Origin of the sequence: Streptomyces kaniharaensis (assembly GCF_009569385.1) — a bacterium.
Classification (GTDB): Bacteria; Actinomycetota; Actinomycetes; order Streptomycetales; family Streptomycetaceae; genus Kitasatospora; species Kitasatospora kaniharaensis.
Genome location: NZ_WBOF01000001.1, coordinates 5258332 through 5316002, shown reverse-complemented (window position 1 = coordinate 5316002; position 57671 = coordinate 5258332). Strand labels below are relative to the sequence as shown.

General features: G+C 74.5%; 48 protein-coding genes (2 of these 48 only partly in view). 20 read left to right on the top strand and 28 right to left on the bottom strand.

Annotated elements, in window-relative coordinates; translation table 11 throughout:
- The 3 genes from F7Q99_RS23810 to F7Q99_RS23800 all read right to left on the bottom strand — a co-directional run.
- Positions 1–722, bottom strand: partial view of a glycosyltransferase family 2 protein gene (locus F7Q99_RS23810; RefSeq protein ID WP_153464604.1) — the 5' portion only. 127 nt of this gene lie to the left of the window's left edge; the window shows 722 of its 849 coding nt (coding positions 1–722); the start codon lies at positions 720–722; its stop codon lies beyond the left edge, outside the window.
- 463 nt (positions 723–1185) lie between these two features.
- Positions 1186–3300: a putative bifunctional diguanylate cyclase/phosphodiesterase gene (locus F7Q99_RS23805; protein ID WP_153464603.1), complete on the bottom strand. Its 2115-nt coding sequence runs from the start codon at positions 3298–3300 to the stop codon at positions 1186–1188.
- 73 nt (positions 3301–3373) lie between these two features.
- Positions 3374–4180, bottom strand: a complete 807-nt coding sequence (locus F7Q99_RS23800; RefSeq protein WP_153464601.1) for an SAM-dependent methyltransferase — start codon at positions 4178–4180, stop codon at positions 3374–3376.
- Between the two features lie 233 nt (positions 4181–4413).
- Between F7Q99_RS23800 and F7Q99_RS23795 the strand changes: the two genes are divergently transcribed.
- The 9 genes from F7Q99_RS23795 (at position 4414) to F7Q99_RS23755 (ending at position 15838) form a co-directional block, all read left to right on the top strand.
- Positions 4414–6219, top strand: coding sequence for a glycoside hydrolase family 15 protein (locus F7Q99_RS23795; RefSeq protein ID WP_326847036.1), 1806 nt, complete (start codon positions 4414–4416; stop codon positions 6217–6219).
- 9 nt (positions 6220–6228) lie between these two features.
- A complete protein-coding gene (locus tag F7Q99_RS23790; protein WP_326847035.1) occupies positions 6229–6675 on the top strand; it encodes an SRPBCC family protein in 447 nt (148 codons plus the stop codon).
- Positions 6676–6804: 129 nt separating this feature from the next.
- Positions 6805–8004, top strand: a complete 1200-nt coding sequence (locus F7Q99_RS23785; protein ID WP_153464597.1) for an aminotransferase class I/II-fold pyridoxal phosphate-dependent enzyme — start codon at positions 6805–6807, stop codon at positions 8002–8004.
- Positions 8005–8291: 287 nt separating this feature from the next.
- Complete coding sequence (gene egtA, locus F7Q99_RS23780) at positions 8292–9644, top strand: ergothioneine biosynthesis glutamate--cysteine ligase EgtA (protein ID WP_326847034.1); 1353 nt, start codon at positions 8292–8294, stop codon at positions 9642–9644.
- Entirely contained in the window at positions 9641–10987 is a 1347-nt protein-coding gene (gene egtB, locus F7Q99_RS23775) for an ergothioneine biosynthesis protein EgtB (RefSeq protein WP_153464595.1), read from the top strand. Before egtA ends, egtB begins: the two co-directional genes overlap by 4 nt.
- Positions 10987–11790, top strand: a complete 804-nt coding sequence (gene egtC, locus F7Q99_RS23770; RefSeq protein WP_153464593.1) for an ergothioneine biosynthesis protein EgtC — start codon at positions 10987–10989, stop codon at positions 11788–11790. The genes egtB and egtC overlap by 1 nt, the downstream gene beginning before the upstream one ends.
- A gap of 45 nt (positions 11791–11835) precedes the next feature.
- On the top strand, positions 11836–12807 hold the full coding sequence (gene egtD, locus F7Q99_RS23765; protein WP_153464591.1) for an L-histidine N(alpha)-methyltransferase: 972 nt from the start codon (positions 11836–11838) through the stop codon (positions 12805–12807).
- A gap of 178 nt (positions 12808–12985) precedes the next feature.
- On the top strand, positions 12986–14413 hold the full coding sequence (locus F7Q99_RS23760; RefSeq protein WP_407697874.1) for a sugar porter family MFS transporter: 1428 nt from the start codon (positions 12986–12988) through the stop codon (positions 14411–14413).
- A gap of 126 nt (positions 14414–14539) precedes the next feature.
- Positions 14540–15838: a nitric oxide synthase oxygenase gene (locus F7Q99_RS23755; protein WP_153464589.1), complete on the top strand. Its 1299-nt coding sequence runs from the start codon at positions 14540–14542 to the stop codon at positions 15836–15838.
- A gap of 5 nt (positions 15839–15843) precedes the next feature.
- On the opposite strand, the gene F7Q99_RS23750 is transcribed toward F7Q99_RS23755, so the two are convergent.
- The gene (locus tag F7Q99_RS23750; RefSeq protein ID WP_153464587.1) at positions 15844–16560 is read right to left on the bottom strand and encodes a TetR/AcrR family transcriptional regulator; all 717 of its coding nucleotides are present in this window, start codon (positions 16558–16560) and stop codon (positions 15844–15846) included.
- Between the two features lie 158 nt (positions 16561–16718).
- On the opposite strand from F7Q99_RS23750, the gene F7Q99_RS23745 reads away from it, so the two are divergent.
- From F7Q99_RS23745 to F7Q99_RS23730, 4 genes are all read left to right on the top strand, one after another.
- Positions 16719–17882, top strand: coding sequence for an acyl-CoA dehydrogenase family protein (locus F7Q99_RS23745; protein ID WP_326847032.1), 1164 nt, complete (start codon positions 16719–16721; stop codon positions 17880–17882).
- 78 nt (positions 17883–17960) lie between these two features.
- Entirely contained in the window at positions 17961–19160 is a 1200-nt protein-coding gene (locus tag F7Q99_RS23740; protein ID WP_326847031.1) for a thiolase family protein, read from the top strand.
- A 117-nt stretch (positions 19161–19277) separates the two neighbouring features.
- Positions 19278–20036, top strand: a complete 759-nt coding sequence (fabG, locus tag F7Q99_RS23735) for a 3-oxoacyl-ACP reductase FabG (protein ID WP_326847030.1) — start codon at positions 19278–19280, stop codon at positions 20034–20036.
- A gap of 232 nt (positions 20037–20268) precedes the next feature.
- Positions 20269–21639, top strand: a complete 1371-nt coding sequence (locus F7Q99_RS23730) for a S53 family peptidase (RefSeq protein WP_153464583.1) — start codon at positions 20269–20271, stop codon at positions 21637–21639.
- A gap of 133 nt (positions 21640–21772) precedes the next feature.
- On the opposite strand, the gene F7Q99_RS23725 is transcribed toward F7Q99_RS23730, so the two are convergent.
- The 14 genes from F7Q99_RS23725 to F7Q99_RS23660 all read right to left on the bottom strand — a co-directional run bounded on the left by F7Q99_RS23725 (position 21773) and on the right by F7Q99_RS23660 (position 38173).
- Positions 21773–23923 (bottom strand): hypothetical protein, encoded by a 2151-nt coding sequence (locus F7Q99_RS23725; RefSeq protein WP_153464581.1) that lies wholly within the window; start codon positions 23921–23923, stop codon positions 21773–21775.
- Positions 23924–24284: 361 nt separating this feature from the next.
- On the bottom strand, positions 24285–28094 hold the full coding sequence (locus F7Q99_RS23720; protein WP_153464579.1) for a LysM peptidoglycan-binding domain-containing protein: 3810 nt from the start codon (positions 28092–28094) through the stop codon (positions 24285–24287).
- Positions 28094–28579 (bottom strand): hypothetical protein, encoded by a 486-nt coding sequence (locus F7Q99_RS23715; protein WP_153464577.1) that lies wholly within the window; start codon positions 28577–28579, stop codon positions 28094–28096. Before F7Q99_RS23715 ends, F7Q99_RS23720 begins: the two co-directional genes overlap by 1 nt.
- A 176-nt stretch (positions 28580–28755) precedes the next feature.
- On the bottom strand, positions 28756–29229 hold the full coding sequence (locus tag F7Q99_RS23710) for a TadE/TadG family type IV pilus assembly protein (protein ID WP_153464575.1): 474 nt from the start codon (positions 29227–29229) through the stop codon (positions 28756–28758).
- Entirely contained in the window at positions 29226–29600 is a 375-nt protein-coding gene (locus tag F7Q99_RS23705) for a TadE/TadG family type IV pilus assembly protein (RefSeq protein ID WP_230210303.1), read from the bottom strand. Before F7Q99_RS23705 ends, F7Q99_RS23710 begins: the two co-directional genes overlap by 4 nt.
- Before the next feature lie 38 nt (positions 29601–29638).
- A complete protein-coding gene (locus tag F7Q99_RS23700) occupies positions 29639–29914 on the bottom strand; it encodes a hypothetical protein (protein ID WP_326847029.1) in 276 nt (91 codons plus the stop codon).
- A gap of 112 nt (positions 29915–30026) precedes the next feature.
- The gene (locus tag F7Q99_RS23695; RefSeq protein ID WP_153464571.1) at positions 30027–30905 is read right to left on the bottom strand and encodes a serine/threonine-protein kinase; all 879 of its coding nucleotides are present in this window, start codon (positions 30903–30905) and stop codon (positions 30027–30029) included.
- Positions 30902–31882, bottom strand: a complete 981-nt coding sequence (locus tag F7Q99_RS23690; protein ID WP_230210302.1) for a type II secretion system F family protein — start codon at positions 31880–31882, stop codon at positions 30902–30904. The genes F7Q99_RS23695 and F7Q99_RS23690 overlap by 4 nt, the downstream gene beginning before the upstream one ends.
- Positions 31879–33489: a CpaF family protein gene (locus F7Q99_RS23685; RefSeq protein ID WP_326847028.1), complete on the bottom strand. Its 1611-nt coding sequence runs from the start codon at positions 33487–33489 to the stop codon at positions 31879–31881. The genes F7Q99_RS23690 and F7Q99_RS23685 overlap by 4 nt, the downstream gene beginning before the upstream one ends.
- Positions 33479–34705, bottom strand: a complete 1227-nt coding sequence (locus tag F7Q99_RS40470; RefSeq protein WP_195911153.1) for a hypothetical protein — start codon at positions 34703–34705, stop codon at positions 33479–33481. The genes F7Q99_RS23685 and F7Q99_RS40470 overlap by 11 nt, the downstream gene beginning before the upstream one ends.
- Positions 34705–35529 carry an SAF domain-containing protein gene (locus F7Q99_RS23675; protein ID WP_153464569.1) on the bottom strand — a complete coding sequence of 275 codons (825 nt, stop codon included), beginning with the start codon at positions 35527–35529 and terminating at the stop codon, positions 34705–34707. Before F7Q99_RS23675 ends, F7Q99_RS40470 begins: the two co-directional genes overlap by 1 nt.
- Before the next feature lie 96 nt (positions 35530–35625).
- Positions 35626–36558, bottom strand: a complete 933-nt coding sequence (locus tag F7Q99_RS23670; protein WP_153464567.1) for a hypothetical protein — start codon at positions 36556–36558, stop codon at positions 35626–35628.
- Positions 36552–37118, bottom strand: a complete 567-nt coding sequence (locus F7Q99_RS23665; protein WP_153464565.1) for a hypothetical protein — start codon at positions 37116–37118, stop codon at positions 36552–36554. The genes F7Q99_RS23670 and F7Q99_RS23665 overlap by 7 nt, the downstream gene beginning before the upstream one ends.
- Positions 37119–37312: 194 nt before the next feature.
- Positions 37313–38173 (bottom strand): hypothetical protein, encoded by an 861-nt coding sequence (locus F7Q99_RS23660; RefSeq protein ID WP_153464564.1) that lies wholly within the window; start codon positions 38171–38173, stop codon positions 37313–37315.
- A 148-nt stretch (positions 38174–38321) separates the two neighbouring features.
- On the opposite strand from F7Q99_RS23660, the gene F7Q99_RS23655 reads away from it, so the two are divergent.
- From F7Q99_RS23655 to F7Q99_RS23645, 3 genes are all read left to right on the top strand, one after another.
- Positions 38322–38750: a pyridoxamine 5'-phosphate oxidase family protein gene (locus F7Q99_RS23655; RefSeq protein WP_153464562.1), complete on the top strand. Its 429-nt coding sequence runs from the start codon at positions 38322–38324 to the stop codon at positions 38748–38750.
- A gap of 163 nt (positions 38751–38913) precedes the next feature.
- A complete protein-coding gene (locus F7Q99_RS23650; protein WP_326847027.1) occupies positions 38914–39366 on the top strand; it encodes a MaoC family dehydratase in 453 nt (150 codons plus the stop codon).
- Between the two features lie 291 nt (positions 39367–39657).
- Positions 39658–40875 carry an MBL fold metallo-hydrolase gene (locus F7Q99_RS23645; protein ID WP_153466550.1) on the top strand — a complete coding sequence of 406 codons (1218 nt, stop codon included), beginning with the start codon at positions 39658–39660 and terminating at the stop codon, positions 40873–40875.
- Between the two features lie 56 nt (positions 40876–40931).
- Here the strand turns inward: F7Q99_RS23645 and F7Q99_RS23640 are convergent, their stop codons facing one another.
- Positions 40932–43670, bottom strand: a complete 2739-nt coding sequence (locus tag F7Q99_RS23640; protein ID WP_153464558.1) for a DUF7824 domain-containing protein — start codon at positions 43668–43670, stop codon at positions 40932–40934.
- Positions 43667–45031, bottom strand: a complete 1365-nt coding sequence (locus F7Q99_RS23635; RefSeq protein WP_153464556.1) for an SWIM zinc finger family protein — start codon at positions 45029–45031, stop codon at positions 43667–43669. Before F7Q99_RS23635 ends, F7Q99_RS23640 begins: the two co-directional genes overlap by 4 nt.
- A gap of 138 nt (positions 45032–45169) precedes the next feature.
- Between F7Q99_RS23635 and F7Q99_RS23630 the strand changes: the two genes are divergently transcribed.
- Complete coding sequence (locus F7Q99_RS23630) at positions 45170–46078, top strand: acyl-CoA thioesterase (protein ID WP_407697821.1); 909 nt, start codon at positions 45170–45172, stop codon at positions 46076–46078.
- A 98-nt stretch (positions 46079–46176) separates the two neighbouring features.
- Positions 46177–46827, top strand: a complete 651-nt coding sequence (locus F7Q99_RS23625) for a TetR/AcrR family transcriptional regulator (protein ID WP_326847026.1) — start codon at positions 46177–46179, stop codon at positions 46825–46827.
- 24 nt (positions 46828–46851) lie between these two features.
- Here F7Q99_RS23625 and F7Q99_RS23620 read toward each other — a convergent pair whose 3' ends face one another.
- Positions 46852–48222 carry a sulfite oxidase gene (locus tag F7Q99_RS23620; protein WP_230210301.1) on the bottom strand — a complete coding sequence of 457 codons (1371 nt, stop codon included), beginning with the start codon at positions 48220–48222 and terminating at the stop codon, positions 46852–46854.
- A 515-nt stretch (positions 48223–48737) separates the two neighbouring features.
- Between F7Q99_RS23620 and F7Q99_RS23615 the strand changes: the two genes are divergently transcribed.
- A complete protein-coding gene (locus F7Q99_RS23615) occupies positions 48738–48917 on the top strand; it encodes a hypothetical protein (protein ID WP_153464550.1) in 180 nt (59 codons plus the stop codon).
- A 133-nt stretch (positions 48918–49050) separates the two neighbouring features.
- Here F7Q99_RS23615 and F7Q99_RS23610 read toward each other — a convergent pair whose 3' ends face one another.
- On the bottom strand, positions 49051–50790 hold the full coding sequence (locus tag F7Q99_RS23610; RefSeq protein WP_195911152.1) for a DUF2398 family protein: 1740 nt from the start codon (positions 50788–50790) through the stop codon (positions 49051–49053).
- A gap of 264 nt (positions 50791–51054) precedes the next feature.
- On the opposite strand from F7Q99_RS23610, the gene F7Q99_RS23605 reads away from it, so the two are divergent.
- Positions 51055–51747, top strand: a complete 693-nt coding sequence (locus F7Q99_RS23605; RefSeq protein ID WP_230210300.1) for a lysoplasmalogenase — start codon at positions 51055–51057, stop codon at positions 51745–51747.
- Positions 51748–51822: 75 nt separating this feature from the next.
- Here F7Q99_RS23605 and F7Q99_RS23600 read toward each other — a convergent pair whose 3' ends face one another.
- The 6 genes from F7Q99_RS23600 to F7Q99_RS23575 form a co-directional block, all read right to left on the bottom strand.
- Positions 51823–52407: a hypothetical protein gene (locus F7Q99_RS23600; RefSeq protein WP_153464546.1), complete on the bottom strand. Its 585-nt coding sequence runs from the start codon at positions 52405–52407 to the stop codon at positions 51823–51825.
- 164 nt (positions 52408–52571) lie between these two features.
- Positions 52572–53375 carry an exodeoxyribonuclease III gene (locus F7Q99_RS23595; RefSeq protein ID WP_326847025.1) on the bottom strand — a complete coding sequence of 268 codons (804 nt, stop codon included), beginning with the start codon at positions 53373–53375 and terminating at the stop codon, positions 52572–52574.
- Positions 53376–53520: 145 nt separating this feature from the next.
- Positions 53521–55308 carry a gamma-glutamyltransferase gene (gene ggt / locus F7Q99_RS23590; RefSeq protein ID WP_153464544.1) on the bottom strand — a complete coding sequence of 596 codons (1788 nt, stop codon included), beginning with the start codon at positions 55306–55308 and terminating at the stop codon, positions 53521–53523.
- A 180-nt stretch (positions 55309–55488) separates the two neighbouring features.
- Positions 55489–56595, bottom strand: a complete 1107-nt coding sequence (locus F7Q99_RS23585) for an ROK family glucokinase (protein WP_407697820.1) — start codon at positions 56593–56595, stop codon at positions 55489–55491.
- Complete coding sequence (locus tag F7Q99_RS23580) at positions 56592–57398, bottom strand: ATP-binding cassette domain-containing protein (RefSeq protein ID WP_153464542.1); 807 nt, start codon at positions 57396–57398, stop codon at positions 56592–56594. The genes F7Q99_RS23585 and F7Q99_RS23580 overlap by 4 nt, the downstream gene beginning before the upstream one ends.
- On the bottom strand, positions 57395–57671 hold the 3' portion of the coding sequence (locus F7Q99_RS23575; RefSeq protein WP_326847024.1) for an ABC transporter permease. 752 nt of this gene lie beyond the right edge of the window; 277 of the gene's 1029 nt are visible here — the last part of the coding sequence; the start codon falls outside the window, past its right edge — the gene reads right to left on this strand; it ends in the stop codon at positions 57395–57397. Before F7Q99_RS23575 ends, F7Q99_RS23580 begins: the two co-directional genes overlap by 4 nt.

The following is a 57671-nucleotide window of genomic DNA, read 5'->3' as shown; positions in this document are numbered from 1 at the left end:
TCCAGGCTCGGCACCTCGGCGATCCGCAGGCCCGATCGGAGCGCGTGCGCGATCATCTCGGCCTCGATCTCGAAGCCCGAGGAGCGCAGATCGAGCGCTTCCAGGAAGGAGCGGCGGAAGGCGCAGAAGCCGTAGCACAGGTCGGTCAGGCTCGCCTTGTACAGGCGGTTCACGAGGGTGAGCAGGACGCGGTTGCCGAGCGAGCGGACCCTGGTGAAGTCCAGCGAGCCGCCACCGGCGATGCAACGGGAGCCCTTGACGAAGTCGAAGCCGTTGTCGAGGAAGTGCAGGTAGTGCGGGATCTCGCCGGGCCACATGGAGCCGTCGGCGTCCATCATCACGATGTACTCGCCGGTGGCGGCGGCGAATCCGGTGCGCAGCGCGTTGCCCTTGCCGGGCCCGCTCTGCTGGACGCTGCGGACGGTCGGCAGGCAGTGCCGGGCCATCGGAACGGTGGCGTCGCTGGACGCCCCGTCGACCAGGATGACCTCGTCGACGCACCGGGGGATCTGCTCGAACACCCAGGGGATGTTGCGGGCCTCGTTGTGGGCCGGGATGACCAGGCTGACGGTGTGCCGGGTGGTGACGCGGTCCTCGGCCCGGCGCATCGGTCGTCGGTCGGTGACCCGGTCACTGGCCCGGCGGTGCGGGTGGGTGTCCTGCGGGGCCTGCGGGAGCTGGTGAGGGTGCGAAACGGCGGTGGGAGGCAGGGTGGTGCTCATGGAGGGCCTCTCGGAGGGGGGAGGCGGCGGGCGGCGCCGGAGCAGGCGCGGCCCCTGCTGTGACGGGCTGGGTGGCGGGCGCGGAAGATGCGCGTGGCCGAGGCCCGGAGGAAAGTCCCCATGGGGACTGCTGGAAGTGTGGAGAGCGTCTGTGGCGGCCGGAGGGGGTGCGCACCGCCGGGCTCTCGCGGCGCCGAAGCGCCGATGTGTCGACTGTCGCGGCGCGGAGGCGCCGGCCTGTCGAACTGGCTGAGTGCCACGTACCGGGAGATACGGGCTGTGCCAGGGCTTCATCGTGCACAGAAGCGAAAAGTCACGTCAAGGGGGTTTGTCCGATTTTTTCCCTTTTTGGGCGCTTGAGCGCCGCGAGTCCCTTGAGCGCCCCGAGTGCCCTGAGTGCCCGCATGGAGGCCGCCTCACACCCGTGCGCCGCCACGGCCCGCCTCGGCGTTCGCGCGGCGGCTCAGCTCTCGACCGGCCGCCCGCCCGGCTCCTCGGCGATCCGACGGGCGATCTCACCCGGCCGCACCGGGCGGCCGAAGTGCCAACCCTGCGCCCAGTCGCAGCCGATGGTGCGCAACCGCTCGGCGTCCTTCCGGGTCTCCACGCCTTCGGCGGTGACGGTCAGCCCGAGCGCGTGCGCCATCGACACCAGGCCGCTGACGATCCGCCAGCCGGTGGACTCGTCCTTGGCCGGATCGTGCAGATCGCCCACGAAGGACCCGGCGATCTTCAGGCCGGAGACCGGCAGGTCGCGCAGGTAGGCGAGGTTGGACCAGCCGGTGCCGAAGTCGTCCACGGCGAGCGAGACGCCGAGGTCGACCAGCCCGTGCAGGGTGCGCAGCGCCTCGTCCTCGGGCCCGACGACGGTGGACTCGGTGATCTCCAGCTGGAGCCGGGCCGGGTCGAGGCCGGTCGCGTCGAGGATCCGGCCGAGGTCGGCGACCAGTGCCGCGCTGCGGGCCTGACGGACCGCCAGGTTGACGTTCAGTTGGGGCGCGTTGTCGCCGAACCGCTTGATCCAGTCGGCGGCCTGGCCGCAGGCCTGCTCCAGCACCCAGCGGCCGAGCGGCATGATCAGCCCGGTCTCCTCGGCGGTGGCCACGAACTCGTCCGGGCCGAGCACGCCGAGCTGCGGGTGGCGCCAGCGCACCAGCGCCTCCACGGCGGCGAGCCGGCCGTCGGCGAGCGCGTAAAGCGGCTGGTAGTCGATGAAGAACTCGCCGCGGTCGAGGGCGGCGGGCATCCGCACCGACACCGCGTAGCGGCTGACCGCGCGGGCGTTCTCCTTGGGGTCGAACAGCGTCCAGCGGCCCCGGCCCGCCTCCTTGGCCCGGTACAGCGTCAGGTCAGCGGCCCGGACGGCGGCGCCCGGGGTGGTGGTCGACACGCGCCGCTCCAGCACGCCGACGCTGGCGCCCACGGCGAGCTTGTGATCGCCGATCAGCACCGGGCCGGCCAGCGCCTTGAGCACGGTCTTCGCGGCGGCCACCGCCTCCTGCTCGCCCCGGCAGTTCTCCAGCAGCACGACGAACTCGTCGCCGCCGAGCCGGGCGACCAGGTGGCCGAGCGGGGTGAGCGCGGCCTTCAGCCGGGCGGCGACGGCGGACAGCAGCTGGTCGCCGGTCTCGTGGCCGAGGCTGTCGTTGACCACCTTGAAGCCGTCGAGGTCGACGTAGCACAGGCCGAACCGGGCGCCCGGCTCCGGCTCCTCGAACAGCTTCTCCAGCCGCTCGAAGAAGGCCGCCCGGTTCGGCAGGCCGGTCAGCGGGTCGTGGTTGGCCTGGTGGCGCAGCCGCTCCTGGAGCCGGTAACGGTCGGTGATGTCCTCCAGCATCGCAACCTGGTACTGCGGCCTGCCGTAGTCATCGCGGATCAGCGAGACCGTCAGGTGGGTCCAGACCACCTCGCCGTCATGCCGGTAGTACGGCTTGTCGAACTGGAAGTAGTCCCGCCGGCCGCTGATCAGGTCCTCGTACGCCTCCCACACGCCCGGGGTGTCCTCCGGGTGGACGAGGTCGCCGACCCGGCGGCCCACCATGTCCTCCGGGCGGGCGCCGAACAGCTCCTGGAGCGCCTTGTTGACGGCCAGGATGTTGCCGTCGGTGTCACCGATGCCGATGCCGATCGCCGCGCTCTCGAACAGCGCGCGGAACCGGGCCTCGGAGGCGCGCAGCGCCCGCTCGGCCTCCTTGCGGGCGACGTCCGCGGCGGCCCGGATCGCCTCCTGCTCACGCAGGGTGCGCTCGCGCAGGGCCGCCGCCCAGCCGGCCGCGAAGGCGCCGGTCAGGACGGGGCCGCGGTCGTCGCCGACCGGCTGGGCGTGGAGCAGCTCGACCGCCCGGGCCAGCACGACCGGGTCGGTGAAGTGCGCGTCCACCAGCTCGGCGCCGGCCTGGGCGGCCAGATGCGGCTCGAACGGCTCCTCCTGCTGGGCGCGGTGGAGCAGCGCGGCGGTGCTGGCCACCAGCCGGCCGAGCAGGCCGGGGTGGACCGCGACGCCGTGGTCGCCGGAGAGCAGCCGCGCCCAGTCCTCGTGGAACCCTTCGGCGCTGCCGGACACGGGGGTGTCGTTCATGCGTCCGCTCCGATGCCGCCGGCGGTCGCTTCGCAGAACCCGCAGCCGTCGGTCGCTCGCCCGCTCCGTCCGCTCAAGAGCGGAACCCCACGCCCGCCACCCCGGTCATCCGCTCGGGGTGCGTGCCGACCGTCTCCGGCAGGTCCGGCCGCCACTGCGGCAGGTAGACCACGCCCGGTTCGACCAGCTCGAAGCCGTCGAACATGGCGGTGATCTGCTCGTGGGTCCGCATGGTCAGCGGGGTCGGCGTCATCCGGTACAGCTTCTGGTGGTCCTCCGCCTGGTCGGGGCGGCCTTCCAGGGAGGCGTGCGAGAGGACCAGGGCGCTGCCGCTCGGGAGCGCGTCGCGGATCGTCGCGATCAGCTTCCACGGGTCCTCGTCGTCGCTGACGAAGTGGGCGACGGCCACCAGCAGGACGCCCACCGGCTCGCCCGCCGCCAGCAGCTCGGTCACCTCGGGCCGGCCCATCAGGTCCTCGACGTCGCGCAGGTCGGCCTGGACGACGGCGCTGCCCGGGTCGCCCTCCAGCATCAGGCGGCTGTGCGCGACGGCCACCGGGTCGCGGTCGACGTACACGACCTGCGACTCGGGGTGGATCGCCCGGGCGATCTCGTGCACGGCCCCGAAGGTCGGGATGCCGGAGCCGATGTCCAGGAAGCGGGTGACGCCGCGCTCGGCGAGGAAGGTCACCGCACGGCGCAGGAAGGCCCGGTTGGAGCGCATGATCTGGGGCAGCTCCGGCCACAGGGCGATCGCCTTGCGGGCCATCTGCCGGTCCACCTCGAAGTTGTGCGAGCCTCCGAGGTAGTAGTCGTAGACCCGCGCGGCGTTCGGTTTGTCCAGGTCCGTGCCCTCCGGTACCCAGCTCGGTCGCCGCATGCCTGTGACTCCTTCACTCCGGTCAGGGGGGCAGTGCCCCGAGGCCACTGCTGTGACAGATGAGACTACAAGCACAGAAGATCCTCCTCCGCACCCCGAACGGGTGCAAGCGGAGTGCGCGCTTCCCGGGCGGGTCGGCCCGTGCTGCAGGGTCGGCGATGCGGGCGGGTCAGTCCGTGCCGCGCGTCGCTCCGTGCTGCGGGCCGGCGGTGCGGCGGCCGACAATGGACCTCGTGGCCGGACGCATCGAGGACTACGCCCTCATCGGCGACCTGCAGACCGCCGCCCTGGTCGGCCGGGACGGTTCGGTCGACTGGCTCTGCCTGCCCCGGTTCGACTCCCCCAGCTGCTTCGCCGGGCTGCTCGGCGACCACCGCCACGGCGCCTGGCGGCTCGCCCCCGCCGGCGTGCCGCCGGGGGCCGAATGCCGGACCCGTGGCTACCGGGGCGACAGCCTGGTGCTGGAGAGCGAGTGGCACACGGCGGGCGGGAGCGTCCGGGTCACCGACTTCATGCCGCAGCGCGGCCCGGACGGGCGGCGCTCCCCGCAGCTGATCCGCATCGTCGAGGGCCTGGACGGCAGCGTCCCCATGCGCGGCGAACTGCGACTGCGCTTCAACTACGGGCGGATCGACCCCTGGGTGCGGCGCACCGGCCATCACCGGGTCGCCGTCGCCGGGCCCGACTCCGCCTGGCTACGGGTACCCGACGGCGTTCACACGTACGGCCTCGACGGCGTCACCACCTCCGACTTCACCGTCACCGCCGGGCACCGCGTCCCGTTCATCCTCACCTGGCAGCCCTCCCACCTGCCCACCACCCCGCGCACCGACCCCGACCGGGCGCTGCTCGCCACCGTCTCGCAGTGGCAGCACTGGGCGGCCGGCTGCCGGTACCGGGGCGAGTGGCGGGAGGCCGTGCTGCGCTCGCTGATCACGCTCAAGGCCCTCGCGTACGCGCCCACCGGCGGGATCGTCGCCGCGCCCACCGCCTCGCTGCCCGAATGGATCGGCGGGGAGCGCAACTGGGACTACCGGTTCTGCTGGCTGCGCGACTCCTCCATGACGCTCTCCGCCCTCCTGCGCGGCGGATTCCGCGAGGAGGCCGCCGCCTGGCGCCGCTGGCTGCTGCGCGCCATCGCCGGGGGCCCGGGCGACGTCCAGGCCGTGTACGGGGTGGCCGGGGAACGGGTGCTCGGCGAGACCACCGCCACCTGGCTGCCCGGCTACGAGGGCTCGCAGCCGGTCCGGTTCGGCAACGCCGCCATCGACCAGCTCCAACTCGACGTCTACGGCGAGGTCGTGGACACCCTGCACCTCGCGCTGCTGGCCGGGCTGCCGATGGAGCGACACGTGTGGACCCTGCTGCGGGCACTGATGGGGTACCTCGAACGGCACTGGCGCGAGCCCGACGAGGGGCTGTGGGAGGTCCGCGGCGGGCGGCGGCACTTCGTGCACTCCAAGGTGATGTGCTGGGTCGCCGCCGACCGGGCCGTCCGGCTCGCCGAGGCCACCGGACTGCCCGCACCGGTCGCGCGTTGGCGGGAGATGCGCGACGCCGTCCACGCGGACGTCTGCGCCAACGGCTACGACCGGCGGCGAGGCGTCTTCGTCCAGCACTACGGCGGGCAGGGGCTCGACGCAGCCACCCTCTTCGTCGTCAAGAGCGGGTTCCTGCCGCCGGACGACCCCCGGGTGGTGCGCACCGTCGACGCCGTCCGCGACGGGCTCGACCACGGCGGGCTGGTCCGCCGCTACCGGGCCGACGGGCGGGGCGGCGGCCCGACGATCGACGGCCTCGCGGGAGGCGAAGGCGCCTTCCTGGCCTGCTCGTTCTGGCTCGCCGACGCGCTCGCCGCCACCGGGCGGGCGGACGAGGCGCGCGAACTCTTCGCCCACGTGGTCGGGCTCGCCAACGACCTCGGCCTGCTCTCGGAGCAGTGGGACCCGCGCGCCGGACGCCAACTCGGCAACACACCACAGGCGTTCAGCCACGTGGCCCTGGTCAACACCGCCTTCGACCTGGCCGAGCCCGGCTAGGGTGGGGGCGTGGACCCCAACCACTACCGCTTCCGGGGCGTGTGGCGCCTCGCCGCGCCCGCACCGGAGGTGTTCGCGGCGCTGGAGGACGTGCAGAGCTACCCGCTGTGGTGGCCGGAGATCCGGGAAGTGCGGCAGACCGGTGAGGAGTCGGGCGAGGTCGTGGTGCGCGCGCTGCTGCCGTACCGCCTGGTGATCGGGCTGGAGTCGCGCCGGCGCGACCCGGCCGCCGGGGTTCTGGAGGCGGCCATGTGGGGCGACCTCGACGGGTGGTCCCGGTTCACCGTCACCCCGGACGGCAGGGGCAGCCGCGTGCTGTTCGAGGAGGACACGCGCCCGGGCAAGGCTCTGCTGCGACGGCTCGCCCTGCCGCTGCATCCAGTGTTCCGCGCGAACCACGCGGTGATGATGCGGCGGGGGCGGCGCGGGCTGGCGGGGTACCTGGGGATCAGCTGACAGATTTCAGCTAACAGATTTCAAAATCTGTCAGCTGAAATCTGTCAGCTGTTTTCTGTTCTCCGTCGGACGCGGCAGGCCCGGCGGCGCTAGCGTGACGACGCACGCCCGACTCTCCGGAGGCCCGCCGTGAGCCGCACCCCGAGCAGCCCGCACGACCCGCCCCAAGACCTCGACCCCGGCGCCGAATCCGACCCCGGCCCCGACTTCGGCTTCGGGCGGCCCTTCGACCGGGCCGGGACCGGGAGCAGCAAGTGGGCCCGGGCGGTAGGGCCCGGCGTGATCGCGATGGGGCTGGCGGACATGGACCTGCCCGGGCCACCGGCCGTCGCCGAGGCACTGGAGCGGCGTGCACGGCACCGGGCGTACGGGTACACGGCGTGCGACCCCGCCGGGCGGGAACTGGTGGCCCGGTGGTACCGGTCGCGGCACGGCGTCGAGATCGACCCGGACTGGGTGCTGCTGCTTCCGTTCGGCCCGCGCACCGCCGTCCGGCTGCTGCTGGAGGCGGTGCGCCCGACCGCGCCCATCGTCTTCCCGACGCCGGAGTGGGGCGGCTTCGCGCAGATCTGCCGGGCGGCCGGCCTGCCGTACAGGGAGCTGCCGCTGGCCGTGGCTGCCGAGGACGGCTACCACCTCCCGCCCGGCCCGCTCCCCCGCCCCGTCGGCGCCGTGCTGCTGAGCAATCCGCACAACCCGTCCGGCCGCGTGTGGCCGGCCGCGGAGATCAGCGAACTCGCCGAGAAGGCAGGCGAGGCAGGAGCCCTGCTGGTCTCCGACGAGGTGCACGGCGATCTCACCCACCCCGGCCACGCCCACCCCGTCGCGGTGGTCGCCGCCGGTCCGTCGAACCGGCACGTCGTCACGCTCAACTCCGTCGGCAAGACCTTCAACGCCTCCGGCCTCCCGAGCGGCTTCGCGCTCGTCCCCGACCCCGCACTTCGCGCCCGACTCACCGGCATCATGGCCGGTTTCGGCTTCTGGGAGGGCGGCCTCGTCGAGCAGACCGTCCAGCAGGCCGCGCTGCGCGAGGGCGGCCCGTGGCTGGACGCCCTGCTCGCCCACCTGGCCGCCGCCCGGACCCTGCTGACCGACCGCCTCGGCTCCGCCGTCCGCTCCGTACCGCAGGCCTCCTACCTGCTCTGGCTCGACGCCGCCGCCCTCGGCTTGCCACCCGCCACCGCCCGCCGGGCACTCCTGGACCGCTGCGGTCTGGAGGCCTCGGACGGCACCGAGTTCGGCCCCGGCGGCCACGGTGCGCTGCGCCTGAACTACGCCCTGCCACAGCCCGTGCTGGAGACGGTCCTGGAGCGTCTCCCACGCCTGTGAGAACCTCCGAAATGCCTCTGCGAACCTCCGAATCCCGCGAGAGACCGCCGGCTCCTGTGAGAACCTCCAGCCGCCGAGGAGCGACGCGGGCGTCGTACGCCTTCCGGGCGAACCGTGCCCGACTCGCCCGCGATTCCGGCCATTTCCACAGCTCAGAGCCACATGTGTGGGCAGCACGGCACTCCACCGGCGAACGTTCACACGATTTTTGCGGAGCGCCGCCGCATGCTCCGTAGCAGACTGGGCAAGGTAGACCGGGCCACAATCGTGATCCCGAGGAGAGTCCGGTGATACCCGTATCCCCCGCCACTCCGCCCGACCGGCAGAAGGCGCCACCGCCCCCGACGGGGGTGACCCCGCTGACCGAGTCGGGGGCGCGCAGCCACGTGTCGGGCGTCTGTTTCAAGATCGGACCGCCCCGGCTGGTGGGTGTCGAGGTGGAGTGGTTCGTCCATGACGACCGATGTCCCACCCGCATCGTCCCGCCCGATCGGATCCACGCCGCCCTGGAGTCGCTGCCGCTCGGCGGCGCGGACGGCACCTCGCTCCCTTCCGGTTCGCGTCTCACGCTCGAACCCGGCGGACAGGTCGAGCTCAGCTCCCCGCCCGCCACCGGCCTCCTGGCCTGCGTCGACGACACCCGGCGCGATCTCACCGCCCTGCGGGCCGCCTTCGCGGCGCAGGGCCTGCGCCTCACCGGTACCGGCACCGACCCGCTCGCCCGCCCCCGCCGGATGGTGCTGGACGACCCCCGCTACCTCGCGATGGAGCGGTTCTTCGACTCCGCCGGGCCGTGGGGCCGGATCATGATGACGGGCACCGCGTCCGTCCAGGTGTGCCTGGACGCCGGGGACGCGGACGGCCCGCACGCGGTGGACCGGCGCTGGCGGTTGGCCCACCGGCTCGGTCCGGTGCTGGTCGCGGCGTTCGCCAACTCGCCGCTGCTGGACGGGAAGCCGACCGGCCACCGGTCGACCCGGCAGACCGTGTGGTCCCGGATGGACCCGACCCGCACGCTCGCCCCCGGCCTCGACCACGGCGACCCTCGCGAGGCGTGGGCGCAGTACGTACTGGACGCCGAGGTGCTGTGCGTGCGCCGGCCGGAAGGACTGCCGTGGACGGCCCCGTCCGGCCTCACCTTCCGCGATTGGCTGCGCGGCGCCGGTGAACGCCCGCCCACGCTGGCCGACCTGGACTACCACCGCACCACGCTGTTCCCGCCGGTGCGCCCGCGCGGCCACCTGGAGCTGCGGATGATCGACGCCCAGCCCGGGGACGGCTGGGTGGTGCCCGCCGCCCTGGTCACCGCGCTGCTGGACGACCCGCTGGCCGCCGACACCGCGCTCGCCGCGCTGGAGCCGCTGGAGCGCGCGGACGGCCCGCGCCCGCCGCGCAGCGACGTCTGGCGCCGGGCCGCCACCCTGGCCGTGGCCGACCCGGAGCTGCGCCGAGCCACCCTCACCTGCTTCGCCGCCGCCGACGCCGCGCTGGGCCGGCTGCCCGGCGCCGGACGACTGCGCGCCGCCGTCGCCGAGTTCGCCGAGCGCTACCCCGCGCGCGGCCGCTGCCCGGCCGACGACCAGCTGGACGCCCTGCGCTCCGGCGCCCGACGCACTCCTCCGGAGGAGGCCGCACCATGACCGACGTCCGACCCACCGCCGCCGAGGCGGCGGACACCGAGGCGCTGCGCGAGACCATCGCCGCCGAGCTGCTGGCCGCCCGGGCCCGGACCGCGGCGCTGACCGACTGCGTCGAGGACCACGACCTCACCGCCCAGCACTCGCCACTGATGTCACCGCTGGTCTGGGACCTCGCGCACGTCGGCAACCAGGAGGAGCTCTGGCTGCTGCGCAACGTCGGCGGGCGCGACCCGATGCACCCGGAGATCGACCCGCTGTACGACGCGTTCCAGCACTCGCGCGCCGAGCGCCCCGGCCTTCCGCTGCTGCCGCCCTCCGAGGCCCGCGTGTACGCGGGCGACGTACGCGGCCGGGTGCTCGACCTGCTCTCCGCCAGCCCGCTGGAGGGGGCGCCGCTACTGGACGCCGGGTTCGCCTTCGGCATGATCGCCCAGCACGAACAGCAGCACGACGAAACGATGCTGATCACCCATCAGCTACGGAAGGGCGAACCGGTGCTGGCCGCTCCCCCGCCGCCGCCCGCACCCACCGACGCGGTCGGCCTGCCCGCCGAAGTCCTCGTCCCCGCCGGGCCGTTCACGATGGGTACGGACATCGAGCCGTGGGCGCTGGACAACGAGCGACCGGCGCACGTGGTCGACCTCCCGGCGTTCCGACTGGACACCACGCCCGTCACCAACGGCGCGTATCTGCGGTTCATCGCCGACGGCGGCTACGACGAGCCACGCTGGTGGACCCAGGAAGGCTGGGCGCACCGCCAACACGCCGGCCTGACCGCCCCGCTGTTCTGGCGGCACGAGGACGGTCAGTGGCTGCGCCGCCGCTTCGGCGTGCTGGAGCCCGTCCCGCTGGACGAGCCGGTGCTGCACGTCAGCTGGTACGAGGCGGACGCCTACGCCCGGTGGGCCGGGCGGCGGCTGCCGACCGAGGCGGAGTGGGAGAAGGCCGCCCGGCACGACCCGGCCACCGACCGCTCCCGCCGCTACCCGTGGGGCGACGAGTCCCCGGGCCAGGAGCACGCCAACCTCGGCCAGCGGCATCTGCGCCCGGCCCCGGCGGGCAGCTACCCGGCGGGCCGGTCCCCGCACGGCGCCCGGCAGTTGATGGGCGACGTGTGGGAGTGGACGGCCAGCGACTTCCTCCCCTATCCCGGGTTCCGGGCATGGCCGTACAAGGAGTACTCGGAGGTCTTCTTCGGACCGGAGTACAAGGTGCTGCGCGGCGGCTCGTTCGCGGTCGCGCCGGTGGCCTGCCGGGGCACCTTCCGCAACTGGGACTACCCGATCCGCCGGCAGATCTTCTCCGGGTTCCGCACCGCCGCCGACGACCCGGAGACAGACTGATGTGCCGTCATATCGCCTACCTGGGCGAGCCGGTGGCGCCCCGGGAGCTGTTGGTGACGCCGTCGTACGCGTTGTACCGGCAGTCCTGGGCGCCCCGGACGCAGCAGTACGGCACGGTGAACGCGGACGGCTTCGGCCTCGGCTGGTACGCGGAGGACGACGAGATCCCCGCCCGCTACCGCCGGGCCGGTCCGGTCTGGGCGGACGCCGCCTTCGCCGACCTCGCCCGGGTGATCCGCACCCGGGCACTGCTGGCGGCCGTCCGCTCCGCGACCGACGGCTGCGCGGCGGGCGAGCAGGCCGCCGCGCCGTTCTCCTCGGGGCGGTGGCTGTTCAGCCACAACGGCGCGGTGGCCGGCTGGCCGGGCAAGCTGGACGCACTCGCCGGGCTGCTGCCCCCGGCCGAGCTCCTGGACCTGGAAGCGCGAACCGACTCGGCGCTGCTGTGGGCGCTCACCCTGCACCGGCTGCGCGCCGGGGCGGGGCTCGGCGAGGCGCTGTCCGGCACCGTCGCCGACGTCACCGCCCACACCACCGGGCGGCTCAACCTGCTGCTCACCGACGGCCGCACGATCGCCGCGACCACCTGGGGCGACACCCTGCACCACCGGACCCTGCCGGGGCTCGGCGTGGTGGTGGCGTCCGAGCCGTACGACGACGATCCGAACTGGACGGCCGTCCCCGACGGCTCCCTCCTGCTGGCCGGGCCGAGCGACGCTGCTGGACCGAGCCACGCCGCTGGACCGAGCCGCGGCTTCGAGCCGATGAGGGTCACCGTCCGCCCGATCCCGAGCTGTGCCTGAGCCCGTTCCCTTCCTTCACCTTCTGAACAGAGGACCAGCCCTGTCATGAACGCCTTCGATCTCACCCGGCTGCTTCCCGCCGACCACTTCAGCACGGCGTTGCGCCACGACGTGCAGCACGGTCTGACCTCCGAACCCAAGTGGCTGCCGCCGAAGTGGTTCTACGACGCGCGCGGCAGCGAGCTGTTCGAGGAGATCACCCGGCTGCCGGAGTACTACCCGACCCGCGCCGAGCGGGCCATCCTCACCGCCCGGGCCGGCGAGATCGCCGCCGCCACGAAGGCCCGCACCCTGGTCGAGCTCGGCTCGGGCTCCTCCGAGAAGACCAGACTGCTGCTGGACGCGCTCAGCGCGCTCGGCACGCTGAGCACCTATGTGCCGGTGGACGTCAGCGAGAGCGCGCTCACCGCGGCCGGCTCCGCGCTCGCCGCCGAGTACCCCGGGCTCGCCGTCCACGGCGTGCTGGCCGACTTCACCGCCCGGCTCGGTCTGCCGCCGGACGGCGGCCCGCGCCTGGTCGCCTTCCTCGGCGGCACCCTCGGCAACCTGCTGCCCGACGAGCGGGCCGCCTTCCTGAGCGGCCTGCGCTCGGCGCTCGACCCGGGCGACTTCCTGCTGCTCGGCACCGACCTGGTCAAGGACCCGGCGGTGCTGGTCGCGGCCTACGACGACGCGGCCGGGGTGACCGCCGAGTTCAACCTGAACGTGCTCAACGTGCTCAACCGCGAACTGGCCGCCGACTTCGACCCGGCCGCGTTCGAGCACGTCGCGCTCTGGGACCCGGAGCGCGAGTGGATCGAGATGCGGCTGCGGTCCCTGCGCTCGCAGACCGTGAAGATCCCCGCCCTGGACCTGCCGGTGCACTTCGACCGGGGCGAGGAGATGCGCACCGAGGTGTCGGCCAAGTTCCGCCGCGAGCGGGTGGCCGAGGAGCTGGCGGCGGCCGGGCTGCGGCTGAGCCACTGGTGGACGGACGAGGACGGCCGGTTCGGGCTGTCGCTCGCCGCCCCAGTGTGATCGGCCCACGACGAGGCCCGCATCCGACCCGCCCGCCCCGCAACCAACCGCGACTCAATTTGGTTGTTCATCTTACGAATTCCAAGTGTGGGACATCCGGCTCCAGATGTACAAGGCTTGAACAGATACGGGTTACGATCACGGCTACCGAGCTCAGTGTTGAGTACCAGGAGTCAAGATCGTGAGCGTCACCCAGAAGCCCTCCGGGGCGGTCGAGGCCTCCGCGCCCGGCCGCCTCGGCTTCGTCGTCTTCATCACCGCCGCCGCAGCCCTCGGCGGGTTCCTGTTCGGCTACGACAGCTCCGTGATCAACGGCGCCGTCTCCGGCATCCAGGAGAAGTTCGGCGTCGGTGACGGCGTGACCGGCCTGATCGTCTCCTCGGCCCTGCTCGGGTCGGCGGTGGGCGCCGCGGTGGCCGGCCGGTTCGCCGACCGGTACGGCCGGATCAAGGTCATGAAGGCGGGCGCGCTGCTGTTCGCGGTCAGCGCGATCGGTTCGATGCTCCCGTTCTCGGCGTGGGACCTCGCCTTCTGGCGGGTCCTCGGCGGGGCCGCCATCGGCATCGCCTCGGTGATCGCGCCGACCTACATCGCCGAGGTCGCACCGACCAAGTACCGGGGCCGGCTGGCCTCCTTCCAGCAGGCCGCCATCGTCCTCGGCATCGCGATATCCCAGCTGATCAACTGGGTGCTGGCGGACGCCGCCGGCGGCGACACCCGCGGCCGGCTGCTCGGCCTGGAGGCGTGGCAGTGGATGCTCGGCATCTGCGTCGTCCCGGCCGCGCTGTACTTCGTGCTCTCCTCGGCCATCCCCGAGTCCCCACGCTTCCTGATCCAGGCTGACCGCCTCGACGACGCCCGCACGGTGCTCGCCCAGGTCGAGGGCGAGGGTGTCGACACCGACGCCCGGATCGCCGAGATCCAGGGCCTGATCGCCTCCGACCACCGCCCGCGCTTCCGCGACCTGCTCGGCGGGCGGTTCGGCCTGCTGCCGATCGTCTGGGTCGGCATCGGCCTGTCGGTCTTCCAGCAGCTGGTCGGTATCAACGTGATCTTCTACTACTCGTCGATCCTGTGGCAGTCCGTCGGCATCGACCAGAGCAACTCGTTGCTGATCAGCTTCATCGGCTCGGTCATCAACATCCTCGGCACCGTGGTCGCGATCCTGCTGGTGGACCGGATCGGCCGCAAGCCGCTCGCCCTGATCGGCTCGGCCGGCATGGCGATCGCCCTCGGCACCGCCGGCTGGGCGTTCTCCTCGGCCACCGGCAGCGGCAGCAACGTCTCGCTGCCCGACCTCCAGGGCACCGTCGCACTGGTCGCCGCCAACGCCTTCGTGCTGTTCTTCGCGATGTCCTGGGGGGTGGTCGTCTGGGTGATGCTCGGCGAGATGTTCCCGAACCGCATCCGGGCCGCCGCGCTGTCCGTCGCCGCCTCGGCGCAGTGGATCGCCAACTGGGCGATCACCGTCTCGTTCCCGTCCATGTCGCGGTGGAACCTCTCGGCGACGTACCTGGTGTACGCGGCCTGCGCGGCACTGTCGATCTTCTTCGTGGCCAAGTTCATGAAGGAGACCAAGGGCATCCGGCTGGAGGACATGGGCTGATCCGACGGTCGGACTTTTCGGCCCCCGCACCCTAGCGCGATCAGCGCGGGTGGGGGGCCGAATCGTTCACTCCCTGCGGCGGGCCGGCCACCTCCGGTACTCCTGGTCGCCAGGAGGGATGAGTCCTTGATCTTCAACCGGCTTCGCACCCACAGACCCGCCGCCGCTCCCGCCGCCGGCTGCCCGTACGCCCACGTCCCGGCGCCCGTAGCCGGGCCCGATCCCCTCGCAGCCCGGCCCGTCGTACCCCGGCCCGCGGATCCGCGGCCCGTCGCAAGGTCTTCGCCCGCGGGCCCGACCGACCCGCCGCTCCCGACGGTCCCGACGGTCCCGCCGTTCACCGACCCCGGCCAAGCCGCCGAGTTCGTCCGGCGGTTCCACCGCGAGCAGCCCGACACCGGTGCCCCGGACGCCCGGGTGCGCGCCGTCCTCGACGAGATCGACCGCACCGGCACCTACGAGCACACCCCCGCCGAACTCGCCTACGGCGCCAAGCTCGCCTGGCGCAACGCGGCCCGCTGCATCGGCCGGCTGTACTGGCGCAGCCTGGTGGTGCGCGACCTGCGGCAGCTGAGCGCGGCCGACGACATCGCCCGCGAGTGCTTCGAGCACCTGCGGCTGGCCGGCAACGGCGGACGGATCCGCCCGGTGATCTCGGTGTTCGCCCCCGACCGGCCCGGCCGCCCCGCGCCCCGCATCCTGAACCAGCAACTCGTCCGCTACGCCGGCCATCCGGCCGTGGACGGCTCCGACGGCATCACCGGCGACCCGGCTGGTGCCCAACTCGCCGCCCGCGCCCGGGAACTGGGCTGGAAGTGCGCCGAGGAGCGGTTCGAGGTGCTGCCGCTGCTGATCCAGGAGCGGGCCGGCGAGCGGCCCGAGTGGTACGACGTGCCGGACGACGCCACGCTCGAAGTCCCGCTCCGCCACCCGGAGTTCGACTGGTTCGCCGAACTCGGCCTGCGCTGGTACGCGGTGCCGGCGATCAGCGACATGACCCTGGAGATCGGCGGCGTGCGCTACCCCGCGGCACCGTTCAACGGCTGGTACATGGGCACCGAGATCGGCGCCCGCAACCTCGCCGACGCCGACCGCTACGACATGCTCGGCACCGTCGCCGAGCGGCTCGGTCTGGACACCTCCAGCCAACGCACGCTCTGGCGGGACCGCGCGCTGATCGAGCTCAACGTCGCCGTCCTGCACTCCTTCCAGGAAGCCGGGGTGACGATGACCGACCACCACACCGAGTCGGAGCGCTTCCTCGCGCACGTCGCGCAGGAGAAGCGGCTCGGCCGGCCCACCCCGGCGGACTGGAGCTGGATCGTGCCACCGGTCTCGGGCGGTCTCACCCCGGTCTACCACCGGTACTACGACCCGGTGGACCCGTCGCTGCGACCGGCCTTCGTGTCGCGCGAGCCCTGGTAGCCCCGCTACGAGCGCTCGGCAAGGCGCTCGTAGCGCAGCACGAGCCCGTCCAGCAGGGCCTCCAGGCCGGTCTCGAAGGCGCCCTCGTCGATGGTGCCGCGGTGGCCGGCCAGCCGGTGCGCCTCGCCGAGGTGGGGGTAGTCGGCGGCGTCGTACACCTCGGCGTCCGCCGGGAAGCCCGCCGCGAAGGAGGCCAGCGCCGAGCCGGTGACGAAGTAGCGCATCAGCGCGCCGATCCGGGTGGCCTGGCCGCGCGGCCACCCGGCGTCGACCAGGTGGCCGAAGACGGCGTCGGCCAGGCGCAGCGCGTTCGGCCGGCGGCGGGGGCCCTGGGCGAGGACGGGGACGATGTTGGGGTGGGCGGCGAGCGCGGCGCGGTAGGAGCGGGCCCAGTCGCGCAGCGCGTCCGGCCAGGGGGTCGCCCTCCGCTCGCCGTTCCCGTCGGACGTCGAGCCGGACATCGGGGCGGGCAGAGAGCCGGGTACCGGGCGGGATGCCGCGCCGAACATCGACAAGTCGACTTCGCCGATAACGCTGTCCACCACCGCGTCCAGCAGCTCGTCCTTGGTGGCGAAGTGGTTGTAGAGCGACGGACCGCTGACCGACAGCTCGGTGGCGAGGCGGCGGGTGGAGAGGGCGTCCAGGCCCTCGGCGTCGATCAGCTGCAGAGCGGCGGCGACGATGCGCTCGCGGCTGAGCAGCGGGGTGCGCGGGCGGGCCATCGGGTCGCGTTCCTCCGGTTCCTCCGGCCGGTTCCTCCGGCCGGGTGGGTGTGGACCGATTCTGGCAGGCGCCTCTTCCCAGTGCGGGCCGGTCGGGGTTACAGTCCCCTCCATAAAACTTGCAGCGCTAGTTTAATGGTCGGAGTCAGGGAGTCGCCGTGGATCTGGAGCTGTCCGAGGAACAGGCCGCCGTCCGGGACCTCGCCGCCACCTTCGCCGACCGCGAGATCGCGCCCCACGCCGCCGAGTGGGACCGCGCCGAGTCCGTCGACCGCGCCATCGTCGGCAAACTGGGCCGACTCGGCTTCCTCGGCCTCACCATCCCCGAGGAGTACGGCGGCAGCGGCGGTGACCACCTTGCCTACTGCCTCGTCCTGGAGGAGCTCGGCCGCGGCGACTCGGCCGTGCGCGGCATCGTGTCGGTCTCGCTCGGCCTGGTCGGCAAGTCGATCAACGGCTACGGCACCGAGGAGCAGAAGCGGCACTGGCTCCCCCGCCTCACCTCCGGCGAGGCGCTCGGCTGCTTCGCGCTCACCGAACCCGGCACCGGCTCCGACGCGGCCAACCTCACCACGCGGGCCGTCCGCGACGGCGACGACTGGCTGATCAGCGGCGCCAAGACGTTCATCACCAACGGCACCTGGGCCGACGTCGCCCTGGTCTTCGCCCGCACCGGCGGCACCGACCCGGACCAGCAGGGCCACAGGGGCATCACCGCCTTCCTCGTCCCCACCGACCTGCCCGGCTTCACCCGCACCGAGATCCACGGCAAGCTCGGCCTGCGCGGCCAGGCCACCGCCCAACTCGCCCTCGACCGGGTCCGCGTGCCCGACAGCGCCCGGCTCGGCGAGGTCGGCAAGGGCTTCCGCGTGGCGATGGGCGCGCTCGCCAAGGGCCGGATGTCGGTCGCCGCCGGCTGCGTCGGCATCGCCCGCGCCTGCCTGGACGCCGCGGTCCGCTACGCCGGGGAGCGCGAGCAGTTCGGCAAGCCGATCGCCTCGCACCAGCTCGTCCAGGAACTGCTCGCCGGCATCGCCGTCGACGTCGAGGCCGCCCGGCTGCTCACCTGGAAGGTCGCCGACCACATCGAGCGCGGCCTGCCGTTCGCCACCGAGTCCTCCGTCGCCAAGCTCTACGCGAGCGAGGCCGCCGTCCGGGCCGCCAACAACGCGCTCCAGGTGTTCGGCGGCTACGGCTTCATCGACGAGTACCCCGTCGGCAAGTACTTGCGCGACGCGCGGGTCATGACCCTCTACGAGGGCACCAGCCAGATCCACCAGCTGCTCATCGGGCGCGCGCTCACCGGCGTCAACGCCTTCTGATCTCCCGTTCTCCCACGCGGACACTCCCCCCTCGGACACTCTCCCTCCCTCGGAACCTCGGATAAGGAGCCCGACGACGTGCGTCCTGTCTACTTCGCCGCCGCCCGCCGTACACCCATCGGCCGGCTGCGCGGAGCGCTCGCCACGATCCGCCCGGACGACCTCTCGGCCACCGTGCTGCGCGCCCTGCTCGCCGACCTGCCCGCCCTCGACCCGGCCCGGATCGACGACGTCTACTGGGGCGCCGCCAACCAGGCCGGCGAGGACAACCGCAACGCCGCCCGGATGGCCGTCCTCCTGGCCGGTCTGCCGGAGACCGTCCCCGGAGCCACCGTCAACCGGCTCTGCGCCTCGGGCCTGGAGGCCGTCACGCTCGCCGCGCGGGCGATCGGCTCCGGCGAGGCCGACGTGGTCCTGGCCGGCGGCTGCGAGTCGATGACCCGCGCGCCCTTCGTCCTCCCGCGTCCCGACGAGGCGCTGCCGCACCGGATCGAGACCTACGACACCCGGCTCGGCTGGCGGCTCACCAACCCGCGCATGCCCGAACTGCACGGCGTGCTCAGCATGGGCGAGACCGCCGAGGAGGTGGCGAGCCGATACGGCATCGGCCGCGAGCGCCAGGACGCCTTCGCGCTGCGCAGCCACCAGCGGGCCGCCGCCGCGCGCAAGGACGGCCACTTCGACGCCGAGCTGATCCCGGTCGAGCGGCCCGACGGGGTGACGGTCGGTCAGGACGAAGGCATCCGCGAGGACACCAGTCTGGAGAAGCTCGCCCGTCTCAAGCCCGCGTTCCGCCCCGACGGCACCGTCACCGCCGGGAACGCCTCGCCGATGAACGACGGCGCGGCCGGGCTGGTCCTGGTCAGCGAGGAGGCGCTGCGCGACCTCGGGCTGGAGCCGCTCGGCCGGTACGTCGCCGGCGCCTCGGCCGGGGTGCATCCGGACGTCATGGGCATCGGCCCGGTGCCGGCTACGCAGAAGGTGCTCGGCCGGGCGGGCTGGTCGCTCGCCGACCTCGACAGCGCCGAGCTCAACGAGGCGTTCGCCGCCCAGGCGCTGGCCTCCGCCGACGGGATCGGGTTCAGCCCGGAGCAGGCCGACGAGGTGGTCAACCCCAGCGGCGGCGCGATCGCCCTCGGCCACCCGCTGGGCGGCTCCGGCGCCCGCATCCTCACCACCCTCCTGCACCGGATGCATCGCACCGGCGCCCGGCGCGGGCTCGCCACCATGTGCGTGGGCGTCGGTCAGGGCACCGCCGTCCTCGTCGAGAACGCCTGACGGCGGACGAGCCGACACACGACAGAGAACAGATGACAGATAGCAGATGACGAAATCTGTCATCTGTTATCTGTCATCCGCCATCCATCCTCTGCAACCATCCTCCGAGGAGTTGAAGTGACGCGTTTCGCAGGCAAGGTCGCCGTCGTCACCGGCGCGGCCCAGGGCATCGGCGCGGCCACCGCCCGCCGGCTGGCGGAGGAGGGCGCGACGGTCGCCGTCGTCGACCTCACCGCCGACCGTGCGGCCGGGACGGTCGCCGAGATCACCGCCAAGGGCGGCACCGCGCGGGCGTACGGCTGCGACGTGGCCGACTACGACGCCGTCGAGTCGGTGTTCGCCCAGGTCGCGGCCGACCTCGGCGGGGTGCACATCCTGGTCAACAACGCCGGGATCACCCGGGACAACCTGTTCTTCAAGATGCCCAAGGCCGACTGGGACGCGGTGCTGACGGTCAATCTGACCAGCGCCTACAACTGCAGCCACGTGGCGCAGAAGTACATGGTCGCGCAGAAGTACGGGAAGATCGTCTCGCTCAGCTCGCGCTCGGCACTCGGCAACCGGGGCCAGGCCAACTACGCCGCCGCCAAGGCCGGCATCCAGGGGCTGACCGCCACCCTGGCGATCGAGCTGGGCCCGTTCAACATCAACGTCAACGCCGTCGCCCCCGGCTACATCGCCACCGCGATGACCGCCGCCACCGCCGAGCGGGTCGGCAGCACGGCCGAGGACCACCAGACGGAGGTCGCAGCCCGGACGCCGCTGCGGCGGGTCGGGCAGCCGGAGGAGATCGCCTCCGTGGTCGCGTTCCTGGCCAGCGAGGACGCCTCGTACGTCAGCGGACAGACGCTGTACGTCAACGGCGGGGCGCGCTGACCGGCCTGCCGGATCCAGTGGAATATTACTGACGTGTCATCACATGGCCGTCCCGGGTGTGCGGTTACTTTCACCTGGGACGGCCTTTACCTTTTCGCGTGGCCGAGCATGACCATGCCGATGATCGGACTACCCCACCAAATGACTATGGCATGATCATGCGGCTATCGATGGGATGGCCGGACCGCCCCGACCGGACCAAGGTCGGGCCCTGCGTCCCCCAAGGAGTCCCATGGGCAGCCCCGCTACCCTTCGCCGCGCCCTGGCTCTGCTCGCCGTAGGGGCCACCGCCCTCACGGCCGGCACCATCTCCGTACCTGCGGTCGGCGCCACCACCGCCGCTCCCTCGCACAACCTGGCCGGCGTGCACGTCCGGCCCGCCTCCGCCGGGCACCACAACGCCGAAGGCCGCGTCGCCCCGCTGTCCACCACCCAGTGCGTCAGCCAGATCGGCATCCACTGCTACTCGCCGCTGCAGTACCGGACCGCCTACAACCTGAACCCGCTGTACCAGCAGGGCATCACCGGCAAGGGCCGCACGATCGTCATCGTCGACTCCTTCGGCTCCCCGACCATCCAGCACGACCTGGAGGTCTTCGACAAGCAGTGGGGCATCCCGGACACCCAGGTCGAGGTGGTCAAGTGGGGCAACGTCCCCGTCTTCGACCCCAAGAACCCCGACCACACCGGCTGGGCCGGCGAGACCACCCTGGACGTCGAGTACGCCCACGCGATCGCCCCCGACGCGCACATCGTCCTGGTCGAGACCGGCGTCGCCGAGACCGAGGGCACCACCGGCCTTCCCGAGATGATGGACGCCGAGAAGGCCCTCATCAAGGCCGGCCGTGCGGACGTCATCTCGCAGAGCTTCGGCGCCACCGAGAACACCTTCCCGGGCTACGACAAGGGCGACTTCAAGTCGCTGACCGACCTGCGCTACGCGTTCAAGGCCGCCGCCGACCGGAACGTCACCGTGCTCGCCGCCTCCGGTGACAACGGCGTCACCGACTCCCAGCTCAACGGCACCGACCTGTACCCGTACAAGGTCAACTCGTGGCCGTCCTCCGACCCGCTGGTCACCTCCATCGGCGGCACCCAGCTCACGCTGGACGACAACGGCAAGCGCACCGCGCCCGACAAGGTGTGGCACGACAAGTCCGGCGCCGGCGGCGGCGGTGTCTCCGGCATCTTCGAGCGCCCGTGGTACCAGGCCGGCGTCGCCGACGTCACCGGCAACCACCGCGGCACGCCCGACATCAGCATGAGCGCGGCCGTCGACGGCGCCGCCTGGACGTACGAGTCGTACGACCCGACCGCGGTCGGCTGGCACCTCACCGGCGGCACCAGCGAGGCCACCCCGCTGTTCTCCGGCGTCGTCGCCCTCGCCGACCAGCTCGCCGGCCACCGCCTCGGCCAGCTGAACTGGCGCCTCTACGGCCTCAACCTGCTCCCGAGCGACTGGAGCGGCATCGTGGACGTCAAGGAGGGCGACAACTCCTGGAACAACGTCAACGGCTACAAGGCCGGTGAGGGCTACGACCTCGCCAGCGGCCTCGGGACGATCGACGGCGCGAAGTTCGTCCACGCCATCGCGGGACGCTGAGCACCGGCCGGGCGGGAGGTCGGCGGCGGCCGGCGTCCCGCCCGGTGGGCGTGACCGGTAGCGGGTGACAGATGACAGCGAACAGATGACAGATTTCGAAATCTGTTATCTGTTCGCTGTCATCTGTCTTCTGTTACTTGTTCCCCGCGACGGGAACCGCCGCGGCGGCCAGCTGGGCGAGGTAGCGCTCGGCGGCGCGGAGCTTGCGGCCGTCCGGGCCCGGGAGGTAGGCGCGGAGCTCGATGATCTCCGGGGCGATCCGGATGGCCTCCGCGCGGTCCGGGATCGCGCGCCAGCAGGCCTCGGCGTTGGTGGCCGCCTGCTGGGTCTCGGGGTGGTCCGCGCCCTGCGAGCGGAGCAGGGTCAGGGCCACCTCACGGTAGATGTCCGCGGCCAGGGCCGGCTTGCCGGCCAGGCGGCACACGTGGGCCCGGACCTGGCGCACCTGGAGGACCGGCTCGGACACGGCACCGTGCTCGGCGATCGCCTCCAGTTCGAGGGCGAAGGCGAGGTCGGTCGCGGCGGCGTGGTCGCCGGCGTCGGCGCTGCGGACGATCCGGCCCAGGGTCTCGCGGTAGTCGGCACGCGGCTGCGGGGCGGCGGGCGCCGGGGTCGGCGCGGGTGCGTCTGCAGGGGCCTCGTCTTCCGCTGCGGCCTCGTCCGGTTCTACCGCCACCTCCTCCGCGGCGGCTTCCTGCGGCTCGTCGGCCGTCACCTCCACGGCCGGGAAGTCGTCCTCGGGCTCGTCAATCGTCATCTCCGCGGCCGCGAGGGCGTCCTCGGCCTCGTCGGTCGTCTGCGGCAGGGCGGCGTCGTGGGGATCCTCGGCCGCCTCCTGGGCCGAGACGGCCTCCAGGAGTTCCTCCAGCTCGTCCACGACCGGCGCAGCGACCGGTGCAGCGACTGGCGGCGCGGGCTTCGCCAAGGTCACGCCCGACTGCGGGTTACCCTCCTCGGGGGCGTCCGCCGGAGCGGGCTTGCGGAGCGTCACGCCCGAGGAAGCATCCGGCAGTTGCTTCAGCAGGCTGACCGGATGAGCGGGTGGCAGCGGAGTGGGCGGCACACCGGGCTTGATCAGGCTCACCATGGCAGCCGACAGTGCCTGGGCCTCAGGCGCCGGAGCCTCGGATACCGGAGCCTCGGGTACCGGGGCCTCCGTCGGCGCGGGCGGCTCCACCAGGGCGTCGCGCGGTTCCGTCGGCTGCGGCATGACCGCTGCCGGGCGGGCGAGGTCCACCGGGACGGCGTCCGACGCCACCGGGCTGTCGGCGCGGCGGGCGGTGTTGCGGAAGACCGGGCGGTCGGGGGCGTGCGTGGCCACGATGACGACGTCCGGGCGCAGCACCGAGTACACCTGCTGGTGCAGTTGCTCGGGCGCGAGGACGTCGCCGGCGCCGGGGCGTCCGCCGTGCAGGGCCTCGATGAGCGCGCGGGTGAAGGTGCCGATCTGCTCCGGGTCCGGGCTGACCACGGCCCAGAGCGGGATCCCGTCGGTGAGCGGCGAGGCCGCGCCCTGGAGCTGCGGCAAGGCGCTCGGGTCGGCGCTCAGGTCGGCGATGACGAGGGTCTGCCAGTCGGCCGGACGGTGGCTCAGCTCGGCGGCGACCGCCTGCCAGGGCAGGCCGTCCTGCCGGATGCTGCCGGGCTTGGAGTCGCGCAGGGTCAGGTGGAGTTGGCCGCCGCGCTTGTCCGCGAGCAGGTGGCCGCCGAGGTGGACGAGCAGCGGGCCCGGGTGGCGGGCGGCGGCACGCAGGTGGGCGAGGACGGTCTGCGGGTCGCTCGCGCCGGGCAGGTGGACGGCGTCGACCGCGTCGGCGGCCAGCAGCACCTGCGGCGAGACGGCGGCGAGCATCGCGGACAGCACGGGCGCCTGGGCGGGTCCACCGCGGCCCCAGGTGCGGCGGCCGGCGTTGCCGTAGCCGCCCTCGACGACCAGGATCCGCCCGCGCGGCGCCGTCCCCAGCCCGCCGACGCCTGGCACGGCGAAGGGCAGCGGCGTCGCGGTGGCCGAGCCCGGACCCGAGGCCGGCGCAGGGGTCGGCCCGGGGATCGGCGCGCCGACGGCGGGCATGCCGGTGAGGGTCCATCCGGTCGGCGCGGCCGGCGGCTGCACGGGCGGCCGATCCGGCGCCGGAGCCGGCGGGGCGGCCGGGGGCTCGTACAGGGCGGCCGGACCGGGCGGGTGCTCGTCGGCCGGGACGCGAGGGGACGGCGGTACGGCGTCCCGGGGTCCCGCGTCCGCTGCCGGATCGGGGCCGCCGGGGACAGCTGTCGTCTCCGCCATCTTCTGGTCACCGCCCCACCCCGCCGCTCGTGCGGCGTCTGATGCCCTTGCTGCGCGGTGTCCGGTATCCGGCACCACTCCCGTTCGCGCCACCCTACGAGATCCCGGCACGCCCGAGCCAGGCCGGGTGGCCGATCGGCGCGTCCATCGGCGCGTTCGACGCCCCGGCCGACGGCCGAGCCGCCGCAGCCTCCGTCAACTTCCCGTCGGGGAACGGTCGTTGGATGACGTTCGGAACACCCAGCCACGACACTCCCCCGACGTGTGAAGCTTTCCGGCCGACCGGTGATCGAACTGTGCTCGGACGGCCAGCGCGTGACGCCCCCTCCGGCAAGCGCCGGAGGGGGCGGGCGCGGCCGGGTCAGGAGCCGGCCAGGAGGTCGCGCAGGAGGGCGACGGTGTCGGCGTCGAGCTCGCGGCCGGTACGGCGGCTGAGGGCGTCGAGGCGGTTGACGGCGCGCAGGAGTTGGTCGCGGGCGCCGGCGGAGGCGTAGGCGTAGAAGAGGTCGCGGTGCAGGAGTTCGACGTCGGGGGCGACGGCGAGGCCGCGGAAGACGGCCGCCTCGGCGCAGCGGTGGTCCCCGTACTGGAGGCGGCGGGCGGCGAGTTCGTGGGCGGTGTCGACGATCGCGGCGATCATGTCCTGGCGTTCGGCCTCGGCCCAGCCGTAGGAGGCGGGCGGGGCCTCGGCGAAGGGGGCGCCGCGGACCAGGGCGAGCGCGTGGGCGAGCGCGGCGTCGGCGGTCGCGCTGGTGCTGCGCATGCCGCGCCGGTAGAGGCTGCGGAACTCGTCCCAGTCGCACGTGACGGCCGGGGCGAAGGAGTAGCCGTCGGGATTGTCGGTGGCGAGGAAGGCGCGGCCCTCGGGGGTGGTGCCGAACCAGGCGGCCAGGTCGGCGACCTTGCCGGGGAGCGGGCTCTTCGCGTCGGCCGCGGTCGGGTGCGGGTCGAGGTGGGCGGCGCCCGGGTGGAGGTCGTGGTCGAGGGCGTGGTGGTCCGCACCGGGTCGCAGCGCGAGGTAGACGGCGAGCTCCGTGAGACGGGGCAGGGCGGAGGCGTCGGCGGTGCCGAGGGTGCCGGCCACGTCGACCGGGCCGAGCAGGCGGATCCGGGGGGCGTTGCGGGCGGTGTGCGCCTCCGGCGAGCGGAGGATGGCGAGGAGGTCGTCGCAGTCGCTGCGGCCGGAGGTGGCGACGCGGGCGGCGGGGGCGGTGGCGGCCGTGGCGGCCGGTCCGGGCTCGGGCGTGGGATCGGCAACGGACACGGGCACCGGCACCGGCTCCGGCTCCGGCTCCTGCTCCGGCTCCGGCTCCGGCTCCGGACGGGACGGGACGCGCGGGTCGGTACCCGTGGACGCGGGGGCGGGGTCGTGGGTCGGCGCGGGCTCGGCGGCCGGTTGCGGCACGACCGGCTCCACCGGGAGCACGGCCTCCCCCGACGCCTCGGCCTCGGCCGGCAGTCGCAGGTCCCGGGTGTTCTCGTCGGCGGCCGGCCCGGCCTCGGCGCCGACCGCCTGCCGGCCCTGCCCGTTGACGGCATGGCGGCCGTGGCCGGCGGTCGGCGCGGCCGGGTCGGTGCCCGCGAACGGGCTGGCGCCGGTGCCGATGACCCGGGTGAGCAAGCGCGGTCCGGCCGCCGGGTCGGCGCCGCCGGCACCGGCCTGCGCCGGGCCGCCCACGATGGCCAGCACCGGTACGGCGGCGGGCAGTTCGGCGGTGTCGGAGTCGCTGTCCGCGTTCGTGTCGGCGTCGGAGTCCGGTGCGGGGTCGAGCCCGGGACCGTCCAGCGTCCAGGCCGGGGCCGGGTGCTGGGTGGTGTCGTCGGCGGCCCGGAGCAGTTCGGCCAGCCGGTCGTACTGCTGTCCGGTCAGTCGCTGGAGCTCGACGGTCAGGTGCAGGCCGGGGATGGTGGCCTGGCCGGTGGCGGGCAGGGTCCAGCGGGCGATCGGGCCGGTGCCGCGCTCGGGCGCCCGGGTGACGACGGCGACGCAGGTGCGCGGGCGGGCGTCGAGCAGGCGGCCGAGTTCGGCGGGGATGCCGCCGCCGGGCTGCTGGGCGCAGAGCACGATCTCCGGGGTCCAGGACTCGTCGGCCCGGCCGCGGCTGCGGGCGTCGCGCGGGCTGGTGGCGTCGGCGGCCACCAGGGTGGCGCGGGCCTTGGCGGTGCGCGGGCCGAGGGCGGCGAGCGCCGCCTCCAGGGTGGCGTGGCGGTGGACGCGTTCGGCGGCAGGGCCGCTGATCGGCACCTCCTCGGCCAGGTCGACCAGGTGGAGGTGGAGCCGGTCGGCGAGCGGGCTGTGGGCGAGCTCGATGGCGAGGGTGCGCAGGACGTCGCGGGCGTCGTCGGGGTGGCCGGAGAGGTGGAGCAGCCGGACGGTCTCCAGATCGGCGAGGACGACCGAGCCGTCGGGCGAGGTGCCGAGGGTGACCAGGGCGGGGTAGGGCGCGGCGGTCCGGCGGGCCTGGGCGGCGTTCAGCAGGTCGCCGGCGTCCGCGCTGCACCACCACACGTCGGGGGCGTGGGCGGCACGGAACGGCGCGATCGGCGTGGCCGGGCCGGAGAGGTGCAGTTCGACGGTGTGGCCGGGGGTGATCCGGGCGGCGACGATGGCGGGCAGGCGCTTGCCGCCGCGGACGGTGTTGCGGGCCATGGTGCGCAGGGCGCGGTCGAGCAGGTCGAGGCCGGCGTCGTCCCGGCGGGCGCGGAGCTCGTTCTCGAAGGACGAGGCCTCGGGGGTGGGCATGGTGATGCGGTGCCGGGGACGGCGGGCGCGCAGCTGGGTGCCGCGCTTGTGGGCGACGGTGCCGACCATGATCGCCGCGAGCAGCACGCCGACGGTGGAGGCGGCGAGGGCCACGGTGTAGTCGCCGCCGTGGGCCGCGTCGGCGTGCGCGGCGGGGGCGGGCGCGTTGTCCGGCGCGTGCGCGGGTGCCGGGGTGGCGTTGGTCGGCGCGGGAGCCGGAGCCTGGGTGGCCGGAGCCTGGGTGGCGGGCGGCTGGGTGGCGGGTGTGGACGGCGCTGGGGTCGGCTGTGCCGGAGCAGGGGCGGGGGCAGGCGCGGGCGTGGGAGCAGGCGCAGCCGCCCCCGGCACCGCGAGCACCATCCCCGGCACCAGCTCGTCCGGGTCGGTCAGCCGTTCGCCGTCCGGCGCCTGGGCGCCCTTGTTGGCCTCGAACAGCTTCGGCCACGCGTCGGCGTCGCCCAACTCCCGCTGGGCGATGGCGGACAGGCTGTCCCCCTCCTTGACGGTCACGGTCGCGTGCCCGGACCCGGCCCCGCCAGCCGCACCCGACCCGTCCGTCCCGGACCGCGGCGTCGGCGCCTGGGCGGGAGCGGGAGCCGGGGCCTTGGCCTCGTCCGGCTTCGCGTCGCCCGGCATGAGCAGTTCCCACCCGGGCTGGATCGGCCGGTCGGCGTCGAAGCGGATGCCCGAACCGTCCATCACCCGGCCGTCGTTGAGCTTGGCGATCTCCACCCAACGCTCTCCGGAGCCCAGTTGCCGCTCGGCGATGGACCACAGGCTGTCGGCGGGCCTGGTGTCCCGCACGGTGTAGGTGGGGTGCGGGTCGGCGGCGGGCGTCAGGACGGGAGCGGCCTGCGCCGCGGGGAGTGCGGCCCGCTGCGCGCCGGCGCTCAACCGGGCCGGGGCGGTGGCGGTCTGGGGCCGTTCGGGGACGGCCGCGAAGGCGGACCCGGCCACCGGCAACAGGGCCAGCACGGAGCCGACCAGCCCGGCCGCGAGCCGCTGGCTCCAGCCGAAGGCGGGGATCCGGCGGGCGATCCGCCCGCGCAACTGGGCGGGGATCTCCAGCAGGACGGAGAACGCGAAACAGGCCCACGCGAGCCAGCCGACGACCACCAGCAGCCAGAGGAACAGCCGACCGTCGTCCGGACTGGTGAGCGCCTGCCCGATGCCGTCCGGCGCGACGTCACCCATCGCGGCGACCGCCTGGGTGCCGTACAGCAGCAGCGCGGGCAGGCCCAGCAGAAGGGCGGCCAGGGTGACCAGCGCGGCGAGCGCGGTGATCACGGCACCGGTGCGGCCCCGGCCGCCGGCGGTCCGGGCCGGCGCCGCCGGAACTCTCCTATGCCCCTTGGGCGTTCGGGCCTGGGCGGTTCGAGCCTGATCCGGGGCAGGTCGGGCCTGGTCCTTGACGCGTGGCGCGGCCATCAGTCGGTCTCCGCTTTCTCGACTCCGTGGACGAGGGTGGCACTGCCCTTGCCCATTACCTTCCGCTCTCCCAACTTGCCCAGCAGCACGGGCCGGAAGTCGCTCTGCACCGTGACGGTGACGACCGTGCCGTCCGCGGAGAAGTCGACCCGGGCGGCCTTGAGGCCGTACAGCCCGAGGTAGGCGTTGGCGGCCTGCTCGACGTACTCCTGCTTGACCTTGACGCCCTTCCCCTGGAGGACGGCGGCCTGGTCGAGCTGCTGGCCGCCGACCCGGGCGGCCTCCTGGGCGTAGGCGTCGGTGCGTTCGGCGACCCGCAGCCGGCCACCGACGTCGACGACGATGGCGATCACGAACACGAGGTGGACCGCGCAGATCGCCACGAAGAGGGAGACGGCACCACGGTCCGAGCGCCGCGGACGTCCTAGCGGGCGCCGGAGCCTCGAACGCCGGCCCTCCAGCCGGCTGACCAGACCTGCACGCATCTTCAGACCCCCTCCCGCTACCGCACCCCGGCCGCCCCAGGCCCCCGCGGGGCGCCGCTCGGCCTCGTTCCGTCGTCACCCGAGCGCTCTCCGCTTGCGTCTCCCCCGCGCGGGCCGTCCCCAATCCCCCGATCCGGTCCGGTCACCGCCTCCTCCTGTCCTGTCACGCCGTCCTGTCACGTGCCCCGGTAACGGTCCACCACCGAGGTGAACTCCCCGGCCAGGGTCTTCGTCACGGGCACCCCCTCCAGCCAGCCGAGCAGATCACCCAACCCGACCTCGCACACCACCCGGACCCTGACGGTCGCGACCGCGCCGCCCGGCAGTTGCAGCTCCCCCGGGGTGACCTCGACGGCCAGGTCCCGGCAGTACACGCCCTGCTGCTTCAGCGACCGCTCGACCGTCTTCCGGGCCGGCTCCTCCATCCCGTCGAAACTGCGCCCCATCGACGCCGTCCGGGCGGCGGAGCGGGCCGCCGCCTCGACCGTGCCGGACGTGGTCTGCAGGCGCCCGGCGGCGATGGCGATCAGCACCAGCCCGACCACGTACGGGGCGACGATCGCCGCCTCCACGGCCACCCCGCCGCCGTCCGGGCGCCGCCGGAACCGGAACGCAGGCCCGCGCCCGCGCCGGAAGCCGCGCCCGGTCACGGCGCCGCCGCCGGCGGGACGAAGCGCTCGCGCGGCGCCTCGGCGAACTGCGTGATCCTCGGCGCCGACAGCCCGGGAACCAGCAGCGTCGGGGTCAGCCGGACCGTGACCCGCACCAGTTCCGGCGTGCTGCCGTCGGTGCTCACCTGGTACGAGCCGCTGCCCTGCCGGTGCAGGAAGTCCTCCGCCTGCCGCTGCGCCGCGGCGTCCTTCACGGCGTCGGCCGCGTTCCCCTGCGTCCGGCCCGCCTCCACGCCCTCGCGGGCGGCGGTGAGCGCGACCTGCCGCGCGTACCACCAGAGCGAGGCCTGGACGACCAGCAGCAGGAGCAGCAGGACGACCGGGAAGACGACGGCCAGGCTCAGGCTCATCGCTCCCCGGTCGCCACCGCGACGAACATGACGTCTCATCAGGTTGCCGCACTGCCCGGGTACTTCGGGTCCTGCTCGACCTTGGTCGAGACCTTCTTCTGCAGGATCACCAGCGAGGCCGCGACGGCCCCGGCGACGACCACCAGCGCGATGATGGCCAGGGCGAGTTCGATGCTGATCGCGCCGCGGTCACCACGGGCCCGGGCGGCACGCAGCCGGCCGAGCCGGAAGGTGAAGAGCAGCAGGGCGAACTGGACCGGCAGGAGCACCGGCCTGAGCCACAGGCCTGCCAGGTACGTGAGTCGTGCGGCCACGCGTGCGGTCAGTCGCGTGCTCGGTCCAGTGTCCGGTCGTACGGCCGGTCGTACGGTCATCGGGGTCTCCAGGGGTGAGGTCGGTGGCAGGCGCTCGCCCGGTGGACGGGCATCAGGCGAGCATCTGGTGGAGCGCGGGAAAGACGATCAGGACGGTCATCAGCAGGGTCAGCGCGGACCCGGGCGCGACCATCCGCTCGCTGTCGGCGTTGGCGCGGGCCAGGTCCTCCGCGAGCAGTTCGCCGCGCAGGCCCTTGGCGCGGGCCCGCAGGGTGTCGTACACGGCGGCGCCGTCGGTGCCGGACAGGCGCATGATGTCGGCGACGTCCTGGAGCGGGGTGAGGCCGAGTTCGGCGGCCAGCGCGTCCAGTCCGGCCCACGGCGGCAGCCGGTCGGTGGCGGCCCGGTCGAGGGCGTCGCGGATCCGCAGGAACACGGTGCCGCGTCCGACCGAGGCGGCCCGGCGCAGCGCCTCGGCGGGCCCGCAGTCGGCGGCCCGTTCCAGCGCGACGAGTTCGAGGTAGGCGGCGATGCCGTGCAGGTACTCGGTGCGCGCCTCCTTGGCCTCGCCGCTGACGATGGCGTCGGGGACGAACCAGAGCAGCGCGGCCAGCAGCGGCCCGGCGACCAGCGGCATGGCGAACGGCAGGGCGATGCCCGTCAGCGCGGCCATCGCGGCGAGGTAGGCGGGCAGCATCAGGCCAATCACGGCGAACAGCAGCTTGTGCACCATGAAACGGGCCGGGGTGCGGCCGATCAGGGCCAGTTCGCGGTGCGGGACGCGCACTCCGCGCAGGGTGACGGAGCGCTCGCCGACCCGGTCGTACCAGCGCGGGCGCTCGTCCGGGTCCTCCGGCCGGTCCGCGGGGGCGCGGTGCAGCCGGTCCAGGGCCTGGCGCAGGTCCGGTGGCGCGGGCCGCAGTTCGGAGATCAGCAGGGCGAGGCCGCCGGCCGCGACGGCGCCGGCCAGAACGGACCAGGGGGAGATCACCGGGCCTCCCGCAGCAGTTCGGACGGACCGTCGGCGGCCTCGTCGCGGGCGGGCCGGTGGCGGCCGGTACGGCTGCGCCGGTCGGCCACCAGCAGCCGGGGCACCGGCGGGTGGGCGGCGAGCGCGCGCATCCAGGCGATGATCGCCACGAACAGCGCGGCCACGACGGCGAGCACGATCTGCCCGACCAGCGTGCTGTAGGGCCGGGTGTAGTCGGTGTTGAACGCGCCGATGGTGACGACCAGCGTGATGATGCCGACCAGCCAGCGGATGGTGGTGCGGTGCTTGGCGCGGTCGGCCTCGATGGCGCGGCGCTGGCGGACCTCCTCGCGCACCGAGTCGGCCATGTCGGCGAGCGCGCGGGCGAGGCCTGGGCCGCTGTCGCCAGCGCGCAGGACGAGCGCGGCCAGCACCTTGTCGGCGGTGGCGTCGGCGAGGCTGTCGGCGAAGGCGCGCAGCGCCTCCTCGGGCCGCCAGCGGGCCTGCAGCCGGGCGGCGAGCTCGCCGATCTCGTCCTCCAGGGCCGCGGGGGCGGTGCGGCGGCTGGTGACGATCGCCTGGTTGAGGCCGACGCCGAGCAGCAGCACGTCGGCGATGCGCTGGGTCCACTCGGAGAGCGCCTCCAGGCGTTCGATCCGGTGGGTGTCCGAGCGGGTGGTGTCGAACAGCCAGGGCAGGCCGAACACGGCCAGTGCCGCCAGGAGGGCGGTCAGCGGCACGCCGGTGAACAACCAGGCCAGCGGCCCGCCGAGGAGCGCGAGCGGCAGCTGGATCCGGCGCAGCCGCACCATCCGGGCGGGGGCGGTACCGGGTGCGCCGTACCAGAGCACGTGGGCGCGGCCGGCCAGTGGGTTGTCCCGCTCCTCGCCGTCCCCTCCGTCCTGGTCGTCCGCCTGCTCACTGCCGCGGGCCCAGGCCACCAGCGCGACCAGCCCGGCCGCGACCAGCAGCCCGCACAGCACGAAGAGCAGCATCATCGGGTGCCACCGCCGATCCGCAGCTGGAGCGGGGCGGCCCAACTCCCGTACCGGGAGCCGAGCAGCGAGGCGTCGAAGCCGGCACGGCGCAGGTCGTCCAGACACTGCGGCGGGGTGTGCGGGACGGCCCGCGGCTCGCCGAGCTCCGGGCGCGGGCCGAACACGGTGTTCAGCGCGGGCCGCCCGCTCTCGCCGAGGCCGGTGACCTCCAGGACGTGCGAGACGAAGCGGTGCCGGCGCCCGCCGACGGCCGTCTCGTCGACCATGGCGACGTGCACGATCAGGTCCAGGGCATTGGCGGTGAGCCGGTAGGCGAGGGCGTCGGTCATGTGCGAGCCGTACTCCAGGCAGAGTTCGGCGATGCGGTCGACGACCATGTGCGGCCCGCGCGCGTGCAGGGTGCACATCGAGCCGCCCTCACCGTTGGTCATGACGCGCAGCATCGGGACGACCTCGCCGGAGCGGACCTCGCCGACGATGATCCGCGAGAGCGTCATCCGCAGGGCGGCCGGGATGAGGTCGCCGATCGTCAACTCGCCCGCCAGGCGGCCCTCGACGCGCTCGCCGTTGCCCTCGCGGGCCTCCATCGGGACGACCTGGCGCAGGTGGCCGAGGGTGTGCAGCCAGAGCTCGAACTCCGATTCCAGGGTACCGATCCGCTCGTCCGGCGGGATCTCGGCGGCCATCGCGCGCAGCAGGCTGGTCTTGCCGACGCCCTGGGTGCCGGTGATCATCACGTTCTTCCGGGCCCGGATCGCCGCGGCCAGGAAGGCGGCCAGGGTGCCGTCCAGGGTGCCGAGTTGGACCATCTCGGGCAGCGTCGCGGAGGCCACCCGGTGGCGCCGGATCGCCACGTACGGGCGGGGGGTCACCTCGGTGAGCGCCTGGAGGCGCATGCCGCCCTCCAGGCGCAGGGCGAGGGTCGGGCTGGCGGTGGAGAGGCTGCGCTCGCCGCCGCCGTGCTGGCGGGCCAGGTCCTGGAGCAGCTCGACGAGTTCGGCGTCGCTGTCGGCCACCGGCGGGACCTGGCGCAGCGGTTGGTGCACCCGGGAGACCCAGACGTCGTCGCAGCCGTTGATCAGGATGTTCTCGATCTCGGGGTCGTCCAGGTAGGGCTGGAGCCGCCCGGCCCGGAACAGCAGGTCGAAGACGGCCTCGGCGAGCGCGCGGTCCTGCTCCCGGGTGGGCGGGATGCCGTGGGTCTGCGCGTAGGCGTCGGACCAGCGGGCGACGGCCTCCTCGATCAGCGCCCGGCCGCGCTGGCGGCGGGTGGCGCGGTCCGGCTCGGCGCCGGAGCCGGCGGTCAACCGCGTGATCTGCTGGTGCAGTTCGGCCGCGACCTGGCGCTTGAGCTCGCGGGCCACCTGCGGGTCGACGGCCGGCCGGGTGGCGGCGCCGCGCAGGTCGAGCGACGGCAGCTGGGACGGGACGGCGGTGGGCGTGGGCGCGGTGGGTGTCGGCGCGGTGTACGCCGTCGGCTGGGGCGCGGCCGGCCGGCCGTCGGACACGGCCTGCGGGCGGACCGGGCCCGGTTGGAGCAGCGGCGCCGACCACGGGAGCGCGGCCGGGTCGGCCGACGGGCGCTGGTGCAGGGGGCTACCGCGCACGGAGCACCTCCCCGGAGCCGTAGGGCCGCCCGTTCACCGGAGCCCCGCCCTGGTCGTCGGCGGCTTGGTTCGGGTGCTGCTCCGGATACGGGCCCTCGTGCGGGTACTGGACCTGCTGCGGGTACGGGACCTGCTGGTGCGGTTGGACGGGGCCCGGGAACGGAGCGGGTGCGGCCGGGTGCGGAGCCAGCCCGGCGAGCGGCGCCACCGGGCCGGTGACGATCACCGGCGGGACCGGCTGCGGCGGTGCGTACGACAGCGGTTCCCCCTCGGGCCCTGACGGCGACGGCACGGGTGACGTCATCGGCGTTGCCGCCGGTGAGGCCATGGACGGCGGCACCGGCGCCGGAATCGGTGACGGAATCGGTGACGGTGACGGAACCGGCGGCGCGATCCGCCCCGGTACCGGCTGTACCGGCGCGGCGGACGGCGCAAGCCGCTGCCGCCGCCGGCGCACCGCCAACTGCACCTCGTCCGCCGCCGTGCGCGCCGTCCGCATCAGCTCCGAGCGGATGAACCGCCGGTCGGTGACGTCCCCGCCGTCGGAGAGCACCCGCGCGGTGCGCACGGCGTGCGGCAGCAGCCCGAGCACTGGCAGGCCGAACTCGCGCGACACCTCCGCCGCCGAGTATGGCCCCTCGGCGACCAGCAGCAGCCCGAGCGCGTCCGCCCCGGTGCCGGCCGCCGCCAGGTCCTCGGCGAGCGCGGACAGCCGGGGCCGCGCCGAGCTCAGCCCGCGCAGCGTGGTCCGCACGGTCACGGCGACCACGTCCGCCCGGCGGGCCAGCACGGCGCTCGGGCCGGTGGCGCCGGAGCGGCCGAGGTCCACGATGACGTCGTAGCCCTGCTGTTCGAGCCCGTGCAGCACCTCGGCGAGCGGCTCCCAGGTGTAGGCGAGGCCGGGCGCCTGGGCGGGGTCGGTCAGCCCGGGCAGCAGGAGCCGCTGCGCGGTGCCCTCCGGCGAGAGGTCGATCAGCTGCTCCCAGAGCGTCTGGGCGAGCAGTCCGCGGCGGTCGGCGATCGCCAGGTTGCGCAGCCCGTACACCGCCTCGACCCGGCCCTCCAGGGCGCCCGCGAGCACCGCGCCGCCGTCCGGGTCGGCCTCGACCAGCACGATCCGGCGCCCGGGCGGCAGCGGCCAGGCCAGCAGCAGCGCCAGCGCGGTCGTGGTCGCGCCGGGCGCGCCCGGGCCGCCGGCCACCGCGATCACCGCCATCAGGCCCCTCCCGCCGCGGCGGTGGGGCTCGCCCCGGCCGTGGGGGCGCTGCTCGCCGTGCCGGACGGAGCCGCGGAGGGCGCCGCGCCGCCGCCGGCGGCCGCTCGGGGGGCCAGCAGCACCTGGATCCGCCCGCTGGCCACCCACTGCGCCAGCTTGGTGCCGTCCGCCGCGGCGACGGCCACGTCGAGCACGAGGCTGCCGTCGGTGTCCGGCCGCCCCACCGTGATGACCGTCGCGGTCAGCGAGTCGGACCGGCCGTTGTCCGGGGTGTACACCAGGACGACCTGCATCCCGGGCTGGAGCCGGGAGGCGGGCAGCTGGCTGCGCCGGGCCGAAACGCCGACCACGATCTGGCCCGGCTGGACGGACAGCGTCTGGGCCAGATCCCCCTTGGTCAGCATCGCGCCGCGCTTGAGGTCGGTGGCGGCCCGCATGCCGATCGCGCCGGCCCGGTCCTGGGCCGACACCGGGCGCAGCACCGGGTCGCTCGCGATCCGGGCCACGACGAGGTCGTCGTCGGTGATCACCTGTCCGTACGGGACGTCGCGGGCGAGTGCGAGTACGGCGACCCGCTGGCCGGTGCTGTTGTAGAGGACCGCCCCGCCCAGCCCGCCGGCGGCGATCAGCGCGACCGACATGGCCAGCACCGCCGGACGGCGCCGCCGGGCCCGCAGGGTCCGGGCGGGGGCGTGCGGGGTGGCGCGCCCCTTGGCCCCGCCCTTGCCCTGGGGCGAGCCCTGGCCCTGCTCCGGGACGGCCACGGACACGGCGGTGCCTGCGGGTGTGCCGGATCCCGGCGTCGCGTACGTACGGTTCTCCACCGGGTTCCGGCCTTTCGCGTGTCGTCGTGCGGCTGCGTTCGTCGTCGTGCGGCTCTTCGGGTGTGCTGGCGTGGGTGTGCTGGCGTGCCGGGGCGGTCAGTTGAGGACCTGCACCTCGGCGACCTTGAGCCGGAAGCTCGCGTTCTGCGGCATCGGGATCTCGAACTTCCTGGTGTTCAGGCCGGTGACGGTGACCTCGCCGACCCAGTTCGCGGTGGCGTTCACGGTGAAGGCGCCGCCGGGCTCGCCCGCCGAGCCGGTCGGGAACTCGAAGCCGCAGTCGGGCGACTTGGCCGCGCCGTAGGCCGGGTCGTACGGCGTGCCGGGCCTGTCGCACGTCACCGAGTACTTCTCGCTGAAGTTCCAGAGCACGCTCTTCAGCCTGGGCGTGACGGTGACGGTGACGCCCTGGAGCGTCAGGGACATCTGCTGCGGTGCCTGGTGGCCGTTCACCCAGAGCCAGACCGGCGACTTCACGACGGCCGTGCCGAGCGGCGCGGCGGCCGGTGCGGGGGCCGGGAAGGGCATCCTGTCCTTCAGAATCTGCATGGCCATCGCCCGCGGATCCGGCGGCGGCGCGGCCGGCGCCGTCTCGTGGAACTCGATCTCGGCCGGGCCCCACCCGCCGCCCTGCGGACAGGACGGCAGATACAGCGCGCCCTCCGACGGCTTGTGCCCCTTCCACGCGGGGTCGCCGGCCGGCTTGTCGACGGTGGTGTAGTAGCAGCCGGTGCTGTTGCTGAACCAGCCCATCTCCGGGTCATGGCAGGGATGTTCCACCCCGTGGTAGCTGCACAGCAGCGGGCCGTCGCTGCTGCCGCCCCCGCCACCACCGCCTCCCCCGCCACCGCCGGTGGGCTTGTTCGCCCCGCCGTTGACGCCCCCGCAGATCACGGTCGGGGCGCACTGCTCGGCTCCTCCGCCCGGCGGTTCGTCCGCGATCGCCGGGACCGCCGACGTCAGCAACAGCCCCGCCGATAACGGCGCGAGGAGTGCGAATCGTCGTGCCGGGTTCCTGGTGTTCAGCATGTCCGGTCCGCCTCCCGCTTGAAGTCGTAGATCAGCCAGCGTGCCTGGAACCAGCGCAGGGATGCCGTCGCCACGTAGCGGTTCACCCGCCCCACCGGTTCCCTCTCCGCCTTGGTGACGGCGTCCACCCGGCGCCAGTCCGACACGTCGAGGCAGTCCTCGATCACCGCGGTCCGCGGATCGGCCTTCAGGTCGACCGCCGTGACGGCGGCGGAATTGCGCGGGGCACCGGCCATCACCAGTTTGGTGTCGTGGAGTTGACGGAGTCCCAGGAGAGTGTCGGCGAGAGCCTTGCCGGAGGAATACGTCTCCAGAGCGATTCCGTCCGAATCCGTTCGCCCGAATGCGTCGGCCTGGGCCTGCCACCAGTCCTGATAGGTCTTCAGGGCGAGGCGTCCGGCGGATCCCTCGGGCCCGCTGGTCGGCGCGATCCGGGCGTTTACGGAACCACCCGAAGGAGTTACCGGGTTCACCCCCGCAACCGTGGGCGCGCCCGTCCCGAGACGATCCACGGAACCGCCGGCACCGCTGCTCGCACAGGCACCCAGCAGCATCGCCAAGACCACCCCACCGACCCCAACCGCCCCAGGGCGCAACACATTTCCGCGCTGCCTCATCGCCCCACCTCATCGCGACCGAACCCGATCGAGTTCCGTGGCCGCCGGAAGAACTCCGCCGTCCCACCGATGTTTCCGCGGGGCATCGATTCTTCGCCAACCCACCCCATCACGGCAACACCTCGGGCCCCCTGACCTTACGCGGAAGGCGGATCCGTCGGGGCGCTTTCGCGCCACAGAACAGCCAACAGTTCTTCCGAAAGCGACAATCCGGCCAATGCGCCCCGCACCGCCGCGCGATTGCGCATCAACAGGCGCCCGCCCTCCGGCGGAACGAGCAGGCGCGCGCCCGGCGCACCCGAACTTCCGGCCGGTTCCGCGCCGTTCAGCAGCGCCGCAACGGCCGGTTGCAGGTCCAGCGGGCCTACGGCGGCGGGAGCGCCCGGCAGGCCCTGGCGCAGCACGGCCGTCAGGGCGCGGCTGAACGAGCCCTCGCCACCCGGTAGTACGGCGTCCCGGCCGCGTCTGCCCGGGGTGTAGCGGCCTATCCGGCCCCAGAGCGGGACGCGCGAGTAGCTCAGCAGTTCGCCCGCGCTTTCCTCGCCGCCGCCGCGCTCCAGCGCCGCCCAGGTGTCCCGGTCGGCAACCGCGTCGACCAGCAGCAGCGCCTCCTCCTGGTCGCCGTGCACCATCGCGCTGACCACCCAGTCCCAGGCCAGGCCGCGCCGGTAGGCGTTGTCGGCGGTGCTGCCGCCGGTCACCAGGGCGAGCCGGCGCCCGCGCGGGTCGGCGACCAGCTGGCCGACCAGGCAGACCAGCAGCCAGCGGCCCGGGTGCTGGGCCCCCGAACGGACTGCGGTGAGCATCGCGTTGGCGTCCGCGTCCGGCTCCACGGAGGTGACCCGGCAGCCGCCCGCGCCGGCGTCGAAGAACATCCCGGGCAGGACCTCGGCCAGCAGCCGGGCGCCCTCCGGCGCGTGCGCCGAACCGCCGAAGCCCCGATCGGGGCCGCCGTCCGCCCCGATCACCACCAGATCGACCCCGCCGACCATCCGCACGCCCCCTCCTCGCCGGCCCCGGCCTCCCGGGGCCGCCCCGCCGGGGCAGGCTACCGCTCACGGCGCCCGCCGACGGGGCTCCCGGCCCCACCGCTCAGGGACCATGGGCCCTGTCGGCCCGCGCGCCGGCCGGAGGACCATCGGGCGCATGGAGTGTGACGACCGTGTGGAAATCCTGAGCGAGACCGAGTGCCTGCGCCTGCTCAGCACCGTGCCCGTCGGGCGCGTGGTGTACACCGAGCACGCGCTGCCGGCCGTCCTGCCGGTCTCCTTCGAGGTCGCGGACGGGCGGCTCCTGCTCGCCGTGCGCCGGGGAAGTTCCACCGCGCGCGGGCTTGACGGCACGGTGGTGGCCTTCCAGGCGGACCTGCTGGACCCGGTCACCCGGACCGGCTGGAGCGTGCTGGTACACGGGCGGGCGGACGTGCTGGGCGACCCCGAGCAGCTGCGGCGGGCGCTGCGGTCCGGGCTGCGGCCGTGGGTGGGCGATCCGGAGCCGATGTTCGTCGCGCTGGTGCCGGAGCTGGTCAGCGGGCGCCGGCTGCGCCCGACCGGGCGCGGGGTACCGTGCTTCTGATTCGTGCGCTGTGCAGTCACGCCTCGTACAGGTCCTTCTGTTGCCGCACCTTCTGAGGGTGGGTTCTCGGCTCGACTCCTGACAGGTACCGGCGGGTAGGCATACGCTGCCCGACGTCCTGATCACCGGGCCACCCGGCCCGTCCCCCCTCCAGGAGCGCATCGTGACGAGCTTCGCCTCCCTCGCCGACCTCACCGCCGCCGTCGGCACCGAGCTGGGCACCAGCGAGTGGCACACCATCGAGCAGCGGCAGATCGACCTGTTCGCCGAGGCCACCGGCGACCACCAGTGGATCCACGTGGACCCGGAGCGGGCCAAGGAGAGCCGGTTCGGCTCGACCATCGCGCACGGCTACCTGACCCAGTCGATGATCCCGGTGCTCGCCAAGGAGTGCTACAGCGTCGAGGGCGTGCGGATGGCGCTGAACTACGGCTCGGAGAAGGTGCGCTTCCCCGCGCCGGTGCCGGTCGGCACCGCGATCCGGGCCACCGCCGAACTGGTCTCGGCCACCGAGGTGCCGGGCGGGGTCCAGGCCGTCGTGCGGTTCACCATCACCAGCGCGGAGAGCGCCAAGCCGCACTGCGTGGCGGAGACGATCACCCGCTTCTACGCCTGAGGCGCCTGAGCGCCTGAGACGCCTGAGCACCTCCGGGTCGTCGTACGGCCGCCCGTACGCCGATTGGCCCGCACGGGGCCCTTCACCAGGTCCGAACGGCTCACGGCGAGTAATCTCCGACGAGATGGTTGTCGCACCGCACCGGCCTCACCGCCGGCGGTGCGTCCCCGGGCATGCCCGGTAGCCGTGACCGTCCCTGGAGGAACCGTGCCCCGCACCGTCTCGTGGTTCTCCCGCCTCGCCGGTCTGAGCTCTCAGCTCGTCCCTCCGTCCACCGGCCCCGGCACCGGCCTGACCGGGCCCGGCCTCGCCGGGCTCCCCCGCGCGGCCTGGCACCGGGTCCGGACCGACGCCTTCGGGGCCGAGCCGCGCGGCGAACGGCTGGCCCGGGTCCACCGCTCGCCCCAGTTCGCCGACGGCGCCTTCCGCAACCCGCTGCCCACCCGCCGCCTGGTGTACGAGCGCAGCCCGCTGGAGATCACCCGGGCCCAGCTCACCGGCGACAAGACCCGCCGCGCCCCGGCCGCCGCCGTGCCGGTGCACCGGCTGCTCCCGGTCGACCTGGCCACGCCGCCCGACTCCGGCCTGCGGCTCACCTGGCTCGGCCACGCCACCGTCCTCGCCGAGATCGGCGGGCGCCGGGTGCTGCTCGACCCGGTGTGGGGCGAGCGCTGCTCCCCGTTCGGCTGGACGGGCCCCAAGCGGCTGCACCCGGTGCCGCTGCCGCTGTCCGAACTCGGGCCGGTGGACGTCGTGGTGGTCTCGCACGACCACTACGACCACCTCGACATGGGCACCATCCGCGCCCTCAACGGGACGGGCACGGTGTTCGCCGTGCCGCTCGGGGTCGGCGCGCACCTGGAGCACTGGGGGGTGCCGGCCGAGCGGATCGTCGAGCTGGACTGGTGGGAGTCCGCCGAGGTCGCCGGGCTGACCCTGACCGCCACGCCCGCCCGGCACTACTGCAGCCGCGGCCCGCGCACCAGCACGCTGTTCCTGTGGGCGTCCTGGGTGGTGGCCGGCGGCGGGCACCGGATCTTCCACAGCGGGGACACCGGCTACTTCCCCGGCTTCGCCGACATCGGCCGGCGGCTCGGACCGTTCGACGCGACGATGATCCAGGTCGGCGCGTACAGCGACTTCTGGCCCGAGGTGCACATGACGCCCGAGGAGGGCGTCCGGGCCCATCTGGACCTGGGCGGCGCGCTGCTGCTGCCGATCCACTGGTGCACCTTCAACCTCGCGCTGCATCCGTGGGAGGAGCCCGCCGAGCGGGTGGTCACGGCGGCCCACGCGCTGGGTGCCCGGCTGGCGGCGCCCCGGCCGGGCAAGCCGTTCGAACCGGTGGACCCGCCAGCGCTGCGACTGTGGTGGCGGGCGGTCGCCACCGCGCCGCGAGGCACCGAGCCGCCGGGCCGGGACGGGCGGGCGCTGCCGGAGCGGGAGCGGGAGCAGACGCGGGCGGAGGCGCAGGGAGTCAGCGAACAGATTTCAAAATCTGTCGGCTGAAATCTGTTCGCTGAAATCTGTCATCTGTCTTCTGTCATCTGTTACCCGCGCAGCCGCTACCTGCCACCCGCCAGCACGTCCCGCAGCGCCCGGGCCTCCTTGACCACGCGGCCCGACCCGGCCGCGGCCGCCGTCGCCGTCACCTCCTCGATCGGGCCGCGCGCGCCCGTCCGGCGGGCGCAGTCGGCCGCGATGGCCACCAGGTCGCCGAGACCGCGCGTGATCCGGTCGCCGGCCAGCAGGGCGGGCAGCGCGGCGGCGAGCACCGACCAGACCGTCCCGTACGCGCCCGTGCCGGCTGCCAGCGAGAGCGCCGCGGCGAGCCGGGTGGGCTTCACCGCGCCGCAGTCGACCAGCGCGCCCAGCTCGCGCCCGAGCAGCGCGCCGTCGAGGTCGCCGCGGGCGGCGAGCACGAGGAACGCGTCGACGGCGGCCGTGCGGTCCTCGGTGTGGCGGGCGCCCAGGCCGTACGCGACGACCAGGTGCAACGCGAGCCCGGCCGGGCCGCCGGCCTCGGCGAGGACGGGCAGCAGCCGCCCGGCGCCCCGCTCGTCGCGGTCGGCGGCGGCGGCGAACAGGTCGAGCCAGTGGGCGGACAGCTCCTCCCGGCGCCACGGGAGCATCGCCACCCAGTGCGCGGTGGGTTGCCAGCTCCACATCGAGAGCTTCCGGGCCCGGTCGACGCTCGGCTCGGTGGCGGCCAGCAGCGCCCTGAACTCGGCGTCGAGCCCTTGGCCGTCCGGGCCCTTCGGCCCGTCGCCGATGCCGGGCTGGGCGACCGCGACCCGCCGCAGGGCCTCCCACCAGCGCTCGCCGTAGAAGTGGCTCGGCCGCGAGCTGCGGGACGGCGCGAAGATCACCCGCTCGGACGGCTGGGCGGGCAGGCCGCCGGTGCGTATCCAGTGGGCGGCCCACCGCCCGGCCGGCGTGGTCAGCGCCTCGGCCGCGCGGAGCACCTCGCCGTCCGCGGCCGGCCCCACCCGCAGCAGGGCGGCGCACAGGTCGGCCTGGCCCGGCGTCACACCCGCCGCCTCGTACCCGGCCAGCCGCTCGACCAGCACCGCGGCGTCCAGCGCGCCGGTCGCGTCCGTCGGTGTGGCCAGCAGGTAGGGGGGCTTGGTGGAGGTCACCTGCCAGGCGGCCTCCTCCAGCCTGGCGGCGAACACCCGGCCGTACACGGTTTCGTGTCGGCCGCTCAACGGCGAGCGGCTGTCGCCGTCCGGGCAGTCCCGTGGCCGGCGCGTCGAAACCCGCCCGGCCACCGCCACCGCGACGTAGAGGACGTCCCGCGGCCCGCAGTCCTGCCAGCGCGTGCCCCCGTACCACGGGTGCACCCGCAGGACCGGCTCCAGCGCCTCGACGAGCGCGGCGCGGTCCTCGCACGCGTGCCGGACCAGCCCGTCGAGCACGCGCTCGAAGACCGCCACCTCCGGCTCCTGCGAGGCGAGCAGCGCGGACAGCTCCTCCGCGACCTCCACCGGCGACGCGATCGGTACCCCGAGCGGGAGCGGTTCGGGGGCGGGCGGCAGCAGCTCGCTCCACCCGGTGTCCGGGTCGTCCCCGCCGACCGGCGCGCCGAACAGCTCGCCCGCACGCGGGTGGTGGACGGGGTTCAGCGCCTCGGCGGCGAAGCGGAGTTCGGGCAGCACCGCACTCCCGGCCGCCTTGAGGTGACGGGCCACGACGTTCAACGCCCGCTCCTGGACGCCCGAATCCGCGTACCCGAAGGCCTCGGCCGCGGCGAGCACGACCGTGCCCGCCCGCTCGGGCGAACGCCGGGCAGCCTTGTCCAGCCATCCCAACTGGGCGCGCACCAGCTTCTTCTCGGCCCGGAACAGCACCACCGCCGAGGCCTCGCCCAGCAGTTCGGGCTCGATCAGCCCGGCCTCGTCCAGCCCGGCCAGCACCTCCTGGGCGTACCCGGCGAGCACCGACAGCCCGTCCAGCAGCGCCACCAGGTCCCGCGCGCGGGCGGCGTACTCCTCGGGCGTGAGCGCGAGGGCGCGCAGCATGTCAACGAAGATCCGCTGGTCGGCGGGCTTTCCGCCGCGCAGCAGCCGGGCCAGGCAGCGGTCGATCAGGTCGGCCCGGTCCAGCACGCCACTCTCGGCCAGCTCGGCCATCGCCCCGACCCAGGCCTCCTCGGGGCGCAGGCCGAACCACCCGGAGAACATGTCGCCGATGTCGGCGAGTTCGAACATCCGGGGCAGCAGCACCGGGGCGAACGGGTCGGCGCGCAGCACCTCGACGAGCACCGGGCGGGGGCCGGAGCCGCCGGTCTTCTCCCGCATCCACTCGCGGACGAACGCCTCGCTCTCCGGCACCGCGCAGCCGGTGCGCCGCACCACCGACGCGATCAGCGGGTAGAGCGTCCAACCCCAGCGGGGGGCCGGCCGGGCGGCGAGCCGGGTGACCACCTCGGCCTGCCACTCCACCGGCTGCGCCTCGACGACTTCCGCCACTTCGGAGGGCAGGCGCCCGACGCGACCGCTGAGGTCCCGGCCGCCGATCCACGTCGCGGCCCCCGCCGCGCCCGCGTGACACCCGGCGCCGGCGACCAGCAGGGCACTCGCCCGCGCGCTCGCCACCTGCGACCAATCGCCCCGGATCGCCGCGCGCATGGCCTTCAGCCCGGGCAGACACGCCCGCCGCTGTATCGGATCCAGCGCGGCCACGAGCTTCGGAACGCCGGACGAGAGCCCCGACCGGACGGCGTCCAGCAGCTCCCCGACCGGGTCCGCGGCCTCCGACGACTCCGTCACGTCGCCCGTCACCGGATCCTCCACCGCACTCACGCTCCGGCCCCTTCGGTCTCCCGCACGATCCCGACCGCGAGCGCGTGCTTGCACGGCCCGCGCCCGCCGCGGTACTTGGCCCACCAAAGGCAGGTGCAGCTCACCCGGCCCGCCTCGTCCGTCCGCACCCGCTGGACGTGGTCGTCCACCGTGACGAGGGCCGTGGCGCCGCCCTCCTCCAGCCGCACCGCGCCCGCCGCGACGAGCGCCCGCGCGGCCCGCAGCCGCGGGTTGGCCGCCTCGGCCCGCCCGGCGTCGTACGGAAGCTGCCGGTGGAAGTACGCGGCCTCGGCGGTGTCGTAGCCGATCTGCCCGGCCGTGCCGAGCCGGGTGAGCGCGGCCCGCACCCGCTCCGGGGTGAGCCCGGACTGCTCGGCCAGGTCGGCGATCTCGATCCGCGGCTCCCAGGCGAGCAGCACCGCGACGAACTCGGCGTCCTGCTCGGCGGTGCCGGTGGCCAGGGCGCCGAGCACTCCCCCCTCGCCGGAGAAGCCGCGGGAGGCGTCGGGCGACAGGGTCAGGGTGAGCCGCATGCCGGGCAGCACCACTTCCCACGCGGACGCGGCGGGGCCGGAGGCGGCCGCGGGCCCGTACACCCGCAGCGCGAGCGCGTGCCGCAGCACCCGCTGGAGCGCCACCAGCCGCTCGGGGCCGGGCAGGCAGACGGCGCCGGGCACCGGGCGGGTGGTCGGCCGCAGGGTGCGCCCGGCCGGGACGACCCAGCCGACGCTGCTGCGTCCGCCGCGCGGCAGCGAGCGCAGGAAGCGGACCGCCTCGGCGGCGGGCAGCTCGGCCCGCAGGTCGAAGCCCGCGGCGGTGACCTGCGTCTCGGCGAAGCCGCGCAGCCAGCGCTCCGGCAGCGGCACCTTCTTCTCGACCAGCGGCCCGTCGAAGGTGGTGACCTCCAGGGCGTCCGGCCCGACCGCGAGGTGCAGCGGATCGGCCGGGCCGATCCGGGTCAGCGCCTCCCGCAATGGGTTGTTGACGTCCACGTTGGTGGTGCCGTGGCCGATGTCGTCGCCGTCCAGCCCGGCCTGGAGCACGTCGAGCCGGGCGTAGACGCCGCAGCAGCCGGAGAAGGACTCGAAGCGCAGCCGGTCCCCGTTGGCGGTGACCACCGGGTCGAGCGAGGCGCGCAGCTGCGGCTGGTAGTAGCGGGCGGCGGCGACGTCCGCGACGGCGAGCAGGGCGGCCGCGGCCGGCGCCGGGTCGGCGAGGAAGCCCGCGAAGAACCGCGGGTTCGCCGCCGCCCCGAGCGGGGTGGCGCCGCCGGAGGTGGCCAGGTCGAGGCGACGGCCGTCGACACCGTCGAGGACGGCCGAGGGGCGCAGATAGGCGTACGCGTGTGCGGATTGCGTCATGCCGAGCACGCTAGGTGAGGGCACTGACAACCCATCGGCCGGCACCAGCGACTGAAACAGGTTCTACAAGACGGCTAACCTCCTGAAGGTTACCCAGGTCACACCGCCACACGGTTGGCTTCTGCCACTATGGGCCCCGTGACAGACCTGACCGAACAGGAAAGACGGGCCGTCGGCCCGGCCGGCTCGTTCGCCGGACTGCTGGAGATCGAGCGGCTGGACGAGAACACGTTCCGGGGCCGTTGCCACGCCGGGGCACCGATGCGCGCCTTCGGCGGCCAGGTCGCCGCGCAGGCGCTGACCGCCGCCGGGCGCACCTGCGACGACGACCGCGCGGTGCACTCCCTGCACAGCTACTTCCTGCTGCCCGGCGATCCCACCGAGCCGATCCGCTACGAGGTCGACCAGGTCCGCGACGGAATGTCGTACACCACCCGCCGGGTGACGGCGGTGCAGAACGGGGAAGCGATCTTCACCCTCTCCGCCTCGTTCAAACGCCCCGAGCCCGCCGCCGACCGGCAGCGCGGGCTGCCCCCGGTGCCCGGCCCGGAGGAACTGCCGGACGCCTTCTCGCTCTGGGACGAGGCCTCCCGCGCGGCCCTCGCCCGGACCGAGGGCTTCCGCGAGCTGGAGATGCGGTTCGTCCCGCCGGACGCGCCCGGCGTGCCGCCCGCCGTCCCGGGGATGCCGGAGCAGTTCGTCTGGATGCGCACCGGCTCCCCGCTGCCGGACGGCGACCCGCTGCTGCACGTCTGCGCGCTCACCTACCTGTCCGACCTCACCCTGGCCTCCACCGCCGGGCTGCACGTGCAACCGAACTTCTTCCAGCGCGTCGAGTCCGGCCAGCCGCTCCGGCTGCTGATGGCCTCGCTGGACCACGCGATGTGGTTCCACCGCCCGTTCCGGGCCGACGAGTGGCTGCTGTTCGCCCAGCGCAGCCCGTCCTCCTCGGACGGCCGGGGGCTGTCGCTCGGCGAGTTCTACGACCGGGACGGGCGGCTGGTCGCGTCCGCCGTCCAGGAGGCGCTGATCCGCGAGCTCCGCTGACCGCACGGGCGCCGGCGGGCCGCGTGTCCGCCCGGCGAACGGACGGGTGCCGGTCGGTGTCATACTCCTGAGCGGCCCCGGCCCGTATCATGGTGCGGGTGACCAAGGTTGACCTGTCACCACGGCCGGTGGAGGCGATGTCTCCGCGTCAGCTCGAACGCCGCGAAGGCCTGATCGCGGCGGCGCTCGCCCTGGTGAACGAGATCGGCGTCGAGCGGCTGCAGATGAAGCAGGTCTGCGAGCGCTCCGGAGTCGCCCTGGGGACGGCGTACCGCTACTTCTCCTCCAAGGACCACCTCCTGGCGGCGGCGATCGCCGAGTGGCACCGCCTGCTGCTGGCCGACCTGGTGGCCGAGCTGCGCGGGCCGCGGGCGGGACTGGGGGCCACCGACCGGGCGGTGCGGTTCGTCCGCGGCGGGATGCGGGCCTACCAGCGCCAGCCCGAACTGGCCCGGCTGCGGGTGGCCGTCGCCGCCTCGACCGACCCCTTCGCCAGCGAGGCCCTGCAGGGCATGGCCCGCGCCGACAGCGCCGCGCTCCAGGCGCTGATGGGCGAGGTGCCGGCCGCCGCGAGCGATCTGGTGCGCCACATCGTGGGGCACGCCTGGCAGGGCGAGCTGACCGCGTGGGTGACCGGCCGCACCACCCTCGGGGACGCCCGGCGGCGGCTGGAGGACGTGGTGCGGCTGGTGCTGACCCCGTACGAGACGCCGTACCCGGCGCCGTACGAGGTCCGGTCCACGGTCTAGACCACGCGGCGGCCCTTCAGGCCGTCAGACCACCGTCACCGGGTGGGCCACCACCGCGCCGAACAGGTAGCCCTCGCGGTTGAACACCGCCGTCCGCGGCTGCGTGTTGCCCCGGCGGTCGGTCGTGCGGGCGCGCAGCTCGTACGGGCCGGGCCGCTCGGGGCGCCAGTCAAAGGTCCAGCGCGTCCAGTTGTGGGCACGCGGCTCGTCGCGCAGCTCGGCGCGCCGCCAGGTCCTGCCGCCGTCGCTGCTCACCTCGACGCGGCGCACCGCGGCCGCGCCCGACCACGAGCGGCCGTGGAGCCGGTGCGTGCTGCCCGCCTCCAGCACGGCGCCGGCGGCCAGTTCGAAGGCGCTCTTCGCCACCTGGTCGGTCAGCGGGACGCCGCCGCCCGGCGGGTAGTCGGGGCCGAACATCCGGTAGAAGTCCGTGTTCCACGGCGAGTACAGCGGCCCGTCGGCCACCTCGATCGAGCCGAGCCACTTGATCGAGGCGATGCCCACCCAGCCCGGCACCACCAGCCGGGCGGGCGCGCCGTGGTCCGGGGTCAGCGGCTCGCCGTTCATCTCGTAGGCGAGCAGCACGTCCTCCAGCGCCTTGGCGAGCGGCAGCGGGCGGCGCACCGGGCCGTAGTCGGTGCCTCCGACGACGTAGGACGGGTCGAGGCCGGTGGGCAGCAGGTCCACCGCGCCCGGGGCCAGCCCGGCCTCCCGCAGCACGTCCGCCAGCCGGACGCCGCGCCAGCTGGCCGAGCCGACGCCGCCCAGCGTCCACGGCGTGCCCGGGACGGCCTGGTGCTGCTGGGTCAGGAAGTAGCTGCGGGCGTTGCCGGCGCACTCCATCAGGGCGCTGATCCGGGCGGCGGGCAGGGACCGCAGGTCGGCGAGGGAGAACTCGACCGGCCGGTCGGCGGTCGGGGCGCCGCTCAGGCCGGTGCCGAACAGCTTCAGCCGCCAGGTGTCGGGGTCGATCAGCGGGGTGCTGGTGTGGTTGCGGACGAAGAACCGCTCCACCGGGATGTGACGGCCGATGCCGGTGCCGCCGTCCGTGTCGCGCAGCGCGTCCCAGCGCATCTCGGCGTTGGTGCCGTGCGGCACGAACCACTCCGCGGGCAGCGGCTTGACGATCCCGGGCACCGGACCGGTGGCGGCTCCGGCAGCAGCGACCGGACCGTCGGCGGAGGCCTGGGACGGCGCGAGGGCGGTGTCGGCGAGCGCGGGCGTGGTGACCACGCCGGCGGCGGAGAGCAGCCGCAGCAGCGTGCGCCGGTCGACGCCGTCGGCACGCGCCTCGCCGGCCAGCCACTGGCGGCGGCGCAGGCGGTCGTACGCGGCTTCGTCGATCTGCTCGGCGGGGCCGACCTGATCGGGAGGAACGTGGACGTCGTCGGCCATGATCGGACTCCTTCACTGCCATGGTAGGCGGATCGGGGGAGCGCGCCGCCGGGGCCGGAGGCGGGGCAGGGCCGGACCGGGGCGGCACGCGCGGGCGGAGAGCACCCCGGCCGGGGACCGGGGGATCAGCGGGATCTCGAACGGCGGGAACAGCTGGAGCCACTCGGACGACACACGAGCGGGCACCACACGAACGGGCACACGGCTGTCCGGACGGCCCGGACGGCGTTCCGCCCGGACGGCTCCACGGCACGGCACGCCCCGGTCACGTCTCCGGATCCTAGGGCCGCGACGGGCGCCGCGAAAGGCAATCGGCGACGCCCGGCCCGAACGGCCGAAAGCCGCACCGGCGAACCCGGCGGGCTCCGCCCCCACGAGAAACACGGCCTGCCTGACCAGGCACGACACTCCCTCCAGGAGGGGTAGGACGCATCCGTCCCAACCGACGCCCAACCCCCGTCCGGACTTCACCCGGGCGTACCGACCGTTCACGCCGCCCTGCCAACCTCTCCGGCATGAACGCCAACCCTCCGGCGACCTACCAGGAACCGCGCTTCCCGCTCCCCCAGCGCCACCGCCGCCTCCTCGCCTGCGCCGCCGTCCTCGCCTCCATCGCCCTCGGCACCCTCGGCGTCGGCGCCACCGTGGAAACCGTCCAGAAGGCCACCGTGGCGACGGCCACCGCCGACAGATAGTCCACCGGCCCTCACCAGCACCGCGGTCCGCCTCCGGACGCGGTGCTCCCGCATTTCCGGGCCCAGGAGGCTCCACCCCGGACGAGCAGCGCCCAGGCCACGCGGGACAAAAATTGACCCCGAGGGCAGGCCCTTACGCGGGTTCCTGGTAGCGCTCGCCGGTCGGGGCGGGCACGGTCGAGGCGGGCCTGCAGTGGCGGCCGGTGCTGGGCGCGGTGGCGTGGAGGTCGGGCGCGGGGGCGTAGCGGGCGGCGGGTGGGCGCAGGAGCCAGGCCGGGGGGCGGGTATCGCAGCGGGCGGGGGTGACCAGGCCGAGGCGGTGGAGCAGGTCGAGGGCGTCGCGGCGCAGGGCGGTGCGGTCGGCGAGGTAGTCGCGGCGCCAGCCGGCCCGCAGACCGTACTCGTCCGCGATGTCGCCGAGGACGCCGTCTATCAGCGCGTCGGGGATCGGCACGTCGCCGTCGGTGGGCTCGCCCGGGAGCGGGCGGACCTCCTCGACGAGGCGCTCGACGAGGAGCAGGGCGGCCTGGGGCAGCGTGCCCGCACCCGGCAGGGCGAGGTCGGTGAGTTCGTCCGCCGGGTCCAGCAGCGCCACCCCTTCCGCCCTCGACTCGGTTTCCAGGCCCAGGAATTCGGCGAGCGCCGCCGGCCCGCTGAGCCGGTGCTCGCGGAGCCAGGCGCGCTGGTCCTCGGGGAGGTCGGCGGCGAGGACGGCGGGGGTCTCGGCGAGGAGGCGGCGGACGGCGGTGGCGGGTTCGGCGTCGGCGGCGCGGCGGATCAGGTCGGCGGCGTCGGCGGCGAGGCCGGGTGGTCCGGCCGGGACGGCGCGGGCGAGTTCACGGTCGACGGTGAGCACCGCGGCCGCATCACCCGGATCGGCCGGCAGGCCAGCGAGCACCTGCCAGTCGGCAAGCGCGGCGAGGGCCATGGTGCGGTCGGCGGGCGCGGCGGCCAGTCCGGGTGCGGTGGTGCGCATGGCGTCGAGCAGCCGCCCGTACGGGAGGTGTTCGGGGGCGTCGACGAGCAGCGCGAGCGCGAGGGCGAGCTGGGCGTACCCGGCGGGGGTGAACGGGGCGCCGGTGCCGGGGTGTTCGAGGCGGCGGGCGGCGCCGGGGCCGAGGCCCGCCTTGCCGAGTCGGGCGTGCCGGGGGCCGACGACGAGGCGGTAGCCGAGCAGGGTGTCGAAGCGCTCGGTGAGCCAGTCGTGGTGACGGTGGATCAGCGGAAAGCCGTCGGCGTGCGGGCCGGACGCGGTGACCAGCGGGTGGGCGAGCAGCAGCCGGGCGGCGATCCGCCGTTCGGCGGTCAGCCGGTCCACGGGGACCCGGTCGCCACCCGGCGGCTCCTGGCCGGAACGGTCGTGCGCACCGGGCACGGTCCGGGTCAGCTCGGGCTTGCGGTGCCTGCCGGGCGTGCCCGGCTTCGCCCCTGAGCGGACGACGGGCAGCGCGGCGGCGTCCCGGCGGGCGCGGCGCAGGCCGCGGGCGGGGCGGGCCTCGCGGGAGCGCCGGACGGCGCCGGCGTGGGCGGTGGGGCCGTGCCACCAGCTGACGTCGGCGTCGGCGGCCGCGTCGGCGGGGACGCCGTGGTGCCGGGCCGGGTAGAGGCCGAAGGAGGCGGTGCAGAGGTCGTCGGCGGTGCCGGGGGTGGCGGCGACGAACCAGTGGGCCAGCCGGAGCAGCCCGGGGTCGGGCGAGAGGACGGCGGGCGTCTCCTCCGGTCCGTCAGGACGGCTGTCACGCACCGGATCAGGAGCGGCTTCGCGTACGGCGAGGGCGGCGTCGGTGGCCTCCCGGCCCGCCCCGCCGTTTCGCCCGTACGGCCTGCTGCCGGCCACCCGGGTGGTGCCGGTCGCGTACTCCTGCTGCTCCATGTCGGGGACCAGACTAGACGGTGGCCTGGTCCTCGGTGGCAGCAACCGGGCCTCGCGGCGAAGTGGCCGCCCGTCCTCCGGTAGGGTGCCCGGCCGCGGGTCGCGGGGCCCGGCCGTCATCGGCGGACGCCGGTGAGGCTACGCGCCGGTAACCCCGGTCTTCCGCCGCGCGGACGGGTCGCCTAGGGTGCGAGCGCGGGGGGCCACGCCCCCAGCCCCTTCACGCCCCCTCGCTCCCGCCCGCTCCCGGAGGTCAGCAGCCGTATGAGCATCAGTACGACCACCCGTGCCGTCCTCGGTGGGCGCCTGCGCTCGGCCACCGGCCTGCTGGGCGGCTTCGCGGCCACGTCGGCGACGCATCTGGGCGCGATCCTCTCGGGCACCTCGGTGCTGAAGCACGCCACCAAGCCGGCCCTGATGCCGCTGCTGGCCGCCCACAGCGTCACGGCCGCGGCGGCGGAGGAGCGGGAGGCGCCGAAGCTGCTGGCGCCGGCGCTGCTCGCGAGCGCGGCCGGGGACGTCCTGCTCCAGCTGGGCGACGACACGGCGTTCCTGGCCGGCATGGGTTCCTTCGCGGCGGCGCACGTGTGCTACGTGACGATGTTCGTCCAGCGCGGGGCGCTGACCGACCGCAAGCGCGCCCTGGTGGTCGCGGCCGCGTACGCGACGGCCTGGGCGGGCATGATCGGGCAGCTCTGGCCGGACCTCGGGGAACTCAGGATGCCGGTCGCGGGCTACAGCCTGCTGCTCGCCTCCACCGCCGTGACCTCGGCCGGGCTGGGCTGGCGGACGGGCCTGGGCGGCGCGCTGTTCCTGCTCTCGGACACGCTGATCGCGACCAAGCTGGCGAAGTGGCGGGAGCTGCCGGGGCATCAGTTCTGGATCATGGCGACGTACATCCTGGCCCAGTACCTGCTGACCAGCGGCACCCTGGAAGCGGAGCGGCGGCGGGCCTGACGACACGTCCGCGCCGCCGGGCACGGTCGGCCTGGCGGCGCGGAGGACACGCGTGCGGAGTTGCGCGACGGCCCATCAGGCACCGCGTCGCCGCAGCAGCCAGAAGCCGCCGACGCCGCCCGCCACCAGCGCGAGGCCGCCGACCAGCTCGGCCGGGTCGGCCGCCACCGAGCCGCCGAGGCCGGTCTTCACGGCGCCGTGCGGGGCGACCTGCTGGCTCCCGGCGCCGGACTGGCCGAGCGAACCGGCCCACTCCCCCGCCGCTTTGCCCCAGTCGCCGAGTCCCTTGTCGGGCGCGCCGGCCTCGACACTGGTGACCGTCACGCTGGTGGAGAACGCGCCGCCGTCCGGGCAGGTGCCGTCGACCTTGCTGTCCCCGGCGTGCTGCCCCGCCAGGCGGGCGGAGCCGGTGTGCTTGCCGTCCGAGCCCAGGGTGAGGGTGGCCGGGCCGCCCTCGAAGGCGGCGGAGTGGGCGGTGATGGTCTTGGCTTCGGGCTTGTCCGACTTCTCGCAGGAGACCGTGACCGTCACCGTCTGACCCGGTGCGGCCTGGGACGGGCTGACCGAGGCCGCGCCGTCCCTGGCGGACGCGAGGGGGGCCGTCAGGCCGGTCAGCACCGTGGCGCCGATCAGGGCGGCGGCCGTACGCGTGGGGCGCATGCCGGAACCTCCGGGATTCTCGGGCGCAGCCGGGGACTCCGATGTCCACGTGGTCGAGCAACTGCGCCCGGTCACCCACCGACGCTAGGCAGCCCCCCCGCACCCGGCCACCGGTCAGGCCCGTTCGAGTTACCGCCCCTCACTCGCTGTGACCGGCACGGCTGTCACAGATCGAGGTCCACCACGACCGGGGCGTGGTCCGACGTGCCCTTGCCCTTGCGGGCCTCGCGGTCCACGTAGCTGTCGCCGACGGCGTCGGCGAAGGGCTTGTTGGCGTAGGTGAGGTCGATGCGCATGCCCCGGTTCTTCGGGAAGGCCAGCTGGCGGTAGTCCCAGTACGTGAACGGGTGGTCGTACTTGAGCGGGCGGGGCACCACGTCGTGCAGGCCGACCTCGCCGAGGGCCTCCAGCGCGGCCCGCTCGGCCGGGGTCACGTGGGTGAGGCCCTCGAAGGCGGCGACGTCGTAGACGTCCTCGTCACCGGGGGCGATGTTGAAGTCCCCGAGGACGGCGAACGGGCGCGGGCCGGCGGCGTCCTCGGCGCAGGCCTTGCGCAGGGCCTCCAGCCACTCCAGCTTGTAGCGGTAGTGGGCGTGGTCGACCTCGCGGCCGTTGGGCACGTAGACGGACCAGACCCGGACGGGGCCGCAGGTGGCGGCGATCGCCCGGGGCTCGACGGCGGGCAGCAGGGCGTCGTCGGCGAGGTAGCCGGGCTGGCCGGGCAGGTCGCGGACGACGTCGTCGAGGCCGAGCCGGGAGACGATCGCGACGCCGTTCCAGCGGCCGGTGCCGTGGGCGGCGGTCTCGTAGCCGAGCGCCCGGACCTCCTCGTACGGGAAGGCGTCGGCCGCGCACTTGAGCTCCTGGAGGCAGAGCACGTCGGGCTTGGCGCTCTCCAGCCACTCCAGGAGCTTGGGCAGCCGCGCGGTGACGGAGTTGATGTTCCAGGTGGCGATGCGGACGGTCACGGCGGGCGGCCTTCCCGGGTGGGTTTCGGACGGGGCTGGGCACCCGGCACGGCCGGCCGGGCACCCATCCCGAACATACCGCCCGCCGCCGACAATCCCGGCGGACGCAGGTCACGGGCCCGGTCCGCGGGCCCGGTCCGCGGGCTCAGCCCGTCGGCCGGACCACCGCGGCCGAGCCGCCGCCCCGCCGGGCGGGTTCGGCGGCGGCCGCCCAGCGGCCGTCCGGCAGCCGTTCGACGCCGGTGGCGGCGCCGATCTCGTTCACCGTGGCGAACCGGTGCCCCAGCGCCTCCAGGGCCGATCGCTCGGGCAGCGCGAGGAAGCCCGGCTCGGCCTGTGTGGCGGCGCTGTTGCGCTGGCTGGCGCGCGGCGCGGCGATCGCCTGCTCCAGGCTCAGCCCGCGGTCGAGGCGGCCGAGCAGCACCTGCAGGGTGGTGGTGATGATGGTCGCGCCGCCGGGGCTGCCGGTGGCGAGCAGCGGCTCGCCGTCGCGCAGGACGACGGTCGGCGACATCGAGGAGCGCGGCCGCTTGCCGGGCCCGGGCAGGTTGGGGTCGGGCACGCCGGCGGCGAGCGGGGCGAAGTCGAAGTCGGTCAGCTCGTTGTTGAGCAGGAAGCCGCGGCCGGGGACGGTGATGCCGCTGCCGCCGGTCTGCTCGATGGACAGGGTGTAGGCGACGACGTTGCCCCAGCGGTCGGCCACGGTGAGGTGGGTGGTGTTCTGGCCCTCGTAGGGCTCGGGGACGGCCTGCCCGGTGTCGGCGCAGTCGGCCGGGTGGTGCGCGTCGCCGGGGGCGAGCGGGCTGGTGAGCGCGCGGTCGGGGCTGATCAGGCAGGCCCGGGAGGCCGCGTAGCGGGGCGAGAGCAGGCCCTTCACGGGGACGTCGGAGAAGCGCGGGTCGCCGACCCAGCGGTTCCGGTCGGCGAAGGCGATCCGGGAGGCCTCCAGGAAGTGGTGGTAGTACTGCGTGCCGCCGTAGGCGGACACGTCGCCGTCTTCCAGGACGCCGAGCGCCTCGCCGACGGTGGTGCCGCCGGAGCTGGACGGGGCGATCGAGAAGACGTCGTAGTCGCGGTAGGCGACGTGGGTGGGGGCCTGCCGGCGGACCTGGTAGGCGGCGAGGTCGGCGGCGTCCACCGTGCCGGGGCGGGCCCGGCGGCCGGAGGCGGGGTCGACGGGCGGGTGCTGGAGGGTGTTGACGACGTCCCGGCCGATGTCGCCCTGGTAGAAGGCCTTGACGCCGTCCTTGCCGAGTTGCCGGTAGGTGGCGGCGAGGTCGGGGTTGCGCAGCACGGAGCCGACCTCGGGTAGCCTGCCGCCGGGCAGGAAGAGCGAGGCGGTGGCGGGGAAGTCCTTGAACCGGGCGTAGTTGTCCTCGGTCATGCCGCGGAAGGTCGGGTTCACGACGAAGCCGTCGTCGGCGATCCGCTCGGCGGGCCGGAGGTTGTCGGCGAGCGAGCGGCTGCCCCACTCCCGCAGGGCGGCGTCCCAGGTGGCGGCGGTGCCGGGGACGCCGACGGACAGGCCGCTGGTGACGGCGTCGGGGAAGGCGAGCGGCTTGCCGCCCTCCAGGAACAGCCCCTCGTCGGCGGTCCGGGCGGCCGTCTCCCGGCCGTCGACGGTGTGCACCCGGCCGGTGGCGTGGTCGTAGTAGACGAAGTACCCGCCGCCGCCGATGCCGGAGGAGTACGGCTCGGTGACGCCCAGGGCGGCTGCCGCGGCGACGGCCGCGTCGACCGCGTTGCCGCCCGCGCGGAGCACCTCGATCCCGGCGGCGGTGGCGTCGACCGAGACGGTGGACACCGCCCCGCCCCAGCCCACCGCCTCGGGGACCTTGGCCGGCGGCGCCGCCGCCCCGGCCGGTCCGGCGGAGGACCAGACCAGGGCGGTGGCGAGCAGCAGCGGTGGAGCGAGACGGGTCAGAGCCCTCATCCGAGTCCTCCTGAGTCGACGTCAACTCCGTTGTTTCACAGGAGGCGAGGTCCCGACAACCACATCGCACTGCTACCGACCGGTAGTTGACGCCCGAGGGCGGAGCCCCGAGGGGGCTCGTCGCCGAACTCCCGCCGCCACCCCGGATACCGGACGGCGGCGGGAGGTCGACGACGGGCGCTACGGCGCGCTGCGCTCGACCCGGCGGCGCTTGATCGTGCGGAACCGCCGGGCGACCTGCCGGGCCAGGTCGGCGGCGCCGACCAGCCCGGCCTCGTTGCCGAGGGCGGCGTGCACGATGGTGGCCTCGGGGCGGAAGCCGCGGCCGGTGAGGGTGCGGCGGAAGGTGTCCCGGGCCGGGCCGAGCAGGAGGTCGCCGGCCTCGGAGACGCCGCCGCCGATCACGAAGCGGCCCGGGTCGAGGGCGGCGGCCAGGTTGGCGATGCCGACGCCGAGCCAGGTGCCGACCTCGTAGAGCAGCTCGGTGGCGGTCGGGTCGCCGGCCCGGGCGGCCTCGGTGACCAGCGGGCCGGTGATGCCCTCGACGGTGCCGCCGGCCCGGGCGAGCAGCGGCTGCACCACCGGGGACTCCTCGGCGACGAGTTCGCGGGCGTCGCGCACCAGCGCGTTGCCCGAGGAGTACTGCTCCCAGCAGCCGCGGTTGCCGCACGGGCAGCGGTGGCCGCCGGGCACCACCTGCATGTGCCCGAACTCGCCCGCCAGGCCGTACTTGCCGCGGTCGACGTAGCCGTCGCGGACGACGGCGCCGCCGATGCCGGTGCCGAGGGTGAGCATCACCATGTGGTCCTCGCCGCGCCCGGCGCCGAAGCGCCACTCGGCCCAGGCGGCGGCGTTGGCGTCGTTCTCGACGATCACCGGGAACCGCAGCCGCTCGCTGAGCGCCTCCTGGAGCGGCTCATTGCGCCAGTTGAGGTGGGGGGCGAAGAGCACCTTGGAGCGGTCCGCGTCGACCCAGCCGGCCGCGCCGATGCCGACGGCGTGGACGTCGTGCCGGTCGGCGAGCTCCAGCACCAGCTCGACGATGACGTCCTCGACGACCCTGGCGCTCTTGCTCTTGTGGGGGGTGTCGGTGCGCAGCTTCTCCAGCACCCTGCCCTCGCCGTCGACCACCCCGGCGACGACCTTGGTGCCGCCGATGTCGACGCCGATGGTGGGCAGCCGCAGTATCCCGGCGGGCAGGGCGCGGCGGCGGCGTTCGGCGCGCGGGCCGAGGCCGAGCAGGGTGGGCAGGACGGCCGGCCGGGTGCTGCCTTGGGGGCTGGTCACGGACGCTCCTCACGAGGAGTAGTGACGGTGGGTCGGGCGAGCTCGTGCGAGAGTTCGGCGAGGTCGGAGCCGCCGGCCATCTCGGTGGTGAGCTGTTCGAGGCTGATCTCGTCGCGCGGGTGGCTGCCGGCCGTCCGGCCCCGCCTGAGCAGGGTGAAGTGGTCGCCGACCAGGTGCGCGTGGTGCGGGTTGTGGGTGATCAGGACGACCCCGAGGCCGGCGTCGCGGGCGGCGGTGACGTACTTGAGCACCACGCCGGACTGCTTGACGCCGAGGGCGGCGGTCGGCTCGTCCAGGACGAGCACCCTGGCGCCGAAGTGGACGGCCCTGGCGATCGCCACGCACTGGCGCTGGCCGCCGGACAGGGTGCCGATCGGCCGGTCGACGTCGGGCAGGTCGATGCCCATCTCGGCGAGCGCCGCGCGGGTGGTGGCGCGCATGCCGTCGGCGTCCAGGCGCAGCCCGCCCCAGCGGCGGTGGCCGCGTTCGGAGCCGAGGAAGAAGTTGCGCCAGACGGGCATCAGCGGAACGACGGCGAGGTCCTGGTAGACGGTGGCGATGCCGCGGTCGAGGGCCTGGCGTGGGGAGTCGAGGCGGACCTCCTCGCCGCCGACGGTGTAGGTGCCCTCGTCGTGCTGGTGCAGCCCAGCGATGATCTTGATCAGGGTGGACTTGCCGGCGCCGTTGTCGCCGAGCACGCAGCTGATCTCGCCGGCCCGGAGGGTCAGCGAGACGTCCCGCAGCGCGCGGACGGTGCCGTAGCTCTTGCCGACGCCTTCCAGGGACAGGAGTTCGGTGTTCATCGCGGCCCCCGCTCGGCCCGGCGCTTGACGAAGGCGTTCAGCAGGGCGGCGAGCAGCAGCATCGCGCCGAGGAAGAACTTGAACCAGTCAGGGTTCCACTGGGCGTAGACGATCCCCTTGCTCGCCATGCCGAAGATCAGCGCGCCGAGCGCGGAGCCGGCCACCGAGCCGTAGCCGCCGGTGATCAGGCAGCCGCCGATGACGGCCGCGACGATGTAGATCAGCTCGTTGCCGACGCCCTCGCCGGACTGCACGGTGTCGAAGGAGAACAGC

What these genes read in the sequence shown, in the direction of transcription:
- F7Q99_RS23730 (WP_153464583.1), top strand. Translation starts at nt 20,269, where the DNA reads ATGGGCAGCCCCGCTACCCTTCGCCGCGCCCTGGCTCTGCTCGCCGTA.
- F7Q99_RS23620 (WP_230210301.1), bottom strand. Translation starts at nt 48,222, where the DNA reads ATGGCCGACGACGTCCACGTTCCTCCCGATCAGGTCGGCCCCGCCGAG.
- F7Q99_RS23750 (WP_153464587.1), bottom strand. Translation starts at nt 16,560, where the DNA reads ATGGCCCGCCCGCGCACCCCGCTGCTCAGCCGCGAGCGCATCGTCGCC.
- F7Q99_RS23635 (WP_153464556.1), bottom strand. Translation starts at nt 45,031, where the DNA reads ATGACGCAATCCGCACACGCGTACGCCTATCTGCGCCCCTCGGCCGTC.
- F7Q99_RS23615 (WP_153464550.1), top strand. Translation starts at nt 48,738, where the DNA reads ATGAACGCCAACCCTCCGGCGACCTACCAGGAACCGCGCTTCCCGCTC.
- egtB (WP_153464595.1), top strand. Translation starts at nt 9,641, where the DNA reads ATGACCGACGTCCGACCCACCGCCGCCGAGGCGGCGGACACCGAGGCG.
- F7Q99_RS23655 (WP_153464562.1), top strand. Translation starts at nt 38,322, where the DNA reads ATGGAGTGTGACGACCGTGTGGAAATCCTGAGCGAGACCGAGTGCCTG.
- egtD (WP_153464591.1), top strand. Translation starts at nt 11,836, where the DNA reads ATGAACGCCTTCGATCTCACCCGGCTGCTTCCCGCCGACCACTTCAGC.
- F7Q99_RS23800 (WP_153464601.1), bottom strand. Translation starts at nt 4,180, where the DNA reads ATGCGGCGACCGAGCTGGGTACCGGAGGGCACGGACCTGGACAAACCG.
- F7Q99_RS23600 (WP_153464546.1), bottom strand. Translation starts at nt 52,407, where the DNA reads ATGCGCCCCACGCGTACGGCCGCCGCCCTGATCGGCGCCACGGTGCTG.
- F7Q99_RS23605 (WP_230210300.1), top strand. Translation starts at nt 51,055, where the DNA reads ATGAGCATCAGTACGACCACCCGTGCCGTCCTCGGTGGGCGCCTGCGC.
- F7Q99_RS23580 (WP_153464542.1), bottom strand. Translation starts at nt 57,398, where the DNA reads ATGAACACCGAACTCCTGTCCCTGGAAGGCGTCGGCAAGAGCTACGGC.
- ggt (WP_153464544.1), bottom strand. Translation starts at nt 55,308, where the DNA reads ATGAGGGCTCTGACCCGTCTCGCTCCACCGCTGCTGCTCGCCACCGCC.
- F7Q99_RS23715 (WP_153464577.1), bottom strand. Translation starts at nt 28,579, where the DNA reads ATGCGTGCAGGTCTGGTCAGCCGGCTGGAGGGCCGGCGTTCGAGGCTC.
- F7Q99_RS23720 (WP_153464579.1), bottom strand. Translation starts at nt 28,094, where the DNA reads ATGGCCGCGCCACGCGTCAAGGACCAGGCCCGACCTGCCCCGGATCAG.
- F7Q99_RS23705 (WP_230210303.1), bottom strand. Translation starts at nt 29,600, where the DNA reads ATGAGCCTGAGCCTGGCCGTCGTCTTCCCGGTCGTCCTGCTGCTCCTG.
- F7Q99_RS23805 (WP_153464603.1), bottom strand. Translation starts at nt 3,300, where the DNA reads ATGAACGACACCCCCGTGTCCGGCAGCGCCGAAGGGTTCCACGAGGAC.
- F7Q99_RS23610 (WP_195911152.1), bottom strand. Translation starts at nt 50,790, where the DNA reads ATGGAGCAGCAGGAGTACGCGACCGGCACCACCCGGGTGGCCGGCAGC.
- egtC (WP_153464593.1), top strand. Translation starts at nt 10,987, where the DNA reads ATGTGCCGTCATATCGCCTACCTGGGCGAGCCGGTGGCGCCCCGGGAG.
- F7Q99_RS23725 (WP_153464581.1), bottom strand. Translation starts at nt 23,923, where the DNA reads ATGGCGGAGACGACAGCTGTCCCCGGCGGCCCCGATCCGGCAGCGGAC.
- F7Q99_RS40470 (WP_195911153.1), bottom strand. Translation starts at nt 34,705, where the DNA reads ATGGCGGTGATCGCGGTGGCCGGCGGCCCGGGCGCGCCCGGCGCGACC.
- F7Q99_RS23670 (WP_153464567.1), bottom strand. Translation starts at nt 36,558, where the DNA reads ATGCTGAACACCAGGAACCCGGCACGACGATTCGCACTCCTCGCGCCG.
- F7Q99_RS23690 (WP_230210302.1), bottom strand. Translation starts at nt 31,882, where the DNA reads ATGATGCTGCTCTTCGTGCTGTGCGGGCTGCTGGTCGCGGCCGGGCTG.